This window comes from uncultured Capnocytophaga sp., assembly GCF_963525585.1.
Lineage (GTDB): Bacteria > Bacteroidota > Bacteroidia > Flavobacteriales > Flavobacteriaceae > Capnocytophaga.
In genome coordinates this window covers 57,672-115,342 of record NZ_CAURLX010000002.1, presented here as the reverse complement: position 1 = coordinate 115,342, position 57,671 = coordinate 57,672, and the positions used below count along the sequence as shown (strand labels likewise).

The 57,671-nt window shown below is 36.0% G+C and carries 49 protein-coding genes (1 of these 49 only partly in view); 32 read left to right on the top strand and 17 right to left on the bottom strand.

Going from position 1 to position 57,671, the window contains the following annotated elements:
- Positions 1–157: 157 nt before the first annotated feature.
- The 10 genes from RYK20_RS01300 to RYK20_RS01255 all read left to right on the top strand — a co-directional run bounded on the left by RYK20_RS01300 (position 158) and on the right by RYK20_RS01255 (position 11,683).
- Complete coding sequence (locus tag RYK20_RS01300; RefSeq protein WP_314894123.1) at positions 158–3,259, top strand: SusC/RagA family TonB-linked outer membrane protein; 3,102 nt, start codon at positions 158–160, stop codon at positions 3,257–3,259.
- Positions 3,260–3,270: 11 nt separating this feature from the next.
- Positions 3,271–4,716, top strand: coding sequence for a RagB/SusD family nutrient uptake outer membrane protein (locus RYK20_RS01295; RefSeq protein WP_314894122.1), 1,446 nt, complete (start codon positions 3,271–3,273; stop codon positions 4,714–4,716).
- A gap of 236 nt (positions 4,717–4,952) precedes the next feature.
- Positions 4,953–5,981 (top strand): rod shape-determining protein, encoded by a 1,029-nt coding sequence (locus tag RYK20_RS01290; RefSeq protein WP_297978879.1) that lies wholly within the window; start codon positions 4,953–4,955, stop codon positions 5,979–5,981.
- Positions 5,982–6,824 carry a rod shape-determining protein MreC gene (mreC, locus tag RYK20_RS01285; RefSeq protein ID WP_314894121.1) on the top strand — a complete coding sequence of 281 codons (843 nt, stop codon included), beginning with the start codon at positions 5,982–5,984 and terminating at the stop codon, positions 6,822–6,824.
- Complete coding sequence (gene mreD, locus RYK20_RS01280) at positions 6,817–7,314, top strand: rod shape-determining protein MreD (protein WP_314894120.1); 498 nt, start codon at positions 6,817–6,819, stop codon at positions 7,312–7,314. The genes mreC and mreD overlap by 8 nt, the downstream gene beginning before the upstream one ends.
- Positions 7,315–7,440: 126 nt before the next feature.
- Entirely contained in the window at positions 7,441–8,313 is an 873-nt protein-coding gene (gene rfbA, locus RYK20_RS01275) for a glucose-1-phosphate thymidylyltransferase RfbA (protein ID WP_297978873.1), read from the top strand.
- A 6-nt stretch (positions 8,314–8,319) separates the two neighbouring features.
- A complete protein-coding gene (gene rfbC, locus RYK20_RS01270; RefSeq protein WP_297978871.1) occupies positions 8,320–8,886 on the top strand; it encodes a dTDP-4-dehydrorhamnose 3,5-epimerase in 567 nt (188 codons plus the stop codon).
- A 13-nt stretch (positions 8,887–8,899) separates the two neighbouring features.
- Positions 8,900–9,763 carry a dTDP-4-dehydrorhamnose reductase gene (rfbD, locus tag RYK20_RS01265; RefSeq protein WP_311457210.1) on the top strand — a complete coding sequence of 288 codons (864 nt, stop codon included), beginning with the start codon at positions 8,900–8,902 and terminating at the stop codon, positions 9,761–9,763.
- 9 nt (positions 9,764–9,772) lie between these two features.
- On the top strand, positions 9,773–10,795 hold the full coding sequence (rfbB, locus tag RYK20_RS01260) for a dTDP-glucose 4,6-dehydratase (RefSeq protein WP_314894119.1): 1,023 nt from the start codon (positions 9,773–9,775) through the stop codon (positions 10,793–10,795).
- Between the two features lie 18 nt (positions 10,796–10,813).
- Positions 10,814–11,683: a DMT family transporter gene (locus tag RYK20_RS01255; protein WP_311457208.1), complete on the top strand. Its 870-nt coding sequence runs from the start codon at positions 10,814–10,816 to the stop codon at positions 11,681–11,683.
- A 1,023-nt stretch (positions 11,684–12,706) separates the two neighbouring features.
- On the opposite strand, the gene RYK20_RS01250 is transcribed toward RYK20_RS01255, so the two are convergent.
- The 4 genes from RYK20_RS01250 to RYK20_RS01235 all read right to left on the bottom strand — a co-directional run bounded on the left by RYK20_RS01250 (position 12,707) and on the right by RYK20_RS01235 (position 15,673).
- The gene (locus RYK20_RS01250; protein WP_314894118.1) at positions 12,707–13,165 is read right to left on the bottom strand and encodes a hypothetical protein; all 459 of its coding nucleotides are present in this window, start codon (positions 13,163–13,165) and stop codon (positions 12,707–12,709) included.
- A gap of 58 nt (positions 13,166–13,223) precedes the next feature.
- Positions 13,224–13,595 carry a hypothetical protein gene (locus RYK20_RS01245; protein WP_314894117.1) on the bottom strand — a complete coding sequence of 124 codons (372 nt, stop codon included), beginning with the start codon at positions 13,593–13,595 and terminating at the stop codon, positions 13,224–13,226.
- A 108-nt stretch (positions 13,596–13,703) separates the two neighbouring features.
- A complete protein-coding gene (locus RYK20_RS01240; RefSeq protein WP_314894116.1) occupies positions 13,704–15,275 on the bottom strand; it encodes an NAD(P)H-hydrate dehydratase in 1,572 nt (523 codons plus the stop codon).
- Positions 15,276–15,307: 32 nt separating this feature from the next.
- Complete coding sequence (locus RYK20_RS01235) at positions 15,308–15,673, bottom strand: hypothetical protein (RefSeq protein WP_314894115.1); 366 nt, start codon at positions 15,671–15,673, stop codon at positions 15,308–15,310.
- A gap of 199 nt (positions 15,674–15,872) precedes the next feature.
- Between RYK20_RS01235 and RYK20_RS01230 the strand changes: the two genes are divergently transcribed.
- Positions 15,873–17,249 (top strand): TlpA disulfide reductase family protein, encoded by a 1,377-nt coding sequence (locus RYK20_RS01230; RefSeq protein WP_314894114.1) that lies wholly within the window; start codon positions 15,873–15,875, stop codon positions 17,247–17,249.
- A 50-nt stretch (positions 17,250–17,299) separates the two neighbouring features.
- Here the strand turns inward: RYK20_RS01230 and rpe are convergent, their stop codons facing one another.
- The gene (rpe, locus tag RYK20_RS01225) at positions 17,300–17,941 is read right to left on the bottom strand and encodes a ribulose-phosphate 3-epimerase (protein ID WP_311455801.1); all 642 of its coding nucleotides are present in this window, start codon (positions 17,939–17,941) and stop codon (positions 17,300–17,302) included.
- A 132-nt stretch (positions 17,942–18,073) separates the two neighbouring features.
- On the opposite strand from rpe, the gene RYK20_RS01220 reads away from it, so the two are divergent.
- The 10 genes from RYK20_RS01220 (at position 18,074) to RYK20_RS01175 (ending at position 30,080) form a co-directional block, all read left to right on the top strand.
- Positions 18,074–20,260, top strand: coding sequence for a heavy metal translocating P-type ATPase (locus RYK20_RS01220; RefSeq protein WP_314894113.1), 2,187 nt, complete (start codon positions 18,074–18,076; stop codon positions 20,258–20,260).
- Between the two features lie 153 nt (positions 20,261–20,413).
- Entirely contained in the window at positions 20,414–20,620 is a 207-nt protein-coding gene (locus tag RYK20_RS01215; RefSeq protein WP_297978856.1) for a heavy-metal-associated domain-containing protein, read from the top strand.
- Between the two features lie 49 nt (positions 20,621–20,669).
- A complete protein-coding gene (locus RYK20_RS01210) occupies positions 20,670–21,533 on the top strand; it encodes an RNA polymerase sigma factor RpoD/SigA (RefSeq protein ID WP_297978854.1) in 864 nt (287 codons plus the stop codon).
- Positions 21,534–21,595: 62 nt separating this feature from the next.
- Entirely contained in the window at positions 21,596–22,459 is an 864-nt protein-coding gene (locus tag RYK20_RS01205) for an RNA polymerase sigma factor RpoD/SigA (protein ID WP_297978852.1), read from the top strand.
- A 200-nt stretch (positions 22,460–22,659) separates the two neighbouring features.
- A complete protein-coding gene (locus tag RYK20_RS01200; RefSeq protein WP_314894112.1) occupies positions 22,660–25,131 on the top strand; it encodes a hypothetical protein in 2,472 nt (823 codons plus the stop codon).
- A gap of 2 nt (positions 25,132–25,133) precedes the next feature.
- Complete coding sequence (locus tag RYK20_RS01195) at positions 25,134–25,550, top strand: polymer-forming cytoskeletal protein (RefSeq protein WP_314894111.1); 417 nt, start codon at positions 25,134–25,136, stop codon at positions 25,548–25,550.
- Positions 25,522–25,737, top strand: coding sequence for an AtpZ/AtpI family protein (locus tag RYK20_RS01190; protein ID WP_297978848.1), 216 nt, complete (start codon positions 25,522–25,524; stop codon positions 25,735–25,737). The genes RYK20_RS01195 and RYK20_RS01190 overlap by 29 nt, the downstream gene beginning before the upstream one ends.
- 26 nt (positions 25,738–25,763) lie before the next feature.
- Positions 25,764–26,465: a M949_RS01915 family surface polysaccharide biosynthesis protein gene (locus tag RYK20_RS01185; RefSeq protein WP_297978846.1), complete on the top strand. Its 702-nt coding sequence runs from the start codon at positions 25,764–25,766 to the stop codon at positions 26,463–26,465.
- Positions 26,466–26,490: 25 nt separating this feature from the next.
- Positions 26,491–28,209 (top strand): phospho-sugar mutase, encoded by a 1,719-nt coding sequence (locus RYK20_RS01180; RefSeq protein ID WP_314894110.1) that lies wholly within the window; start codon positions 26,491–26,493, stop codon positions 28,207–28,209.
- A 41-nt stretch (positions 28,210–28,250) separates the two neighbouring features.
- Positions 28,251–30,080, top strand: coding sequence for an ABC transporter ATP-binding protein (locus RYK20_RS01175; protein ID WP_297978843.1), 1,830 nt, complete (start codon positions 28,251–28,253; stop codon positions 30,078–30,080).
- Here the strand turns inward: RYK20_RS01175 and RYK20_RS01170 are convergent, their stop codons facing one another.
- Both RYK20_RS01170 and RYK20_RS01165 read right to left on the bottom strand, forming a co-directional pair.
- Positions 30,081–30,965 carry an ion transporter gene (locus tag RYK20_RS01170; protein ID WP_297978841.1) on the bottom strand — a complete coding sequence of 295 codons (885 nt, stop codon included), beginning with the start codon at positions 30,963–30,965 and terminating at the stop codon, positions 30,081–30,083. It abuts the gene before it with no gap.
- Positions 30,966–31,022: 57 nt separating this feature from the next.
- Positions 31,023–31,433, bottom strand: a complete 411-nt coding sequence (locus RYK20_RS01165) for a BrxA/BrxB family bacilliredoxin (RefSeq protein WP_297978840.1) — start codon at positions 31,431–31,433, stop codon at positions 31,023–31,025.
- A gap of 160 nt (positions 31,434–31,593) precedes the next feature.
- Between RYK20_RS01165 and RYK20_RS01160 the strand changes: the two genes are divergently transcribed.
- The 3 genes from RYK20_RS01160 to RYK20_RS01150 are packed head-to-tail and all read left to right on the top strand — an operon-like array spanning position 31,594 to position 34,417.
- Positions 31,594–32,097: a hypothetical protein gene (locus RYK20_RS01160; protein ID WP_314894109.1), complete on the top strand. Its 504-nt coding sequence runs from the start codon at positions 31,594–31,596 to the stop codon at positions 32,095–32,097.
- A gap of 30 nt (positions 32,098–32,127) precedes the next feature.
- The gene (gene ribB / locus RYK20_RS01155; protein ID WP_311455811.1) at positions 32,128–33,255 is read left to right on the top strand and encodes a 3,4-dihydroxy-2-butanone-4-phosphate synthase; all 1,128 of its coding nucleotides are present in this window, start codon (positions 32,128–32,130) and stop codon (positions 33,253–33,255) included.
- 1 nt (position 33,256) lies between these two features.
- A complete protein-coding gene (locus RYK20_RS01150; protein WP_314894108.1) occupies positions 33,257–34,417 on the top strand; it encodes a GlmU family protein in 1,161 nt (386 codons plus the stop codon).
- 69 nt (positions 34,418–34,486) lie between these two features.
- On the opposite strand, the gene RYK20_RS01145 is transcribed toward RYK20_RS01150, so the two are convergent.
- Both RYK20_RS01145 and RYK20_RS01140 read right to left on the bottom strand, forming a co-directional pair.
- On the bottom strand, positions 34,487–34,804 hold the full coding sequence (locus RYK20_RS01145) for a hypothetical protein (protein ID WP_314894107.1): 318 nt from the start codon (positions 34,802–34,804) through the stop codon (positions 34,487–34,489).
- A gap of 18 nt (positions 34,805–34,822) precedes the next feature.
- Positions 34,823–35,440: a hypothetical protein gene (locus RYK20_RS01140; protein WP_314894106.1), complete on the bottom strand. Its 618-nt coding sequence runs from the start codon at positions 35,438–35,440 to the stop codon at positions 34,823–34,825.
- A 208-nt stretch (positions 35,441–35,648) separates the two neighbouring features.
- Here RYK20_RS01140 and RYK20_RS01135 point away from each other — a divergent pair, with 208 nt between their 5' ends.
- On the top strand, positions 35,649–36,170 hold the full coding sequence (locus tag RYK20_RS01135; protein ID WP_314894105.1) for a ferritin: 522 nt from the start codon (positions 35,649–35,651) through the stop codon (positions 36,168–36,170).
- Between the two features lie 58 nt (positions 36,171–36,228).
- Here the strand turns inward: RYK20_RS01135 and RYK20_RS01130 are convergent, their stop codons facing one another.
- Both RYK20_RS01130 and RYK20_RS01125 read right to left on the bottom strand, forming a co-directional pair.
- Positions 36,229–37,755, bottom strand: a complete 1,527-nt coding sequence (locus tag RYK20_RS01130; RefSeq protein WP_314894104.1) for a carbohydrate-binding domain-containing protein — start codon at positions 37,753–37,755, stop codon at positions 36,229–36,231.
- 14 nt (positions 37,756–37,769) lie between these two features.
- Complete coding sequence (locus RYK20_RS01125) at positions 37,770–38,423, bottom strand: porin family protein (protein WP_314894103.1); 654 nt, start codon at positions 38,421–38,423, stop codon at positions 37,770–37,772.
- Between the two features lie 319 nt (positions 38,424–38,742).
- Between RYK20_RS01125 and greA the strand changes: the two genes are divergently transcribed.
- The 3 genes from greA (at position 38,743) to RYK20_RS01110 (ending at position 41,629) form a co-directional block, all read left to right on the top strand.
- Entirely contained in the window at positions 38,743–39,216 is a 474-nt protein-coding gene (greA, locus tag RYK20_RS01120) for a transcription elongation factor GreA (RefSeq protein WP_297978884.1), read from the top strand.
- A 12-nt stretch (positions 39,217–39,228) separates the two neighbouring features.
- On the top strand, positions 39,229–39,618 hold the full coding sequence (locus RYK20_RS01115; RefSeq protein ID WP_297978824.1) for an HIT family protein: 390 nt from the start codon (positions 39,229–39,231) through the stop codon (positions 39,616–39,618).
- A 202-nt stretch (positions 39,619–39,820) separates the two neighbouring features.
- A complete protein-coding gene (locus RYK20_RS01110) occupies positions 39,821–41,629 on the top strand; it encodes a lysophospholipid acyltransferase family protein (RefSeq protein ID WP_314894102.1) in 1,809 nt (602 codons plus the stop codon).
- 102 nt (positions 41,630–41,731) lie between these two features.
- Here RYK20_RS01110 and RYK20_RS01105 read toward each other — a convergent pair whose 3' ends face one another.
- The 3 genes from RYK20_RS01105 to smpB all read right to left on the bottom strand — a co-directional run bounded on the left by RYK20_RS01105 (position 41,732) and on the right by smpB (position 45,266).
- The gene (locus RYK20_RS01105) at positions 41,732–43,840 is read right to left on the bottom strand and encodes a TonB-dependent receptor (protein WP_314894101.1); all 2,109 of its coding nucleotides are present in this window, start codon (positions 43,838–43,840) and stop codon (positions 41,732–41,734) included.
- 239 nt (positions 43,841–44,079) lie between these two features.
- Positions 44,080–44,784 (bottom strand): methyltransferase, encoded by a 705-nt coding sequence (locus RYK20_RS01100; RefSeq protein ID WP_314894100.1) that lies wholly within the window; start codon positions 44,782–44,784, stop codon positions 44,080–44,082.
- Between the two features lie 14 nt (positions 44,785–44,798).
- On the bottom strand, positions 44,799–45,266 hold the full coding sequence (gene smpB / locus RYK20_RS01095) for an SsrA-binding protein SmpB (RefSeq protein ID WP_297978807.1): 468 nt from the start codon (positions 45,264–45,266) through the stop codon (positions 44,799–44,801).
- 132 nt (positions 45,267–45,398) lie between these two features.
- On the opposite strand from smpB, the gene trpS reads away from it, so the two are divergent.
- From trpS to RYK20_RS01075, 4 genes are all read left to right on the top strand, one after another.
- The gene (gene trpS, locus RYK20_RS01090; protein ID WP_314894099.1) at positions 45,399–46,373 is read left to right on the top strand and encodes a tryptophan--tRNA ligase; all 975 of its coding nucleotides are present in this window, start codon (positions 45,399–45,401) and stop codon (positions 46,371–46,373) included.
- A gap of 12 nt (positions 46,374–46,385) precedes the next feature.
- Positions 46,386–48,302 (top strand): LysM peptidoglycan-binding domain-containing protein, encoded by a 1,917-nt coding sequence (locus tag RYK20_RS01085; RefSeq protein ID WP_314894098.1) that lies wholly within the window; start codon positions 46,386–46,388, stop codon positions 48,300–48,302.
- A gap of 136 nt (positions 48,303–48,438) precedes the next feature.
- Complete coding sequence (locus RYK20_RS01080) at positions 48,439–49,623, top strand: OmpA family protein (protein WP_314894097.1); 1,185 nt, start codon at positions 48,439–48,441, stop codon at positions 49,621–49,623.
- 374 nt (positions 49,624–49,997) lie between these two features.
- A complete protein-coding gene (locus RYK20_RS01075; protein WP_297978331.1) occupies positions 49,998–51,389 on the top strand; it encodes an arginine decarboxylase in 1,392 nt (463 codons plus the stop codon).
- A 688-nt stretch (positions 51,390–52,077) separates the two neighbouring features.
- Here the strand turns inward: RYK20_RS01075 and RYK20_RS01070 are convergent.
- From RYK20_RS01070 to RYK20_RS01060, 3 genes are all read right to left on the bottom strand, one after another.
- A complete protein-coding gene (locus RYK20_RS01070; protein WP_314894096.1) occupies positions 52,078–53,382 on the bottom strand; it encodes an NAD-dependent succinate-semialdehyde dehydrogenase in 1,305 nt (434 codons plus the stop codon).
- Positions 53,383–53,510: 128 nt separating this feature from the next.
- Positions 53,511–55,661: a prolyl oligopeptidase family serine peptidase gene (locus tag RYK20_RS01065; protein ID WP_314894095.1), complete on the bottom strand. Its 2,151-nt coding sequence runs from the start codon at positions 55,659–55,661 to the stop codon at positions 53,511–53,513.
- A gap of 42 nt (positions 55,662–55,703) precedes the next feature.
- Positions 55,704–57,671, bottom strand: the 3' portion of a protein-coding gene (locus RYK20_RS01060; RefSeq protein WP_314894094.1) for a prolyl oligopeptidase family serine peptidase. It continues 183 nt past the right edge of the window; 1,968 of the gene's 2,151 nt are visible here — the last part of the coding sequence; its start codon lies beyond the right edge, outside the window; its stop codon occupies positions 55,704–55,706.

The window sequence follows — 57,671 nt, the reverse complement described above, 5'->3', positions numbered from 1 at the left end:
TTATCATTTATTTTAATTAATATGTAAAAAATATTTTTATATATTTTTTATTGATAATATTTCATTTGTAAATTTATAAAGTTAAATATATTTTAAATATATTGTATGTTTGTTGATTTTTTTTGTAATTTTGCAATAGTGTTAAAACAATTAGTATATGAGAACAAAGGTAGTTTATTTTATACTCTTTTTTTTAGGAATATTGCGTGTATCTTTTGCTCAAGAGAAAACGGTCTCTGGAATAGTGAAAGATGAAAATCAGGATCCTTTATTGGGAGCTTCTGTGTTAGTCAAAGGAACTAATAAGGGAGTTACCACAGATGAAAAAGGCGCGTACAGCCTTAAGGTGAAGGAGGGGGAAGTCTTACAATTTTCTTTTGTGAGTTATAAGACACAAGAGCACAAAGTGACAGGAAAGACAAAAAAGCTAGACGTCTCTTTACAACTGGATGTAGAAGAAATTCCTGAATTTGTTATTGTCGGATTTGGGCAGAAACGAGCTGTTAAGGAAGTAACAGGCTCTTTGGGAAAAGTGGATAATGTGTCCAATTCTGCTGCTGCTTCCGTAGATAAAGCCCTTTCAGGAAAGGTGGCTGGAGTACAAGGAGGAACAACTACAGGACAACCAGGGGGAGCTGCTAACATCCGTATCCGTGGAGTTGCTTCTGTAAATGGAAGAAATAATCCTATTTATATCATTGATGGTGTGCGTGTTAATCAAGGAGATATGTCCAAGAATACAACTTCCACAAATGTTTTAGCAGGTATTAATGATGAAGACATAGAAAGTGTAACAGTACTCAAGGATGCTGTTTCTACAGCGGCTTATGGTGCTGATGCGGGAGCAGGAGTCATTATCATAACTACTAAGTCTGGGAAGAAAGGAGATGCTAAGTATAAATTCTCTAGTGAGATAGGGGTAGTTAGCCGAGCTATTGAAGGAGAAAAAGGACTTACTACCTCAGAATGGCTTAATATGCTTTATGATGCTTATCTTAATAGTAATGAAGGGCTTGTAGCTTTTCCTAATAATAACAAAGAAGCACTACTAGCAGCTCTTAATGCAGGTACTTTGACTACAGGGTTAGGAAGAAATTTGCAAGCACTATATAATAAAAGAGATATCAGTACTGATTGGCGTAAAGAGACAGAGAATAGTACAGCTCTTATGCAGAAGATAAATGGTTCTGTTTCAGGAGGTACTGAAAAACTTAGTTATTACTCTTCTCTAGGATATTATAAACAAGATGGAATTGTTAAATCTACAGGGTTTCAAAGGGTAACTTCTTCTAATAAGATATCCTACCAAGCAAGTGATAAGCTTACATTGGCTACTGATATACAGCTTTCCTATGCAAGAACAACTTCGCAACCAAGTGGAGGAGAAGTGGCTAACCCTATATTGGGACAGTATCTTTTACGTCCTACCGATCGAGCCTATAACTCTAATGGTACTCTTAATTATGGAGGAGCAAGTGGAAGACTTTCTAATGGATTTTTTAACGTAGCTGCTCTTCAAAAACTTAATGAAAAACAGGCGGAGACAGCAAGAGGATTTGCTAATTTTTCAGCAGAATATAAAATTCTTAAGAATCTTAACTATAAGTTTGTCTTCTCTCCTGAGTACATTGATATCTATGAGAATGCTTATAGTAATCCATTTCACGGAGATGGCTTAAGTGATGGAGGAACTGCAGAATGGCATAGCGGTCGCATTTTTAGCTTTAACGTGCAAAATATGCTTTCTTATGATTTTAAGCTTAAGGAAAAGAATAACTTTACAGCAACTCTTGTTCAAGAAGCTTATAAAACAGATATAAAAAGACTTGCTGCCTCTGCTTCAGTGGTAGGACCTAGTGGGCTTACTACCTTGTCTAACTTTATAACTCCTCAGGCTACTTCTGGAACAAGAGAAGTAAATTCTCGTGGGGGCTATGCAACTATGTTGCATTATGACTATGATAAGTTCTTTCTCTTAGACTTATCAGGACGTCAGGATAGGATTTCCAATTTCTGGGAAGAAAATAAAACAGGTTATTTTGGTTCTGTAGGAGTAGGATTGGATTTTGCTCAATTAGGAGCTCTTAAAAATTCTAAAAAGATTTCTCAGCTAAAACTTTCTACCTCTTATGGTTCTGTAGGAAATATGGTGGATGTATCACCTTATGCGACACATTCTTATCTACATAATTATAATAATAAAGTAGGAGGAAATCTTAAGGGAGTAGATAATAAAGAGCTCAAATGGGAAACCCTCTCACCCTTAAATGTGGGAGTGGATCTAGGATTATTTAAGGATAGGGTTACACTATCAGTAGCTTATTTTAATAAGAAAACAAAAGATATGATTTTTGCAGTACCTCTCTCTGCAGTTCAGGGAGGAGCTACCCCTCTAGCTTCTAGCCCTAGTACTCTTCAGAGTATCAAATATACTAATGTAGGAGAGATGGTTAATAAGGGATTAGAATTTACTTTAAATGTGAAAGTAATTGAAAATGAAGGAGATGGTTTCAATTGGGAACTAGGGGGTAATTTCAGTACTTTGAAGAATGAAGTAACTAAGCTCTATGGAGAATCTGATATCATCACAGGATATCGTATTGTTAGAAAAGGGGAGCCTGTAAGGTCTTTCTATATGAGAAAATGGGCAGGTGTGAAGCCTGAAACTGGTGAGCCTTTGTGGTATAAAAATGGAAAAGATGGGGAGACTACAACCAATGTTAGTGAAGCTCAATTAGCTGTGCAAGGAAGTCACATTCCTACTTTCTATGGAGGCTTTGATACCAAACTATCTTATAAAAATGTAACACTTTCAGTTCAGTTCAGTTATGGAGGAGGAAATAAAATATATGATGTGTATAGCCATTATGTAAAAACAGATGGAGTTAGGTTGCTCAACTACCCAGGATATCAGTCTCAGGTAGGAAATTACTGGACCCCTCAGAATCGTAATGCTCAGAATCCTAAACCTATCTTAGCTGACGGAAGAAGAAATTCAACAGAAACCTCTACACGATATTTATATGATGGAGATTATTTGCGTTTGCAAAATGTTAGACTCTCTTATAAGCTAAAAAATGAATGGTTAGAAGGTACATATCTAAAAGGAGTGGAGGTATATGCTTTGGGTGATAATGTTTGGACACATATATTTGACAAAAATTATAAAGGAGATCCTGATTTTACTGTAGATGGATATACTAATTTTGCGCTCCCTTCTCTTAGAACAATAAGTTTTGGGTTGAATGTTAACTTATAAAATGTAAAAAAATGAAAAAAATTATATATACTCTTTTTTCTCTTTTAAGTGGAGTGACCCTGATTTCTTGCAGTAAAGATTTCACTGAAACACAATTTTTTCAAGAAAAGCAAGCTCAACCCCTTACTTCTGTAGAGGAACTGACATCGTTTGTCAATGGAACTTACGCAAGAATGCGTGATGTAAATTATTTAGGAGCCTATTATCTAGCCTATGGAGAGGTTCGCTCCGATGAGATGTATAACCTTCAAAAATACGGAAGGTTAGTAGAAATAGGAGATTATACACTTATTGCAAGCAAAAGAGACCCTAGATATACTTGGGAACATATCTATAGAGTGGTTGCCAATGCTAACTTTATTATTGCAACTTCTGAAAATCTCACTTGGTTACGCTCTACAGATGCAACTGCTATAGCCAATCAGGTGAAAAATCTAAAAGCTCAAGCATATGCTATACGAGGAATTGCTTTCTTTGATTTACTTCGTCTTTATGGGCAAAAGTATGTAGAAAATGGTACGGGATTAGGAATACCTATTCCTACAGTATATAATCCTACAGCACGTTCCTCAAGACCTACTATAGAACAAACAGAAAATCAGATAGAAGTAGACTTAGCAAAGGCTCTTGAACTCTTTCAGGATGTGGCCACTTATCAGGGAGTTACTCTGGATGATTTAGTGAATACTTCAGATAAGACAGCTATATCTCCTCTGGCAGTAAAGCTTTATCAATCTCGTTTCTATTTATATAAAGAAAATTGGGCTCAGGTAAGAACTCTTTCTCTTGAAATTCTAAATTCAGGAAAATATGCTATAATGCCCTCAGCGGATTTGCTAGCTTCTTTTGTGAAACCTAGTGCAACCAATAGTATCTTTGAGTTGGCGGTAGGGGTAAATGGTTCTCTAGGAACGGACTCTTATGAATATTTGTTAAATAGTGGAGGGTATGGAGATCTCTTGCTTACTCCAGCAGCTGTAGCATTATATGATAACGCCGATGTAAGGAAAAGCCTCCTAGTAGAGGATGATGGAGACTATTATCTAGATAATAAATTTCCAGATCTTAAATCACAGACTAATGTAAAATTGGCACGAGTAGAAGAAGTGTATTTGAACTTAGTTGAGGCTTACTTAAGAGAAAATGATGAAACAAATGCACTTACTTATTATAACCGATTAAGGACACAACGAGGACTTTCAGCAAGTGCAAATGTTACTTTTGAAGATTTCAGAAATGAAAAACTTAGAGAACTTGTAGGGGAAGGCTTCCGTTATTGGGATTTGCTTCGTTGGAGTAAAATAGATAATACATTTGTAATTCCTCAATATAATAAAACAGGTGTTTCTGACCCAACCAAGAACAAAACAGTTCCTAATGATTTGTTTGCATTTCCAATACCTCAAACAGAGATAGATAGTCCCTACAGTGATGTAGCTCAGAATCCAGGGTATTAGCATTTATTATTTGTGTTTTTATAGAAATAGGTTATTCTTCATCGATAAGGATAACCTATTTAATTTGTTGATATACAGTGTTTTGTGTGCTGTTTAAAAAAATAAGAATTTAATTTTTAAAATATATAGATTTTTATTATCTTTGACGGCTAAAAACTCACTTTTATTTATATCTTAAAAAGATATTTTAAATTCTTAATAAATAGACATATATTTTCATAAAATAAAATTATACAATGGGATTTTTTGATTTCTTAACAGAGGAAATTGCCATTGACTTAGGTACGGCAAATACACTTATTATCCACAAGGACAAAGTAGTAGTGGATAGTCCTTCTATAGTAGCTCGTGATTTGAGTTCTAATAAAATCATAGCTGTAGGAAGAGAAGCACAACTGATGCAAGGAAAGACTTACGAACGTATAAAAACAATTCGTCCTCTTAAGGATGGAGTAATTGCAGATTTTGATGCTTCTGAACAAATGATAAATGCTTTTATAAGGAGTATCCCTCCTTTGAAAAGACGTTTTTTCTCTCCTTCACTTAAGATTGTTGTTTGTATTCCTTCAGGAATTACAGAAGTGGAAATGAGAGCAGTAAAAGAATCCTGTGAAAGAGTAAATGGAAAGGAAATATTCCTCATATATGAACCAATGGCTGCGGCTATAGGGATAGGGCTTGATATTATGCAAGCCAAAGGTAATATGATTATAGATATAGGAGGAGGAACTTCAGAGATTGCTGTAATAGCATTGGGAGATATTGTTTGTGATAAGTCTGTGAAGATAGCAGGAGATGTTTTTACCAATGATATTATTTATTATATGCGTACTCGTCATAATCTTTATATAGGTGAAAATACAGCAGATAATATAAAAATTACTACGGGAGCAGCTCTTGAGGATCTCGAATCACCACCTGATCCTATGGCTGTACAAGGGAGAGATCTTCTTTCAGGGAAACCAAAACAGGTGGAAATCTCTCATAGAGAAATAGCAAAAGCTTTGGATAAGTCTATCTTACGTATAGAAGATGCTATTATGGAGACCCTTTCCCAAACGCCTCCTGAGTTGGCTGCTGATATCTATAATACAGGTATTTATATGGCAGGAGGAGGCTCTATGCTTCGTGGATTGGATAAACGTATTTCTATGCGTACAGACCTTCCTGTATATGTAGCAGAAGATCCTTTGCGTGCAGTGGTGAGAGGAACAGGAATTGCATTGAAGAATATTCATAAGTTCAAAACTATTTTAAAGAAATAAATGCAACTTATTCTATTGTTTTTCAAGAGAAAAAAGGATTTTCTGGTTTTTCTCTTGTTATTTTTATGCTCTTTTATACTTATTATAGATGCAAATTCCTTTCAAAGATCAAAATATTTGTATGTTGCAACTCAATTGACAGGAAATATCTTTCTTTTAGAGAATAATATAGGACAGTATTTTGACTTGAAACAACAGAATGACCTTTTGTCAGAAGAAAATAAAAATCTTCAAGAGGAATTACTTAGAATAAAAGCACAAAAGCTAGAAGAACTATCTCAGAAATCAATTCTTTTATTCTCTCCTAATGAATATACAGTTTATAGGGCAGAGGTGATTAAGAATAGTTATCATCTATCAAAAAATTATCTGATAATTGATAAAGGTCAGAATGACAGCATTCAGCAAGATATGGGGGTAATCTCCTCTAGGGGAGTTGTAGGGATTATAGATAAGACTTCTAGAGGATTTTCTTCAGTTCAGTCTGTACTTAATACACTTTCTAAAATCAGTGCAACTCATAAGAAATCAGGTTATTATGGGACACTTTCTTGGGATGGAAAAAATCCCACCATAGTACAATTACAGGATATTCCTAGCTTGGCTCCTTTGTCTGTAGGAGATACTATTGTGACTGCAGGGCATTCTAATATTTTTCCTAAGGGTATTCCCATTGGGAAAATAAAGAATATCAACGCTAATACGAGGGATAATTCTTTGCTATCTAATGTAGAATTGTTTACCGATATGCAAAATCTACAACACATATACATTATTAAGAATAAAGAACAAGTAGAGTTAAAAAAACTAGAAGAAGAAATTCAAATTCAGGCAAATGAGTAATCTTTTTTATCTCTTTCAGCTCCTTTGTTGGGTACTTTTACAAGGAATTGTACTTAATCACATTAACTTGTTTGGGTATGTGAATCCTCCTTTATACCTAGTTTTTTTTATGTCTTATCCTCTTAAGGAAAATAAATCACCATTATTTTTTATGGCAACCTTAGGAGGACTTATTATTGATATATTTTCTCATACGGGAGGTATTTATGCGTGTGCTACCTTGTGTATAGTATTTCTAAGACCCCTTCTTGTTAGGCTTTTCTTTGGAAAAACTTTTGAAGATTCATTTGTTAATCTATTGCAGGTAAGCTTTACTCTTAGGATACTCTACATTTCTTCATTTATACTCATCTTTTATCTAGTCTTTTCTCTCTTAGAGACTTTTCAATGGGAATTATGGCTATTTTCTTCCTATAAAACATTAATTTCTACAGCTATTTCTATATTAATTTCTTTATTCACAATACAACTTTTAGGAGATAGGAAATAATTTTTCTATTATTTCACAATAAGTAAGTAGAGGAATAGTTGTGAAAAAAATCTTTATTTTATTTATAAAAAAAACATAAAAAAATGAGGAAATTCATTTTTTTGTTTTATTTTTGCAAAAAAATCTATGAAAGGAATTATTTTGGCAGGAGGATCAGGGACAAGGCTTTATCCTATTACTAAAGGGGTTTCTAAGCAGTTGCTTCCTATTTATGATAAGCCTATGATTTACTATCCCTTGTCGGTATTGATGCTTTCAGGTATAAGGGATATACTCATTATTACAACTCCAGAGGATTCCTCTGCTTTTAGGCGTCTGCTGGGTGATGGTACAGATTTTGGTATAAGTATTTCCTATGCTATACAACCTTCCCCAGATGGATTAGCACAAGCTTTCCTTATAGGAGAGGATTTTATAGGAAAAGATGATGTTTGCCTTATTTTAGGAGATAATATATTTTATGGGCAGCACTTTTCACAAATGTTGTCTCAAGCTGTAAATAATGTAAAACAAGAACAAAAAGCTACTGTTTTTGGCTATTATGTGAAAGATCCTGAACGTTATGGAGTAGCAGAATTTGATCCTGAAGGAAATGTTCTTTCTATTGAGGAAAAACCAAAGAATCCTAAGTCTAACTATGCTATTGTAGGACTTTATTTTTACCCTAATAAAGTTATTCAAATAGCTAAAGGAATACAACCTTCTAGTAGAGGGGAATTGGAAATAACTTCAGTTAATCAGGAATTCCTAAGTCAAAAAGAACTTAAAGTACAGCTCTTAGGAAGAGGTTTTGCTTGGCTGGATACAGGCACTCATGACTCTCTTACAGAGGCAACTAACTTTGTGGAAACTCTAGAGAAAAGACAAGGCTTGAAAATCTCCTGTCTGGAAGAAATAGCTTATCGCAGAGGATGGATTACCAAAGAAAAGCTAGCTGTTTTAGCTCAACAATTAGCTAAAAATGGATATGGACAATATTTATTAGACTTAATAAAATAGAAATTGATGAATATCATAAAAACAGCTATAGAAGGGGTTGTTATTATAGAACCTAAGGTGTTCGCGGATGATAGAGGCTATTTCTTTGAGTCTTTTTCTCAACAGCGATTTATAGAAAACGTTTGCAATACAACTTTTGTACAAGATAATGAATCCAAATCCTCTTATGGGGTGCTCAGAGGGTTACATTATCAGAAGCCTCCTTACGCACAGTCTAAGCTTGTGCGTGTGGTCAAAGGAAGTGTGTTAGATGTAGCTGTAGATATCCGCAAAGGATCTCCTACATTCTCAAAATACGTGGCTGTGGAACTTTCTCAGGAGAATAAACGTCAGTTTTTTATACCAAGAGGATTTGCTCACGGATTTGTAGTGCTCACTCAGGAAGCTATCTTTCAGTATAAGTGTGATGCTTATTATGCACCAAATTATGAAGGAAGTGTATTGTGGAATGATACAACGATAGGAATTGACTGGAAAGTACCCCATCAGGATATTATACTTTCCTCCAAAGATACCCAAAGTCCTCTTTTAAAGGATGCTTGGCTATTTGATTATCAAGAAGAATTATATTAAAAACATCCATTATATGAAAAATATTCTTATTACAGGAGCAAGCGGGCAGCTTGCTATGGAAATTAAACAAGAATTGAATAATTCTATAACAAATAATTATATCTTTACAAACAAAAATGAGTTAGATGTAACCAATGCTGATAAGGTGAGTTCTTTCTTTAGTAAAAACTCAATAGAATTGGTTATCAATTGTGCTGCTTATACTAATGTAAATGGTTCTGAAATAGACAAGGAAACCGCTAACTTGGTCAATCATCTCGCGGTAAAAAATATAGCAGAGGCTTGTACTGAGCAAGGAAGTGCCTGTATCCATCTCTCTACGGATTATGTATTTGCTGGAGAGAAGAATACCCCTTATACCGAGACTGATGCTACTTCTCCGCTGGGGGCTTATGGACAGACTAAGCTATTGGGTGAAAGTGCTTTGCAACACTCTGATATTGATTTCTTGATTCTAAGGACCTCTTGGCTCTACTCCGCTTTCGGAAATAATTTTGTGAAAAATATATTGGGAATCAGTAAGGAACGTAAGGAGCTTAAGGTGGTCTTTGATCAGGTAAGCACTCCTACTTATGCTAAGGATTTAGCACGCTTTATCATCTTTATTATTGAAAATAAGCTCTACAGAGGTAGGCAAGATGTATACCACTTCTCCAATGAAGGAGTGTGCTCTTGGTACGACTTTGCCGTAGAGATACTCAAGCTTGCTGGTAGTGATTGTAAAGTGATTCCTTGTAGGACAGAAGAGTTCCCTACTCCAGCCTCTCGTCCTGCTTACTCAGTATTGGACAAGGCTAAAATCAAAACAGATTTCAACTTCCCAATTCCTTATTGGAGAGACTCCTTAGTTTCTCTGATGACTAATTACAAACTTTAAACCTTATAGATGAAACATATTTTAATCACAGGCGGAGCAGGGTTTATAGGAGCTAACTTCGTGGTGTATTTTGCACAGAAATATCCTGATTACCACTTGGTAAATTTGGACAAACTCACCTATGCAGGGGACTTAACCAACCTTACAGAAGTAGCTCAAGCTCCTAACTATACTTTTGTAGAAGGTGATATCTGTGATCGAAAACTTATAGAGTCACTCTTTGGAAAATATAACTTCCAAGGAGTGATTCATTTTGCCGCTGAATCTCACGTGGATAACTCCATTGCCCATCCGGATGCCTTTATCACCACCAATATACACGGGACTTTCACTCTCTTGGATGTCGCTCGACACCATTGGATGGAGGCGCCTTTCGAGGTAAAGGAAGCCTACAAGGAAGCGCGTTTCCACCATATCTCTACTGACGAGGTGTATGGAACCTTAGGGGAGACAGGTCTTTTTACCGAGACTACTCCTTACGCACCCAATTCGCCTTATAGTGCCTCCAAAGCCTCTTCGGATATGATTGTCAGAGCATACTTCCATACCTATGGAATGAATGTAACTACTTCCAATTGCTCCAATAACTATGGTCCTAAGCAGCATAAAGAGAAGTTGATTCCTACTATTATCCGCAAGGCGCTACAGGAAGAAGCTATTCCTATCTATGGAGATGGGAAGAATGTACGCGACTGGCTTTATGTATTAGACCATTGTACAGGGATAGACCTTGTTTTCCATAAAGGGAGGGCAGGGGAGACCTACAATATAGGTGGGCGCAACGAGCGCGATAACCTCTTTATTGCAGGACATATCTGTGAGTTGTTAGACCAAAAACGACCTTTGGAAGGGGGCAAGTCCTACAAAGACCTGATTACCTTTGTCAAAGACCGCGCAGGGCACGATCGCCGTTATGCTATTGATGCTACCAAACTCGAAACCGAATTGGGCTGGCGTGCACACGAAAACTTTGAAACAGGGATTGTCAAGACTATTGATTGGTACCTTACTTATTTTGAAGATTTGCTATAGCCTCAGGGGCTTTTTATTATGAAAGATATTGTCAAAGGGTACTTATGTGCCTTTATTTCGGCATTTACCTATGGACTGATTCCGCTTTTTATGATTCCCATCAAGAAAGCGGAATCTTTCTCGGTAGATGCCACTCTTTTTTATCGCTTCCTCATCGCTAGTGGGGCTATCCTCCTCTTTCTTTGCTACCAGACACAACGGTTGCGTATCAGTCTTCGGGAAGGGTTGATTATGAGTATTTTGGGCTTACTCTATGCGCTCTCAGCTGAGTTTTTATTCTTAGCCTATGATTACCTCAGCCCAGGTATAGCCTCCACTATCTTCTTTTGTTATCCGATTATTGTCGCCTTGGTATTAGTGCTTTTTTATAAAGAAAAAATCACCTTACCCACAGTACTCTCGTTACTCTTGGTTGTGGCAGGGGTAGGAGTGCTGAGTATCAAGGAAGGCAACACAATTAACTATGTAGGGTTAGGTATCTCCTTGCTTGGAGCTTTAGTATATGCACTTTATATTTTGATTGTCAATAAGGTACGTATAGAAGCCTCTGGGGTGAAGATTTCTTTCTATTCGATGCTTTTCTCTTCGCTATACTTCTGGGTAAAGACTCTTATTTTAGGCGAAAGCATCGCAATTCCTTCCTTATCTTTGGTAGGAGATATCGCTTTATTTGCTATTATTACCACCTCTCTTTCTTTAGTTGCCTTAGTGTATGCCGTACGCTATATTGGTTCTACTCCTACAGTAATTATGGGCGCCTTTGAGCCTATTGTGGCGGTGCTTATCAGTGTAGGACTCTTTGGAGAAGCCCTTACCTCGTCACTTATCATAGGAGGTATGGTCATCATCGCTGGGGTACTGATAGATATTATCTTCCGAAAGCATTAAGCAAGCTCCTATCTTTAAATATGTTCCTATCTTTAAAAGAAAAGAAATAAGAATATCGGACTATTTTCACTATGCAAAATACTTTTTTGGGTATATTCTCCTCTATATTTTCCAAATTCTTCAAATGGATAAGTTATATTATAAGGTTTCTGAAATATACTTTTTATTTAAGTAAGTATAGGAACACTTCATTTATATGAACTTTATAAATCCTGTAATCTCTATTTTCTGTATTTGCAAGGTATTTTGAATAGATTTAGTCTTCTTTATAGTACTGCGATGGGTGCTTTTTGTATGATTAGGTTCTGTTCGGAAATTCCGAAACGTACTTTTTATAAATGAAAGTTGATTTCTGCTCTGCTGGAACGTACTTTTGTATAGATGGAAGTATAATTCTGTGTCTATGCAAGGTACTTTTGATAAATGAAAGTTGATTTCTGCACTGCTGGAATGTACTTTTGTATAGATGGAAGTATAATTCTGTGTCTATGTAAGGTACTTTTGATAAATGAAAGTTGATTTCTGCACTGCTGGAACGTACTTTTGTATAGATGGAAATAGGATTCTGCATCTATGTAATGTACTTTTTATAAATGAAAGTGGATTTATGCACTGTTGGAACGTACTTTTGTATAGACTAAACTAGGTTTATATATCATTAAATATTATTTTCAGTACATAGAAGGTTGACATCTATATACTAAATATATAATTCATTAATGATTTTTCCTGCATATTGACCTATTTTGTTAGGCTCTAATTTTTATAAAATACGTGTAGCTATAAGTAACTTAAAGATTTTTCTCTTATTGGGTACATATCCTATTTAGGTAATTCAATGCTGTACTTATAAGAGGTATTCGTTAGTACTTTTATGGGGATACTTCCCTTTATGAGAAGCTATAGAAAAGAATAGGAGTTGGAAGATAAAGATATCTGTGGTATAGTGTATGAAGATTTGTTTTATAGCTTATTAAAGCACGAATTACCAGCTCGTACCATCGAAGGAACCTAAATAATATATCAACCTTCTTCTGGATAAAAAGTCCATCCTTTGAGTTTTTCTTTCTTATACTTTTTCATAAAAGCTTCCTCTACCCATATGCTACGAAGACTCTCCTTGTTATAGAATAAGGTACCTTCTTTAGAGTGATTCGTGATATGTAGTAACTTGTGCTCCGTTTCTATAAGGGTATTATTGGAATATATCTTTGCAGGCACCCACTCAAATGTCCCTGGACACTGTTTTTCAAAGAAATCCATGGCCCTTTTGTTTAGCAAATAGATATAGACTTTATCAATGGATATACAATCCCATTTGGCAGAAATAGCTTCGAAGTCGGTAAAGTCAATCCGAATGTTCAAGTGTATAGGCTCAGGATTTCTGAACATAATATAATCAGTAATAGAACCCTTTACCGACCGAAAAGCACCGTATGCTCTACTTGGGTAATTGTTGGAAGTGCCTATGGTATATAGCATTTTATTAAGTATTTGGTTTTAGTGATTGATATAAAAATGAGCTTTTGATGAATAAGGGTTAGCTTTCTATTACTTTTTTGAGATCTACTCCCATCTTTTGGTACTTTTCTTCTAAGATTTCTAATAGGTACTCGAATACGTCAGCATAGTAGAAAGAGGAATTACTTTCATTTTCTTGAAGTTTGGTCTTTATATATCTGTAGATGCCGATAGTTCCTTCATAATAAACGTAGGTTTCTACTACTTCAGTGAGCGTTTCTGGTAGGAAATCAGGAGCTTTGATAAGGGCATTTATCATCGTAAGCAAGCAAAGGTCTGAGGACTGTTTGTATAGTTCCTTGCTTGCATAGTAAAGAGCTGCTTTTGTATCTGAATAATCTAAAGATTCTATATGGGTAAGTAGCTCCTTGTAGTGTGATTCTATAGTCATAAGGATAAAAGGGTGATAGAAAATATTTCTGATTGTATTCTTTTCCTAAAAAAAATACTGTTACAGGGATGCGTAACAGTACTTTTATATATTTTAAATAGGGAAAAACTAAAATTGTAAGAAGTCAATGATATCGCTAGCAATCATCGTGTTCTTCTTGGTGTTCCTTACATAGGTATCAGCGGCTTTTCCGTGGATATAAACTCCCACAATAGCAGCATTGAGAGGGGTATATCCCTGAGATAGAAGCCCCGTGATGACCCCTGTAAGCACATCACCACTACCTGCGGTGGCAAGGGCAGGGTTTCCGGTGGAGTTCACCCAGAAGTGTTCCCCATCGGTAATCATCGTAAAGGCTCCCTTCAGAATAAGGATAACCTTATGTTTCTTAGCAAATTCCTTGGCTTTCTCCTGTCTGTCAAAGTCATTAGCCCATTTGCCAATAAGGCGTTCTAGCTCTTTAGGGTGCGGAGTAAGAATGGTATTCTTAGGCAAGGCACGCAGGAGGTCATCACTGGAGGCTACGAGGTTGAGTGCATCAGCATCGATGACAAAGGGAATATTGGTAAAAGTTCTGAGCAAGGAAGCAAGCGTACCCTGTGCCGAAGGGGAAGTCCCCATTCCGATACCTATCCCGATAGCATTGGGAGAGAAAGGGATATCAGTAGGGGCGAGTTCTTCTTCTTGGGAAGAGGTGAGTACCATAGCCTCAGGGAGTACAGTTTGAGCGATGTTATAGCCACACTTAGGCAAAAGGAGTGTGAGCAAGCCTGCACCACTGCGTAGGGTAGCCTTTCCGCTGAGAACGGCAGCCCCGACCTTTCCATAGCTACCTCCTACCACAAGAGCGTGTCCATAGGTTCCCTTATGGGTGAAGCGATGACGAGTTCGCAATAGGCGTTTGATTTCTTTTTCGGTAGTGTAGTCGTATTCGGTATTGACTTCTTTGAGAAATTCGTAGGAGATAGGCAAATTGATGATTTCCCAATAGGGGATAAAACGCCCAATCTGAGGGAGTAGGAAGGGGAGCTTAGGAGCGAAGAAAGTAAGCACCACGTGAGGAGTTACGAAGACATCCTTCTCGTCGCGATCCTCACCTAAGTAGATGCCCGAAGGTACATCTATACTAATGATAAGTCCTTTTTGTCGATTGATTTCCTCAAATACGCGTTGTACCCAAGGAGACACTCTTCGGGAGAGCCCAATGCCAAAAATAGCATCAATGATAATGGTTTGGTTGCCGTTGTATTTGTTAGCGATGAAGTCCTCAAAACCTTTGGCGGGCTTACTCTTGAGGGGTTGGAAGTGTTTGTCATTGGCTTGTAGGAAATCCTCAGAGGTTTCAGGTTGGGACACGGAGGTGATTTCCACAGCATTGAGTTGTTTGAGGAGTTCTAAGTTCTTGGTGAAGTCCTCTGAATGGATTTCGCTAAAGGGGACAAGGGTTACTTTGACCTTCTTGCCAGCTTGGGAGAGCATACGCGCCAAGGCGAGTCCGTCCCCTCCGTTATTACCTACCCCCGCATAGATATGGTAAGGGTTATCATTAGGTAGGTTTTTCTTGATCCAAGCAAAGATGCCCGAAGATGCTTTTTCCATCTGATCCCAAGAGGTGATACCTTGCTCTTGAATGGTCTGCTGGTCAGCAGCTAGCATTTGTTCGTTAGTAAGTATTTTCATAATAAAAATGATTTAAAATAATATTTGTAACTTTATTCTTCGTTGTGAAAATATTCTATTTTCTTAAAATAATGTAGGATAGCTTCCTTTAGGAGCTGTTCTTGCTGTTTACCCTCTAGGCTCAGGTAATCTTTTGCCCTACGAAAGTGAGGCCACCCCTCCTGATCTATCTCTTGAAAGAAATAGTATCCATAAGGTTCCAGTACTTTACAGGTACCTATATGTATTAAGTTTATCTTATCCTCTCTGGAGAACACCTGATGAGGTTTTCCTAATTCTTGTAAGCCTATTAGGTAGAGAATACTATCAGTACTTGAAGGACTTCTTAAAGGAAAATCCTTTGAAAGTTGTTCTATCAGAGATTTCCATTGTTTTTGGAATATTGAGTCAGTTGTCACTATGTTGTTCTAAGCGAGAGCAAAGATACTAATTTTTGCGCTATTTTTAAGATATGAACAAGTTTTTTTATTTTGTTAAAAACTTTGTATATATGAAAATCAATAAGATAGGTGTAAAATAAAAATAAATTCAGTGTGAAATAATGGTAGATTTATTTATTTTTCATAACTTTGTAGTTCAATTCAGAAAATAATTAAGATGAAACGAATTTTTGTTACAAGTGTAGTTTTAGCCAGTATATTATCAGCTTGTGGAGGGGGGGATAAATCTTCTACAGGGGGAACTGATTATGCAATTATCTCAGGGAAAGTAGCCTCTGTAGGAGCTACAAAAGAATTGTATCTGGTACAAAATGATGAAGTTATCCGGCAGATTCCTGTAGCTGGAGATGGTACCTTTAAGGATACTATCAGAAATATAGAGAATAATCATCTCTATTATCTGCTTTCTTCTTTTACTTCAAGAGTACCTTTGTACTTGAATACAGGAGCTAATATAGAAATTGCTTTTGATCAAGATGTTAATAAGTCAAAAATAACAGGAGAGCAAGCAAAGGAATCTCAATATCTGTTAGAGAGAAATATCTTTATCAGTAATATTGATGGAGCAGACTCTAATCTTTTTGGACAGAAACCTCAAGAATTTAAGGTGAATCTAAAAACCTATTTTGATGAACTTCAAAATAAGCTTAAATCGTATAATCTTGGGGAAGAATTTGTTAAAAATCAAGAAAGATGGGCTAAATATAAGTTTGTAGAATATCTATTGGTTTATCCTACCTATCATACTTTCTTTATGGGAAGAGACGCTATCTTGCCTAATGATTTCTTTGCAGAAAGAGAAGGAATTGATTATGATAATGCTCAGGAATATGACCAAGTAGAGTCCTATAGGGATTTGGTACGTAGTAAATACATTGAAATATTAACAGAAAAAGTAGGTAATGGGCAACAGCTTGAAGCTTTTATTGATGCTGTTAAAGGACTAAAATCAGCAAATATTCGTGCAGATTTAGCAAAGGAATTATTACCTTATATCTCACCTAATAATAATAAGAGTAAGCTTTTATTGGACTTTATTAACGAAAATGTAACTAATGAGCAGGTGAAAGAGCAAGCAAAGAAAGCTTATGATTATGCAGTTAAGCTTTCTTCAGGAAGTGAGTCACCTAAGTTCCTTAATTATGAAAATTTCAAAGGCGGAACCTCTTCTTTAGATGATTTTAAAGGGAAAGTAGTTTATATAGATGTTTGGGCTACTTGGTGTCCTCCTTGTCGTCAAGAAATTCCTTTTTTACAAGCTTTAGAGAATAAGCTCCACGGGGAAAATATAGAATTTGTAAGCATCTCTATAGATGATAATAATCAAAAATGGAAAGATTTTGTTGCTAAAGAAGGCTTAAAAGGCGTGCAATTGATCGCAGATAAGGCTTTTGAGTCCCAATTTATAACAGATTATGGAATTACACAAATACCTACATTCATCATTATAGGGAAAGATGGTAAAATTATTAATGCAGATGCACCACGACCTTCTGATCCTTCTATTGAGAGTGTGTTACGAGAACTTTTATAGTTGTTTTTTTGATGTCAGAGGAGGTTATTCATATGAATAACCTCCTTTTCTTATTTTTTTATAGAAGCGATAGCCTCTTGAGGGTTCTCTGCATTGAATACAAAGCTACCAGCCACTAACACATCTGCTCCAGCCTCTATAAGTTTGGGTGCATTTTTTACATTTACTCCCCCATCTACCTCAATGAGAGTTGATGAATTTCTTTTGAGGATAAGCTCTTTCGCTTGTCTTACTTTTTTATAGGTATTTTCAATAAAAGATTGCCCTCCAAAACCGGGATTCACGCTCATCAGCACCAGTACCTCCACCTCTTCGATAATATCTTCCAATACATTGATAGGAGTGTGAGGGTTTAGGGCTACTCCTGCTTTCATTCCTTTCTGTTTGATAGCTTGTAAGGTACGGTGTAGGTGGGTACAAGCCTCATAATGAACCGACAAAATGGCACTTCCTAGTGTTGCAAAAGTGTCAATATATCTATCAGGATCTATAATCATTAAGTGGACATCCAGTGGCTTCTGGGCGTACTTTCCGATGGCTTGGATTACCGGCATTCCATAGGAAATATTGGGAACAAATACCCCATCCATTACATCAAGGTGAAACCAATCTGCCTCACTATGATTAACCATTTCAATGTCTCTTTGCAAATTTGCAAAATCAGCGGCTAAAAGAGAAGGTGCTATAAGCATATTGTATAATAATTAAATTTGATACAAAGGTATAATATTTTTTAGAAATAGAATAAAGAATGACAAATTTTCTTACACCTAAAAAAGGCATACTTTTTGATAGGAAAAATAAGTTTTCTAAATAGATTAATAATGCAAAAAGAACAATATCCTATTGAAGGAATGATGTGTGCTTCCTGTGCTGTGGCTGTGGAGAAAGTGTTACAACAGGCAAAAGGAGTGAAGGAAGCAAGTGTAAATTACGCCAATGGAAAAGCTACAATTACATTTGATGCTTCAATAACCTCTGCAGAAGTCCTTAAGCATCAAGTAGAAGAGGCAGGTTATGGGCTGGTAATTACTCCTGTGAACCAAGAGATACTTCAGCAAAGGGAGGAGGAACATTATAAGGCTTTGCAACGTACTTTTTGGGGAAGTGTGTGTTGCTCTCTTCCTGTTTTTCTGATTTCTATGTTTCATTTGCATTTTCCTTATAGTGATTGGTTTCAAGCATTATTGGCTACTATAGGTTTGGTTTTCTTTGGTAAAAGATTCTTTAAAGGAGCTTATAATCAGCTTAAGCATCGTTCGGCAAATATGGATACTCTGGTGGCTTTGAGTATCTCGGTAGCTTACCTTTATAGCCTTTCAAGTCTTGTTTTTAGGAGCTTTTGGGAACGATATGGTATAGCTCCTCATCTGTATTTTGAATCGGCTGTAATGATAGTTTCTTTTATTTTATTAGGAAGAATGCTGGAAGAATCGGCTAAGGGACGTACTTCTCAAGCAATTCGTAAATTAATGGGGCTTAAGCCAACTATAGTATATGTTCATAAGAATGAAAATTGGGAAGAGGTTCCCATAGAAAAAGTCCAGAAAGGAGAAATTCTTTTAGTGAAATCAGGGCAAAAAATACCTGTAGATGGTATTGTAACTGAGGGAGAGACTTATGTAGATGAAAGTATGATTACAGGAGAGTCTCTTCCTGTGAGAAAAGTAATAGGAAATGCTCTTTTTGCAGGGACTACCAATGGACAAGGAGCTATCCAGATGCGAGCTGAGAAAGTGGGAGAACATACTTTACTTTCTTCTATTATTAAAGCGGTAGAGGATGCACAAGGAACTAAGCCTCCTGTACAGAAATTAGTTGATAAAATAGCTGGTATTTTTGTTCCTATTGTTATAATAATTGCTATAATTTCTTTCTTCTTATGGATGTTATTAGACAAAGAGAATGGATTTTCACACGGATTGCAGGCTTTTGTGAGTGTTTTGGTGATAGCTTGTCCTTGTGCTTTAGGATTGGCAACACCTACAGCTATTATGGTAGGTATAGGGAAAGGAGCTGAGAATGGTATCCTTATCAAAGATGCACAAAGTATAGAACTAGCAAGCAAAATAAATGCAATAATATTAGACAAAACAGGGACAATCACTCAAGGAAGCCCTACAGTGGTACAAGATTTTTGGGAAAATAAAGATAGGGATCAGCCTATTCTCTATACGATGGAACAACACTCTTCACATCCTTTAGCTCAGGCAATAGTAGCACATTGGAAAGAAACATCTCCTATTATCTTAACTCAAGTGAAGGAGATTTCTGGAGCAGGAGTAGAGGCTCTGGTAGAAGGAAAATATTATCGTGTGGGAAATCTTTCTTGGTTAGAAGAATATGGTGTATTTTTATCAGATGATTTTAGGGAAAAAATAAATCATTATCAGTCACAAGGTAGCTTAGTAGGACTTGCTGATGAACAACGTATTCTGGCTCTTATCTTTATGGCTGATAAGGTGAAAGATACTTCTGCACTGGCGATAAAAAAACTACAAAAACAAGGAATAGAAGTGTATATGCTTACAGGAGATCAGCTTCCTGTAGCTTCTCATATAGCTAAGGAGGTAGGAATTACTCACTTAAAAAGCCAAGTAAAACCTCAGGAAAAGCAAGATTTTGTGAAAGAACTACAAGCTCAAGGAAAAGTAGTTGCAATGGTAGGAGATGGGATTAATGATAGTCAAGCCTTAGCACAAGCCGATGTAAGTATTGCAATGGGTAAAGGAAGCGATATAGCAATGGAAGTGGCTCAACTGACACTTATTTCTTCGGACTTATTGAAGATACCTAAAACGGTCAATTTGTCAGTACAAACCTTACGCACTATCCGCCAGAACCTGTTTTGGGCTTTTATTTATAATCTGATAGGGATTCCTATGGCAGCAGGGGTATTATATTTCCTTACAGGGAAGTTACTTGACCCTATGTATGCAGGGGCAGCGATGGCTTTCAGTAGTGTCAGTGTTGTGACGAATAGTCTGTTATTGAAAGGAAAGAAAATATAAAAATAGTTATATTGTTTTATTTTCGGTTAAAGTTTTCTAATAAATAATAATTTGGAATGATTTTTGTTAATATAATAATTTGCTTATTCTAAAGAATAATACTTAATAAATTAAGGATAAGAAAACAGAGTAAAAACAATAAAAATCAACATAATGACTACTTTTGAATTCAAAACAAACTTCAAATGTCAAGGGTGTGTAGATAAGGTAGCTAAGGAGCTTAATACTAATACAGAAATAGCTTCTTGGAAGGCTGATCTTACTTCACCAGATAAGACGCTTACAGTAGAAACCTCTCTCTCTGCTTTACAAATACAAAAAATAGTAGAAAAAGCAGGCTTTAAAGCAGAGATAAAATAATTAATACCTACTGAAATCCTGAAATATTCATAAAATATTTTTTTTATCAATGAGACAACTTAAGATAACCAAGCAAGTTACCAATAGAGAAACTGCCTCTCTGGATAAGTATTTACAAGAAATAGGAAAAGTAGAACTTATTTCTGCTGAGGAAGAAGTAGAACTAGCACAACGAATTAAAGCAGGTGATAGAATCGCCCTAGAACGCCTTACCAAAGCCAATCTGCGATTTGTAGTTTCTGTAGCAAAGCAATATCAGAATCAAGGGCTTACCTTGCCAGACCTTATTAATGAAGGGAATATGGGACTTATTAAAGCCGCGCAACGCTTTGATGAGACACGTGGTTTTAAGTTTATTTCTTATGCTGTATGGTGGATTCGTCAGTCCATTCTTCAAGCCTTGGCAGAGCAATCTCGTATTGTTCGCTTGCCACTAAATAAGATAGGATCTATTAATAAGATTAATAAAATGTATGCCTATCTGGAGCAAGCTCACGAGCGAGTACCATCAGCGGAGGAAATTGCTAGGGAGTTGGATATGTCAGTAGAGGATGTGAAGGAATCAATGAAGAATTCAGGGAGACATATCTCGATGGATGCTCCTTTAGTGGAAGGGGAAGATGCTAACCTATACGACGTTCTTCGTAGTGGGGAATCTCCTAATCCAGATAAAGAACTGATGTATGAATCTCTTAGAACAGAAATAGAACGAGCCTTGGAAACTCTTACTTCGGATGAAGCGAATGTCATTCGTTTGTACTTTGCCTTAGGCGGAAATGCACCTAAAACATTGGATGAAATAGCCGAAGATTTCGGGCGTACTCGGGAGCGTATTAGGCAAATAAAAGAAAGAGCTATTAAGAAACTAAAGCATACTTCCCGAAGTAAAATACTTAAGAATTATCTAGGCTAAATCCTTGAGAAAAATAGCTTTAAAATATAAAAATGATAAACCCTTAATGAAAGATAATTAGAATGAGACAGCTAAAAATTACCAAGCAGGTTACCAATAGAGAAACTGCCTCACTAGACAAATATTTGCAGGAAATAGGAAAAGTAGATTTGATCTCGGCAGAGGAGGAAGTAGAACTAGCACAGCGAATCAAAGCAGGGGATAAGATAGCTCTAGAACGCCTTACCAAAGCCAATCTGCGATTTGTGGTTTCTGTAGCAAAGCAATATCAGAATCAAGGGCTTACCTTGCCGGACCTTATCAATGAAGGGAATATGGGACTTATTAAAGCCGCACAACGCTTTGATGAGACACGTGGTTTTAAGTTTATTTCTTATGCTGTATGGTGGATTCGTCAGTCCATTCTTCAAGCCTTGGCAGAGCAATCTCGTATTGTTCGCTTGCCACTAAATAAGATAGGCTCTATTAATAAGATTAATAAAATGTATGCCTATCTGGAGCAAGCACACGAGCGAGTACCATCAGCGGAGGAAATTGCTAGGGAATTGGATATGTCTGTAAGTGATGTGAAGGAATCAATGAAGAATTCAGGGAGACATATTTCAATGGATGCTCCTCTGGTAGAGGGTGAAGACTCTAACTTATATGATGTTCTCCGTAGTGGAGAATCTCCCAATCCAGATAAAGAGCTAATGCACGAATCCCTTAAAACAGAAATAGAACGTGCTTTGAAGAACCTTACCCCACGCGAAGCAGATGTTATTCGTCTTTATTTTGGCTTAGGAGAGAATTATCCTATGACTCTTGAGGAGATAGGGGAGACTTTTGAACTCACTCGGGAACGCGTTCGACAGATTAAGGAAAAAGCTATCCGTAGGCTTAAGCATACCTCCCGAAGCAAAATCTTGAAAACATATTTGGGATAAAATCATTTTATTGTAATAGATTGATTTACATCAAAATAAATAAAAAACTCAGGAAGGTTGTATGTTAAAGTAGAATAAATGTATAAGGATAAGAGAGAATTATCACACTGATAATTCTCTCTTTTCTCTTATAAATTACCTAAATTTGTTGGTCTATTAAAAAAAAATGACTAACTTGCGCCATATTATTATTTTTCTAAATGAAGGTGTTAAAATATATAATCGGTGTAGGGGTACTTGTTCTTTGGGTAGGTTGTACCACTAAAGCAGATACTTATTATAACCGTCAGTTTCGTATGATTCCTACTATGTATAATGTCCTATACAATGGGAATCTGGCTCTTGAGGAAGGTAAGAAAGAAATTTCAGAGAAATATCTTGAGAATTATTTTGAAATACTTCCTGTGGAAGCAGAAACTTTACCAGAGGAATATCTCTCAAAAGGAGAAGGAAATCCTCATTTTGACCGCGCCGAAGAGAAAGCTATTAAAGCTATTCAACGACACTCTATGGTCTTTGATGGGAAGCAAAAAAACCGAAAGATAGATGATGCTTATATGCTTCTTGGGAAGGCTCGTTACTATAATGGTAGGTATATTCCTGCATTAGAAGCTTTTAACCACCTTCTTACTAACTATGGGGAGACAAACCAACGCTACAATGCAACTGTATGGAGGGAAAAAGCCCTTATTCAGTTAGGAAGGGAAGAAATGGCTATAACAGATTTGGAAAAAATTCTCTTGGAAGAGAATCCTAAAAGAAAGGAACGAGCTGGCTTACACGCTGTTTTAGCTCAAGCGTTTATTAATTTGAAGGAATATCCTAAGGCTATAGACGCTCTTAAGAATGCAAGTAGCGAAACCAGAAAAAAATCCCTTAGAGGTCGTTATTACTTCATTATAGGACAGCTCTTTGAACGACAAAATCAGAGAGATTCAGCACAAGTGTATTATCAAAAAACAATTAAGCAAAATTGGAATATTCCTCGTCGCTTATGGGTAGAGGCTCAAATAGGAAAAGCTCGTACCCAAACTCTTTCTCCAGAAGAAAAAGTAACTTACCTTGAAAAACTCTATAAAATGGAGAAGCTCTATGAGCATAAGAATTTTTTGGATCTTATTTATTTCCAGCACGCATTATACCTTGAAAATGAGAAAAAAAATAAAGGAGCTATTGATTATTACCATCGTTCCTTGGATAAAAATAAGGGAAATGAAGAACTAAAAAAACGTTCACATCAGCACTTAGCAGAACTTTATTTTAAGGAAAAAAACTATCCTTTGTCCTATACTCATTATGATAGTACATTGGTATATACTCCTAAGAAAACTCTGGAATATATATATATAAGAAGAAAGAAAGATAATTTGGCTCAAATCACTGCCTATGAAGGAACGATACAAAAAGCGGATAGTATTCTAGGAATTGTGGCTATGCCAGAGGAACAAAGAATGGCTTTCTTCCAGAAATATGTTGATTCTATTAATAAATTATCAGAGAAAAAAACTGTAAAAATAACAGATTTTGGAAAAAAATCTCAAAAACAAGTAGAAAAACCTCAAGAAGGATTCTATTTCTATGCTCCACAAACGGTTGCCTATGGAAAGCAATTCTTTACCAGACAATATGGAGACAGACCGCTTACAGATAATTGGCGTTGGTCAAGTGTAGTAACAGCTCAATTTTCTTCTAATACAGAAGTAGATACTACTCACATACAGAAACTTTCTCCAGAAGAGTTTATTAGTAAGTTACCTTCAAAAGAACAACAAGAACAATTATCAAAAGAAAGAGAAAGAGCTCTTTATCAGGTAGGAGAATTGTATTGGGAAAAATTCAAAGAAGGAAAATTGGCTCAGGAACGTCTGAATCGTTTATTATCTCTTACCAAGGATGATGAACTTATCCAAAAAGCATTATATCAGCTATATACGATAGGTGATGGAATGAATAATTCTCAGTCCTATAAGGAACGTTTGTTGGCTTCTTATCCTCAATCGGATTATGCGAAAATTCTTCAAGGAGAAGTAACTACCAATGAAAAAGAGTTACAGGAACAATATGACTCTTTACAGGAACTCCTTGCACAACAGAATTATAAGCAAGTATTGGATTATATACAGCAGCATAAAGCATTATATAAGAGGTCTCCTCAGGCTCCTGATTGGGAAATTCTTAAAGCAAAAGCTATAGCACGATTAGATGGAAAATTACCATATATTCAAGAATTGGAGCATATTGTTAAAGAATATCCCAATACTAAGCAAGCAGAATTAATACAGAAAGATTTGAAAATACTTAAGGAAGAAAAACCTTCCTTTGAACCCGACCAGAAAGCTTCTTCTTGGAAGATAGTTATAGAATCTTATTCCACAGAAGATGTAGATAACCTAAAGAAATATCTTGAGGAGAATGGATTAGCATATATAACACTCAGTGAAGATGTATATGATGGGCAGGAAAAATGGCTTGTACTTCACGGTTTTGTTACTAATCAAATGGCTAATACTTTTATAGAACGTCTCAAAGAAAATCAACAAGAGAAAAAAGAAAAAGATAAACAAAAAAACAATAAAAATTCTTTTATAATTCAAAAATATTTCGTAATTTCGTCAGAAAATTATACTATTATTCAAGTATATAAAAATAAAGAAGAATATAAAAATAACTAACAATGTTTAATAAAGAAAATAAAAAGCCTATGGCAGCAGACAATTCATTAGGAGGAAGTAACCGCATTATAGCAGGAACAATTATAAAAGGAGAAGTGAATTCAGCTTCTGACTTTCGTATTGATGGAGAAATAGAAGGGAATATCACCACTACAGGTCGCCTTGTAGTAGGTAAGGATGGTATCATACGAGGGGAAGTTATTTGCGCCAATGCAGATGTAGAAGGTACTATAATTGCCAAAAGTCTTATAGTAAAAGGTACTTTGAGCCTTAAATCAACAGCTAATATACAAGGAACAGTACAAGCTGAGAAGCTAGCAATAGAGCCAGGAGCTATATTCAATGTTACTTGTTCTATGGGAGGGGCAAGTACTAAGACTACTATAAATAATGAACCAATCAAAAAAGAATCTAAATAATTGGATTAAGTTCTCTCAGTTAGGTCTTCAAATGTCCGTTACAATAGGGCTTTGTGCTTATTGTGGAAATTGGCTAGATAAAGAATATCCTATCATCTCTCCTTGGGGGGTGTTAGGGCTTCTTCTCTTTGGAGTATTTGCATCATTATATTCAGTTATTAAGCAAGTAAATCAAATGAGAGACTAATAATTTAATGAATTTTAGAATAATCTATGAGAAAATTACTTCTATTGAGTTTTTTCTTCTCTCTGGTGGCATACTCTCAAGAAGTAAGTAGCCCTCAACTCCTAAAAGAAGAGCAAGTACAACAGCTTTTTCCTACCAAAGTAAAGAAAAAATTAGGTGTTGAATATCCTATTTTTAGGGTATATACCTATTCTGATAAAGAAGGAAAGCATTTTTGGGTATTTACAGAGAATAAACTCTATGAAAACTCAAAGAGGGGAACCTTAAATTATAAAAAAAATAGTGAGGGAGAAATTATAAATGATAAAATTAAAGCTTTTCATCTTCTAGAGAAAGGAAATACGTTTCAAGTAGTCAAAATACTTTATGATTACCGTCCTCAGTGGGAGGGATGGGAGTTTTCTATTTGGTTCTGGACAAAGTTTGCTTCATTTTTGGATTTAGATAATGATGGGTATGTAGATCCCATTATCGTCTATGGAGCCGCTCCTACTGATGGAGATCCTGATCGAGGTAAAGTTAAAATTTTAGCTTATTATAAAGGAGAAAAAATAGGTATTCGCCACCAAGATGACCCTGATGATGATTTTAGAGAAACACAAATAGATCCTGCTTATTATACATTACCTCAGCCTATTCGTCAAAAGATATTTGATACAGTTAATAGGTTACAGGAGAATCAACTTACTCTGTTTGATTCAGCAGATTTTAAAAAATTAAAAAGATAAGATTTTATTCTATAAAAATACATATATGAGTTTATTAGAAAAAAGTAAAATTAATGCACAATCTTGGTTGAGTGCGACCTTTGACGTGCAAACACAGGAAAAAGTTCGTCAGCTTCTTGATGGAAACCCTGAAGAACTAATAGAATGTTTCCATAAAAACTTAGAATTTGGTACAGGAGGAATGCGTGGAATTATGGGGATAGGTACCAATCGTATGAACCGTTATACTTTAGGAAAAAACACTCAGGGATTGAGTAATTATCTTAAGAAAGTATATCCTAATGAGCAAGTAAGAGTGGTCATTGCCTATGACTGTCGCCATAATTCTCAGGATTTTGCCAAAATAGTAGCAGATGTGCTTTCTGCCAATGGAATAAAGGTATTCCTTTTTTCTGAACTTCGTCCTACTCCAGAGCTTTCTTTTGCTATACGTTATCTGAATTGTCATAGTGGGATTGTTCTTACGGCTTCACATAATCCTCCAGAATATAATGGATATAAGGTATATTGGACTGATGGGGGACAGCTAGTACCTCCTCAAGATAAGGAAATAATGGAAGCTATTGATAAGGTTCAATTTGCAGATATTCAATTCGTAGCGAATGAATCTCTTATTGAAAAGGTTGATACACAGATAGATGAAGCTTTTATTAATGCTTCTTTGCAGAAAGCAAATTTCTCTATTCAAGGGAAATCTGATTTGAAGATTGTTTATACTCCTTTGCATGGTACTTCAGTAACAATTATTCCTGAATTATTAAAACGTGCAGGCTATACTTCCTTACATATAGTTCAGGAACAAGCTACTCCTGACGGTAGTTTTCCTACAGTGAAATCTCCTAATCCTGAAGAGCCTGAGGCTCTTACAATGGCTCTTAAGAAAGCAGAAGAGTTACAGGCTGATATCGTCTTTGGAACTGATCCTGATAGCGATCGTATAGGAATAGCAGTACGTGATCTTAATGGAAAAATGGTACTTCTTAATGGAAATCAGACAATGCTCCTGATGACTAAGTATCTCCTAGATAAATGGAAGGAAAAAGGAGAGAGAAAGGGAAATGAATTTATTGCTTCCACTATTGTTTCTACACCTCTGATGCGTAAGTTGGCAGAGGCTTATGGGGTGGAATACAAGGAAGGTCTTACGGGATTCAAGTGGATAGCCAAGATGATAAAAGATTTTCCTGAACAGCAATTTATAGGTGGAGGAGAAGAAAGTTTTGGTTATATGGTAGGTGATTTTGTGAGGGATAAGGATGCGGCTACCTCTGCTTTGCTTGCTATGGGAATTGCAGCAGAGGCAAAGGCTAAAGGAAGCTCTTTTTTCAAAGAAATGCTCAAAATGTATGAAGAATTTGGTCTTTATCAGGAATTTTTGATATCTGTAGTGAAAAAAGGAGTAAGTGGAGCGGAAGAAATCAGCCAAATGATGAAAAATTTCCGTGAAAATCCTCTAAAAACAATAGCAGGAGAGCAGGTAGTTTGTCTTGAGGATTATCAACTATCTCTTAAGAAAGATTTTATCACAGGAAAGGAAACACAGATTGATATTCCTAAGTCCAATGTGCTCATTTATTACACAGATAAAGGAACTAAAGTAGCAGCTCGCCCTAGTGGAACGGAACCTAAGATAAAGTTCTATTTTAGTGTAAATGCTCCATTAGCCTCAACAGAAGCTTATGAACAAACTCAAAAAGAATTACTTACTAAAATTCAGCAGATAACAAAAGAATGGAATCTGTAAATTCTTAAGTAAAGAATGATTTTCTTATATATTATTATTGAATGAACGTAGCCAATATCAAACGACTCTATCCTTACATACTTCCTTATAAGCGATATGTTTTCTTGAATATTTTTTTTAATATTCTATATGCACTTTTTAGTTCCTTATCTTTCGTGGCGCTGATCCCGATGTTAGAGGTGTTATTTGACACCAATTCTAGGATATATCAGAAACCTCAGTATAATGGAATTGCAGAGGCGAATATTTATTTTAAGGAATATTTGAACTATCAAGTAACTCAACATACAGGGAATGACCCTTTACAGGCTCTTTCTTATATTATAGTTTTAGTACTATTCCTTTTCTTTTTAAAGAATATTTTTAATTATTTTGCGATTATTTTCATTAGCTTATTACGTAATGGGATATTGAGGGATTTGAGAAATATGATGTATAAGAAAATCATTTCTTTACCAATTTCTTATTTTTCGGAGAAGCGTAAGGGAGATATTATAGCACGAATTACCACAGACATAGCTGAATTTCAGAATTCATATTTGAGTATATTGGAACTTATTGTAAGAGAGCCTCTTACAATAATATTCACTATCATAGTAATGTGTGGAATTAGCTTGAAACTGACTTTGTTTGTTTTCATTTTTATTCCGATAGCAGGATTGGCTATTTCTCGGGTAGGGAAAACTCTCAGAAAACATTCAGGACGATTACAATCAGAACAAGGTTACTTTCTTTCTTTAATAGAGGAAAGCATATCAGGGCTTCGTATCGTTAAGTCGTTCAATGCTCAACCTACTTTTATACATCGCTTTATGGAATCCACACAACGTTTTTTTTCATATGCTAATAACTTGGCTTATAGGCAGAATCTAGCTTCTCCTATTAGTGAATTTCTTGGGATTCTTTCTATAGGGGTACTTCTGTGGTTTGGTGGAACTATGGTTTTGGTAGATGGTACATTGGGAGGTTCTGAATTTATCGCCTATATGGGACTAGCTTATAATATTCTCACTCCAGCCAAGACAATTAGTAAAGCTTCTTATCAGCTACGACAGGGAGATGCAGCTGCTCTTCGTGTACTGGAGGTAATTCACGCACAGAATCCTATTTTTGATAAAGAAAACGCTCTTGAAAAGAAAGATTTCCAAGCGGCTATTTCCTTGAAAAATGTATGGTTTAGATATCAGAACGATTATGTACTCAAAGACTTCTCACTGGAGATTCCTAAAGGTAAAACAGTAGCCTTGGTAGGACAATCAGGAAGTGGAAAGAGTACTATTGCTAATCTTATTATGCGTTTTTATGATGTAGAAAAAGGTAGTATTAACTTCGATGGAGTAGATATTCGAGATATTAAAATACATTCTTTACGAGATCTCATTGGGGTAGTTTCTCAAGATTCTATTCTTTTTAATGATTCTATTGCTAACAATGTTCGCTTGGGAGATCCATCGGCTACAAATGAGCAGATAGAAGAAGCGACAAAAATAGCCAATGCATACGAATTTATAAAAGATTTGCCTGAGAAATTTGACACCAATATAGGAGATATGGGCGGAAAGCTTTCAGGAGGGCAGAAACAACGCTTAAGTATTGCTCGTGCTGTGTTGAAAAATCCTCCTATTATGATTTTGGACGAAGCTACCTCTGCTTTGGATACAGAGAGTGAAAAATTGGTACAAAATGCATTAGAAAATATGATGAAAAATCGTACTTCTATTGTGATAGCTCATAGGCTTTCTACCATTCAGAATGCTGATATTATTGTAGTAATGGAGAAAGGAAAAATCATAGAACAAGGAAATCATATGACTCTAATGGCTCAGAATGGAACTTATCGTAAGCTGGTAGAGATGCAATCTTTTGAATAATTATTGTTTATGTCCACATTTGTGGCAATAGAGAGCATCATAGGGAAGAGGATAAGTATTACAGTACTTACAGTAACCGTGTGTATGGCTATGTGGGTAAGCAATATCAGGAGCGCTTTTGTGAGATATAGATAACTTGTTGTCTTCCTTTTTTCTATAAGTACGTGAATATTCTGAAGTTACTATACCTGTAGGAACTGCTATAATACCATAACCTAATATCATAATTACAGAAGCCATAATCTGTCCGAAAGTAGTGGTAGGTACCACATCACCATAACCTACAGTGGTGAGGGTCACAATACACCAATAAATACTACGGGGAATACTCGTAAAAGCTTTATCGTGAGGCTCTATCATATACATAAGTGCTCCTAGAATTACGGAGAGAACAAGTACAAAATAGATAAAAACAAAAATCTTCGTTTGGCTATTCTTTAGAGCTTTTTTTAGCTGATTGGCTTGTTGGGTGAATTGTACCAAATCCAAGATTCTAAAGATACGTAATAGTCTGAGAATGCGTATGATGGAAAGAAATTTTGATTTTTCTATAAAAAAAGATAGGTATACAGGTAAAATAGAGATAAGGTCAATAATTCCATAAAAACTAAATACATATCGTTTCCAATTAGGTGAACAGACGATACGTAAGGCATATTCTAGGGTGAAGAAAACTGTAATTATCCATTCTAGGACTACCAATAGAGTATGTATCCGAACATTTACCATTTGGATACTTTCAAAAATAGCCAAGAAAGCACTTAGTAGGATAAATCCTAAGAGAATTAAGTCAAAGAGCTTTCCTGCAACAGTATCTCTTCCGTAGATAATAGCATAACCCCTTACTTTTAGGAGCCTGTATTTAGATGCTAAGAGTTTTTTCATCTCAAACCAATAAAAAATCCAATGAAAAAGACCTTTTCATTGGATTCAGTCTTTTACTTAACAAAATTCATTATAGGCTGCCTCTAAGTTTTCAGCAATTGCTTCCGCAAAACGGCCTTCTATATGGTGTCTCTCCAACATATGTACCAGCTCTCCGTCCTTGAAGAGGGCGATACTTGGAGAAGAAGGTGGGAATGGGAGCATATAGTCTCGCATTTGGGCAGTGGCATCGGTATCGAAGCCCGCAAAAACCGTTACTAAATGATCTGGTTTTTTAGCATTTTCAAGACTAAGGAGTACCGCGGGGCGGGCATTTCTCGCCGCACAACCACATACAGAATTGACCACTACAAGGGTAGTGCCAGCTTTTTTAATAGCCTCATCTACAGCTTCTACACTACGAAGAGATTCAAAGCCTGCATTTTCAAGCTCCGCTATCATAGGAGCTACTATTTCTGGTGGATACATAATTTTTAGTATTACTTGTTCACGGGACAAAGATACAAAATAAAGATTAATGATTGAGAGTTTATTGATTAATTTTTTAGCAGAAATAATACTTTAAAAAGATATGTAGAATTAGGAAAAAAATTGTACTTTTGCAAGGAAAATTTTAAAAAGGGATTTTATGAGAAAGCTATTATTCTTTTTACTGTTTTTTCCCTTATGGGGTGTGGCACAGGAGTTTGGTGTGGCACAGGAGTTTGGTGTGGCACAGGAGTTTGAGTATTGGGGCATGAGAGGAGCTTTTACTCATACCAATCATTCTCATAATCTGGGTTTTATAGGAGCTTCTCTCAATACGGAATATAACTGGGTGAGCCGTTCGCTCTATGCGGGAGTACATTTGGGCACGCAGAATACCTTTACTGAGGATGGTCGTAAGCAGTCTAAAATGGAAATAGTCCCAGAGATAGGGTACGAATGTAGTCTTATTTTCTTAGGATTGGGAGCTTCAATCAATACCCACGCTCTTCACCCTCGTGTAGGGCTTTCCTTTTTCAATATTCATCAGGCCTATGTGGGGTATTCGATTCCTTTTCGAGAAGATGCTGTATTCAAAGGACTTACCTTTACACTTGTGCTTAATCTCTCTAATGCAGAAAGTAGTAAAGATTTGAGACTGTGGTAATAAAAAAATATAACGATAAATAATAAATTAATGAACCAAGAAATAAAACTCAATACTATAGAAGAGGCTATTGAGGATATCAAGCAAGGGAAAATCATCATTGTGGTAGATGATGAAGATCGTGAAAATGAAGGAGACTTTATTGCTGCTGCAGAAAAAGTAACTCCTGAAATGATTAACTTTATGACCCAGCATGGGAGAGGCTTGCTCTGTGCCCCCCTATTAGAAAAACGTTGTAAAGAATTGGGCTTGGATATGATGGTGGAGAATAATACTGTATTGCACCATACCCAATTTACGGTTTCTATAGACCTCAAGGGAGAGGGCTGTACTACAGGGATTTCTGTATTTGACCGAGCTAAAACAATCAAAGCATTGGTGAAACCTGAGACCAAGCCAGAAGATTTTGGTCGTCCAGGACATATATTTCCCCTCAAAGCCAAGGAAGGCGGGGTACTCCGTCGTACAGGACATACCGAAGCAGCTGTAGATTTGGCACGCTTGGCTGGACTGGAACCTGCCGGAATTCTTATAGAGATTCTCAATGAAGATGGATCTATGGCTCGACTACCACAACTAATAAAAGTCGCTGAGAAACATAATCTTAAAATTATTTCTATAGAAGATTTAGTCGCTTATCGTATGCGATATGATAGTCTTATTATCAAAAAAGAGGATTTTTCTATAGACACTGATTATGGACAGTTTCGCCTACGTGCCTATGAGCAAACTACCAATGGACAGATTCACTTGGCTTTCACTAAAGGCACTTGGGAAAAAGAGGAACCTGTACTTACTCGTATCCATGCCAACTTTATCAGTAACGATATTTTGGAGCTTTTGTGCAAGAAAGACAACGAACTTAATCGTATCTTCCAGCAAATAGATGTGGCTGGCAAAGGGGCTTTCATAGTCATCAACCAAGGAGCTTATTCTCAAAATCTTCTTCATCGTATCCAAACCATCAAGGAGGCTCAGGAAGGCAAGCAAGCCCCTTCGCAAGTACCTTCTTCTCAGGTGAAGGATATAGGAATAGGTGCTCAGATCCTTATCGATCTAGGTATCTCTCATATGAAACTCCTTACCAACTCTGAGCCCTCTCGCTATATAGGGATGTCTGGCTATGGCTTGGAAATTACAGACTATGTAAGCTACTAATATGAAAATAGACCGACTTCTCTTTGTGGATAAAAACATTATAAAGGATTTCTTTCCTTTGACTTTTACCCGTCCTTCGGCTGAGCTACGTGCAGGTATTTTAACTTTTGCGGAACGCTGGCAACGGCTCTTGGGGGTAACACAAATGTCTTACCTCTCTGCAGATTATCTGCGAGAGAAGTACCCTTATACAGGTGTGTCAGAAGAGGTTACCCTCTCTATTTATGCAAATTTCTTGCCTACTCCTCGACTTTTAGAGCAATTGCGCTCTCTCGAGGTAGGGGAGTCTATTACGTATCAAGGGAGGACGTTGGCTTTCGTGGGAAAAAGTATTACACTTTCATCCATACCTTCTATAGAGTGGGAAGAGCCATTGGTGCTTTTTGAAAAACCTACCGATCTTTTTACCTACAATGACAAGGCGATAGATTTCGATTTTAAACTACTTACTCAAGGGCGTACCTCTGCACCGCTTTCGCCAACCAATGGCTTCTTGGGCGATAGGGCAGACCTCTTTATAGAAGAAGGTGCCAAGATTGAGTTTGCTACCCTCAATTGTCAAAAAGGGAAAATCTACATAGGAAAGGACGCCGAAGTAATGGAGGGGAGCCATCTGCGTGGGCCTATAGCCCTATGCGAGCACGCTACCGTGAATATGGGTGCTAAGCTCTATGGAGCGACCACCATAGGCCCTTATAGTAAGGTAGGAGGAGAGATTTCTAACTCCGTTATCTGGGGGTATTCTAACAAGGGGCACGATGGTTTCTTAGGCAATTCCGTATTGGGTCAGTGGTGTAATCTTGGGGCGGATACTAATGTCTCCAACCTCAAAAATACTTATAATACCATACAGCTATGGGACTACCAGAAGGGAGATTATACTTCTTCAGGGTTGCAATTCTGTGGGGTACTGATGGGAGACCATTCGAAAACGGCTATCAATACCCAAATCAATAGTGGTACCACTGTAGGGGTGTTTGCCAATCTTTTCTCTGCTGGATTTCCAAGCAAATATATCCCCAACTTTGCTTGGGGAACTTCTGCTGATAAATATCGTTTGGATGAGGCTTTTTCCGTAGCCGAGCGTGTGATGGCTCGTAGGGGGATTGCTTTTGATGAGAAAGAACAGGATATACTCCAGTGGTTGTTTGATAACCAATAGTGAATTTTCCTATTTATAGATTATATTTCCCCTTGTAGGTATGAAGGATATACTTACAAGGGGATTTTATTAGTATCCTATAGCTCCTCGAGTCATTATATATACCCAAAGCGCGATTTTGATAGTGAAAATACTGATATATAATAAAGCATAAGTAAAGGGTGCTTTACTGGTAAAGTGCATAATAAGTGCTATAGGCATTGTCAGTAGCTCCAGAGCCCCTCCATACATAAAGTTCAACCACAAAATAGTATCTCCTAAGTAGTCAGAAATTATCTTTCCTATAGTTGTTCTTCCCAAATCAAAAAGATATAATATAGAAAAGAGCAAGAAAAGGCTAAGCGATAATAGCTCTAAGATGTTTAGAAATGTAAAAAATCGTTTCATAATACTCTTTAAATATAATCAATGAACTTCTTCTATATCAGGGCTAAAGTCATCAAAAATATCTTTGTATACTTCATTCCTTTTTAGTTCTTTTGCTTTATAGAAACACTCTTTGACAAAAGAATCTTTCCTAAAACATAGAATTATAGTTAGCAGGGTCTCAAGTTCTTCAGCGCAAGACACCTCACAAAGTAAGTTTAGATAGCTGTTTTTATTCGCTTCCATATAGGTAACTATGGAGGAGAGAAGTCTTTTTTCCTTGTTTAGGGAAAGAGGAACAAAGTACCTAAAGGGAAGCATCTGAGAATCATATGCAATTGTTATGAAATTCCCATTGCTATAAGTGTCATTTCCATTGAATATTTCAAAAATTACATTGAGAATTTGGGTTCTATTTTTTGTAACTTTTACTAGTTCATTGAGAAAGGGCAGTATATAGAAGCAACTTTCTGACAGTCCTCCTTGTGTAACAATATGGTTGTCAAGCTTCCAATAGGCAACCTCCCTTTTATTAGGGTTATCATCAATGATATCTCTTAAAATATCCACTACATTATAGTCAATAAAACCAAGACAATCTTTTAGGCTCTCCCATTTTATATTTTTGGCAGTTTCCAATATATAAGTTGAGTTCATTCTTATTTTATCTAAGCCTATCCTTTGTATAAGGATAGAAAGTTAATTACTCATATTTTTATCTAGCAAAGATAAAATATTTTTCTTTATTTTTCAAGTGATTCCTTGCAATAAAATTCTGTATGTGATATAATTTTTTTCTAAGATGATGATATTTCAAAAAAAAATAATATCTTTGCATCGAAATAAATAACAAAAATATTAGATTATGTCTAAACTATCTAGAAAAGCAACCGTATTGAATGCTAAAGTAGTAGAATTATTACAAAAACAAGTAGAAATGGAAGCTCACGCAAGTGCCACCTACTTGGCAATGTCTTCTTGGTGTGATGCCCACGGATTCACTAAGAGTGCTGCTTTTTTTCTTGAACATTCTTCAGAAGAAAGAGGTCATATGCTAAAAATATTTCATTTCCTAAATGAAAATGGTGTAAGAGCTTTTTCTCCAGAAGTAAAGAATATACAACAGGAGTACAAAGGCTTAAGAGATGTATATGAAAAAACATTAGAACACGAAATAGCTGTTACTGATGCTATTAATGCCATCGTAAAACTAGCTCGTAAAGAAGATGACTTTGCTAGTGAAAACTTTTTACAATGGTTTGTAGAGGAGCAATTGGAAGAAGAGCGCTTAGTTCGTGATATCCTAGCTATGTTTGAATTTGTAAACGAAAAAGAAAGTATCTTTGCTCTTAAGTTAATAGATGAGCGTATTCCCTTGGAAAACTAACAATAGATTAAAGATTTAAGTGAAAAAAGCTGTCGTAATGACAGCTTTTTTGATTTTATTAGGGGTTAATAATACTACTTGCGGTAAATTCACGGATTAATGTACCTCCTATATATCGTCCTTCAGAATATAAGCCTTTTTCTTGAGTACCATTTAATACATTTCCTTCTTTGTAAAGTGCATAATTTCTTCCTTGAATAAATTTATCACTTGAGAAAAGGAAATAAGTAGCAGAGATAGGCAGAAGGAAGGTAAATACTTCTCGGTTTCCTTCTCTAAGATGTAAGAGAGACTGAGATTGAAGAGGCTCATTCCAAATCATAGCAGGGTGGGAGGGCTCACTCAAAGTGGCTTTACCACTAGGTGTTCCTCCAAGAGCTATAAGAGTACCAGCTTTGATATGAAAAGCTCCACTCAGGGGTACATTGATAGGAGTCTCAGGAGAAGCACCACACTTGAGAAAAGTTCTCCCTCCAGTGAAAGCAACCTCCTCATCACTTCTCAAACCACTTCCTGTAGTGGCTAGAAGGTTGTATGATCCACTATTGATATAAATTCCTTTAAGACCTGTTACAGCTGTCCCGATTGTATTTAGGTCTATTGTAGCATTGGTAAGGGTCAGTATACTTGTTGTGTGGATACCTTTAGCGAAGGCAATAATCTTAATCTCTCCGCCATTGATGGTAATATAAGGGTCAATAGTAGTTTCTTCACTTGAAGCAACAATACCATTACTTTTAGCCTTTAGTAGATATTTTCCTTGATTAATAATAATGCTTCCATTACCAACCGCTAAGGCATTCCCTTGCCCATTTTGGTTATTGATAGAAATAGTTCCTCCATCTCCTATAAAGTGACTTCTGAGTTGAATTCCATTTTCAGAAGCCTCTGTAATTGAAATTTCTCCGTTTAAGATATGTAAATAGCCTAAGGAAGCGATTCCGTGTTTATATTTTCCTTTAATAGATAGCTTTCCCTCTCCATCAATGATCATATGAGAGGTACTATATAGGGTAGCTGTGGGGTCTTCTCCGTGTATGCTTGAGTAAGTCGTACCATCGGAGAGGAAATTATTGGTATCATCATTCAGGTGGATAAATGCCTTTCCATTTCCTCGCAGATGAATAGCAGCTCCATCTTCATTGGATAGAGATAAATTATTAAGTGTAAGCCTATAAGGCTGGCTACTAATGAGCTTGAAGCTCCCAGAAGAGGCACTTCCAGAGAGTATATATTCTATATTATTTGCACTAGAAGTGAGGGTGATATGCGCTCCTCTCTTTACGAAGGAAATACCTATATGTGAAGTTACAGTTACAGAACTCTCAGTAAAATTCACCAACACTTGTTCTGTAAAAGAATGGTTTGAAGGTAAGTCATCAGGATTTTCTCCTCTTTGGGAGCCTCCCATATGAGTTGTACTAGAATCTGTTAAAGGAGTAATCAGAATCCCTTGATTAGGAGTAGGAATAGGAGCTGGAGAGGGAGTGGGAGGTCTTCTTTTAGGAACACGGTCATCTATATCATCAGCACAGGAAGTGAATAATATTCCTATCAGACTACACAAAAATAAAAGTTTCTTCATCGAAATATATTGAATTAAAAAATGGTAAGTTGTTTTAAGCGATAAGCGATACCTAAGGAAAAACAGGTGTGACGGAAAGTATTATTATTACTGAAGTTGGCACTCTCTAGAGCAGGAGCTTCTTTGTTGAATAAATTGGTTAAGGAATTAGTGTAACGAAGTTCTCCAAAGAGTTCATCTGTCAAGCGAACTTTCAGCCCTATAGAGATGGCAAAGTCAAAAGTGCGGTAGATATTCTTATCTAGATAATTACTTCCATTAAAGAGAGGTTCTTCAGCACCAATCTCAGGTTTTACTGCCATAAAACCAAATTGAGGTCCTATCTGTAAGCTATATTTTTCGTGTAGATGTATATTGGCAAGAATAGGAACATTGATATAATCCGTATTCATAGAGGTTACATAGACATCTCCATTGGGAAGCAAATCCGTACGTTCCCATTTAGCTCCTTGCCGAGAGAAAAGTATCTCAGGTTGTAGAGAGAAGACTCTTCCCAAGAAAAGTTGTCCGTAGCCTCCTACATAAGCCCCCATTTTACCTTTGAAGGAAGATACCTCAGAGGTGTTCCCTCGTAAGGAGACATAACTAAGACCTCCCTTTAAGCCTAAGTCAAATTCTTGAGCCTTACAGAAGAAACTACACAAGAGGAAAAAGAGATATTTTTTCATTGAATATTGAAATAAAGGTTTGTAAATAGTGTGCAAATGTAATAAAAATATAAAAGATAGTAAAAAAATCTTTTTAACAAGTTAATTCTTAAAATAAAGCAAAAAATAAATAAAGTGAAAAAATAAGAACTTTTGCTTGCAAAATGAAATTAAGTTTGTATCTTTGCACTTGGTAAAAAGGAGTCTTGGGTGAAATGCTACAAGGCTGATTTTTTATGAGTTAAGTCATTTCGGTAAGGAAAAATTATGGAAAACAATTCATTATTCTTTGCTGAAGTGTCGTTTTTTTTATTGATTTATTAAACTGAAAAATAAATAGATTATGAAAGTAGCTTATTATACAGAAGAAGGTTTGAAGAACCTTAAAGCAGAACTAGACCAATTACGAGATGTAGAGCGCCCTAAAGCCTCTCAAGCAATAGCAGAAGCACGAGATAAAGGAGACCTTTCTGAGAATGCAGAATATGATGCAGCCAAGGAAGCTCAAGGTTTGTTAGAACTTAAAATAGCTAAATTAGAGGAACTTGTAGCCAATGCACGTGTGATAGATGAATCTCAGCTGGATACCTCTAAAGTATTAATTCTTTCAACTGTAAAGCTTAAGAATAAAGCAAATAATGCCATAATGACTTATACTTTAGTGGCAGAAAGTGAAGCAGATCTCAAAGCAGGGAAAATTTCGGTAAGTTCTCCTATAGGAAGAGGTTTACTAGGTAAGTCTGTAGGTGAGATAGCTGAGATAAAGGTGCCTAATGGAACTCTTCAGATGGAAATTATTGAGATAACCCGATAAAACTAAGAATAAATGGCTTCTATCTTTACAAAAATTATCAATGGAGAGATTCCTTGTTATAAAATAGCGGAGGATGAACATTGTTTCGCTTTCTTAGACATCAATCCTAATGCCAAAGGGCACACATTGTGTATTCCTAAGAAAGAAATAGATAAAATATTCGATATTGAGGAAGATTTATACACACATCTTCTACAGTTTGCAAGGAAAATAGCTAAAGCTCTTGAGCAGGCAGTACCTTGTGAGCGTGTAGGAATGGCTGTAGTAGGGCTTGAAGTACATCACGCTCATATTCACTTGATACCTATCAGCCGAATGGCCGAGATGACATTTCAAGAGAAAGTAAGCCTCACTCCAGAGGAATTTGAGCAATTGGCTGAGCATATAAAATCTTTTTTATAAAATTAGATTTAAATTAACGATATAAGCAAAACACATTCTTGCTTAAGATATTTAAGGCAAGAATGTGTTTTTTTGCAAAAAAGTAAAGAATTGGAGTAAAATTGATAAAAAATTCTTATATTTGCATTCTAGAACCTAATAAATACTTGAATAAGTTAAAGCTATCAGTATCAAGGATATTCTTATTAATAACCAATGCTCTATGGGATTAATTACAGCAAAAGAACTTGCCAAAGCGATAAAATTAGACAAATTAGGATTTGTAGGTACTTCTGTGGGATGGGGGCTTTTGCACTTATTACGTATGGCACCTTTGAACAAGATTTACGATCGGAATAAGCATCTGCAGGGAGTAGAATTCTTGGAAGCTCTTCTGAAGGAATTCAAAGTGCATTATGAGATTCCAGAAGAAGATTTGAGAAAAATCCCCAAGGAGGGAGCTTTTATTACTATTTCCAATCATCCTTTAGGAGGCTTAGATGGTATCTTATTATTGAAACTTCTTATAGAGCAACGGCCTGATTATAAGATAATGGCAAATTTTCTTCTCTCACGGATAGCACCTCTTTCACCTTATATCCTTCAGGTGAATCCTTTTGAGCATCATAAGGAAGCCCTCTCAAGTGTAGCAGGATTCAAGCAAGCAATAAACCACCTTAGAGAAGGAATGCCTTTAGGTATATTTCCTGCAGGAGAAGTCTCTACTCAGCTCAGTGGAGGAATTTATGTAGATAAAACGTGGGATAAATCCGCTATCAAACTGATAAAAAAAGCGAATGTTCCTATCATTCCAATCTATTTTCACGCTAAGAATAGTTCTCTATTCTATCAATTAGCTAAGCAAAGTGATACTTTACGTACGGCAAAGCTTCCTTCTGAGTTACTTTCACAAAGGAATAAGACCATTCGGATACGAGTGGGTCGACCTATAATGCCTAAAACACAAGATGAAATAGAAGATTTGTATGAATTTTCTAATTTTCTACGAAGAAAAACCTATTTGCTCTCTAATACCTATGAACAGAAGAAGCATTTTAAGCCTTTTGCTTCAATGATAAGGGCAACCAAGATAACTAACAAAGATCCTCAAGAAATAGCACCTCCTATAGCATCAGAACTTTTAGAGAAAGAAGTAGAGGTGTTACGTGCTAAGAAAACGACTCGCCTGCTCCAGCATAAGGAATATGAAATATTCTTAGCAAAGGCAGAGGATATTCCTAATATTCTTCATGAAATAGGAAGGCTTCGTGAGCTTACTTTTAGGGAAGTAGGAGAGGGAACTAATCTTTCAATAGATTTAGATGAGTATGATACCTATTATCGTCATCTTTTCCTTTGGGAGAGTGATACCAAGCGTATTGTAGGAGCTTATCGAATGGGCTTGGGAAGTGATTTTTTTGACCTTTATGGTATTAATGGTTTCTATACCCATAGTCTTTTCCGTTTTGAGCCAGAACTCCATACTATGATGCGACAGACTATTGAGATGGGGAGGGCTTTTGTTGTGAGTGAATACCAGCAGAAACCAATGCCTCTGTTCCTTCTCTGGAAGGGAATTGCACTCACTACTTTACACTTTCCTGAGCATAAATATTTGCTAGGAGGGGTGAGCATATCCAATCAGTTTTCGGATTTCTCAAAATCTCTGATGATAGAGTTTATGAAATCCAATTATTATGACCCTTATATAGCGCAATATGTAAAACCTAAGAAAGAATATAAGGTGAAGCTCAAAGATGTAGATAAGGATTTTATTTTTGATGAAACTCAATCAGATCTCAATAAATTTGATAAAATTATTGATGAACTGGAACCAGGTAATTTACGCTTACCAGTATTGATTAAGAAGTATATCAAGCAGAATGCAAAAGTAATAGCGTTCAATGTAGATCCTCTCTTTAATAATGCTGTGGATGGACTTATGTATATCCGAATAGATGACTTGCCCGAAAGTACCATAAAACCAGCAATTGAGGAATTTCAATCTCAACTGGAACGGGGAGAGTTATAGGATACTAAGATGAAAACTAAGATATAGAATAAAGAGTCGCTCCTGAAAGGAGCGACTTCTTATTTTAAAAAGAGTGAGAACAAAAAAATATGAACTTGAAAATTAGAAAGATAGAGTAATTCCAACTATACCATTGGCTTCAGCGGCAGGGAAGTATAAAGGTTTATTTTTGTATCTTCCGTGAGCCACATATTTCTTATTCAATAGGTTATTTCCTACTACAGTAAATAATATTGACTTACATACTTTCTTAGGTAACAGTTCATAAGAGAGCTGGAGAGAATGTACTAAGAAACTTTCCAACTTAGCATTATCCTGATTCTCGTTGGTGAGGTATCGTTCCCCTATATATTTAGAAACAAGACTTATTTGGAAATGTTCAATAGGTATGAAGGTAAGTGTATTACCTGCTACCCAGCTTGGAGAGAAGGAAATTTCGGTATTTCCTAAGTTCAAAAATTGGTTGGGGTGGTTAGGATCACTGATCTTGTAGTCAATATTTTTATTTTGGCTATAAGATACATTGGGTCTCCATTGCCATTGAGAGCTGAGTAGTATCTGGGCATCAACTTCTATACCTGCACGGTAGCTTTCCCCACTATTGCGACGTATAGGATAACCCGTTTTATTAAGATTTCCTGTGAGTACTAACTGATCTTTATAAAGCATATAGTATAGGTTAGCATTGAGTTTTACTTTTTCAGTGTTGTATCGCCATCCTAATTCAAAGTCATTGAGGCTCTCCGCTTTAGGAAATTCTGCTCCATTATTTTTGTTTTCTCCATAATTTTTATAATCATTTCGATTAGGCTCCTTAGTTACGTGAGCAAACGAGAAATAGAAAGTATTGTTAGGATTCAAGTAGTAGTTCATTCCTGCTTTAGGATTTAGCATAGGTTCTATTTCGTTAAAATCTACTTCTTTTAGGTAAGATTTGAAATGAGCATATCTATATTGGATATCTCCAAAAAGGCTTAATTTGGGAACTACCTGCCAGGTGAGTTTAACAAATGCAGATCCTTCTTTTTTGTTTCCATAAACAGGAGTACTACTTTGTTTATAAGTTGTTCCTGCATTTTGAGCCCAGAGGGTTTCATTATAGTGATTTCCTTCATACACATTGGCTGCACCTCCTAATATAAAATCAACAGTGTTTTTATGATAATTAATAGAAAATACACTACCATAAAAATCATTGTCTAACTGATAGCGAATTACAAAATTTCCTCTTGTATCTCCCCAATTATCCATTTGTTCCCAGTAGCCACGTCCTTTAGTATAGTGGAAGGAGAGAGTACTATGCCAATAAGGATTCCATTTTTCAGTCCAGTGTAGCTGTGCGTGGTCTTGTTGGTAGTTATTAGTCTCATTCTCATAGAAGCGTGTTTGTCCATTATCAGTATATTTTCCAGCGGGATTGTATCTTCTATCTTTTTCCAATTGTTCAGCAGTAATTCCTTTGTAAGTGAGATAACTTTTTGTTTTACCGCCAAATATAAGCCCTTTTATCAAAGTATGTTCATCACTATAAGCTCCTTGTAAGAAATAGGATTTGAGATCTGAAAAAGCACGGTCTATATAGCCATTAGTATTGATCTTAGAAAAATTTCCTTTTACTTCAAATCGCTCATTGAGTTTTCCTGTAGAAAGTTTTATAGAGTGCTTATGTGTATTGTAGGAACCGAAATAATTGGCAATTTCAGCATAGGGATTTTCTGATATAGCATCGGTCATCACATTCAAACTTGCTCCAAAAGCTGCAGCTCCATTGGTAGAAGTACCTGCTCCACGTTGTACTTGGATACTTTCAGCTGAAGCGGCAAAGTCGGATAAATTAGAAAAGAAAGCTCCTTGTGATTCGGAGTCATTGTAAGGGATTCCATTAATAGTTACATTGGTACGGTAAGTATCGTTCCCGCGGATATACAAGTAGGAGTCTCCATAACCAATTCCATCTTCCGAGTAGGAGACTACGTTGGGTAGATGATTTAAGAGCATAGGAAGTTGTTGTCCGGCATTTTTCTTTTGGATTTCTTTTTTGGAGACATTCGAGAATGCTACAGGAGTGTTCTCTTTTGCACGGATTGCTTCGATGACAATAGCATCTAAGCGGATTGGGTTCTCAGGAAGAGAATCCTTGCTTGCGGATACATTTTGGGCAATAGAAGAAATTGAAAATGCCAATGTTCCACATAACAAAACATTTTTCATTGTAAAATAAATTTTTACAAATAAAAGAGGTCGTTATTTGTTAGTTACGAAAAAGGCTTATTCTTGCTACCCAGATGCAAAAATAAGCCCTATAAATATAGTAATTAGACTTTATTTTTCCTTTGACTGCATTACCAGCCCAAGTTCGATGGGTATAATCTCAGCTTTTTACAGCACCCCTTTGAGATGGTGCAAAATTACGATTTCTTTTGAAATAAAAAAAGAAATTAAGAATAATTTTAGAATTTTAAATAAAAATTTTTGGTAAGTTCTTGATATTCTTCAGTATATTGATGGCGCTCTTTTTCTACAATAAGTAGTTTTGTGAGAATTTGTGTTACTTGTTGGCGGGAAAGTAACAGAAAACTCCTCTTGATAGGGGAGGAGGATGTTCCTTTCAAATAGAGTTTCTTATAAGGATATAAGGAAAAATGTAGAGCTTCTTGAAGAAAAGAGGCTTCTTCTTTATAAGGAATTACTACGGAAAAAGTCCCTTGAGGAGAGAGAAGCCGACTTACACAGCTTAAGAGCTGAGCAAAAGGAAGAGAATCGTTCGCACGAGCTAATGAACGTTTTTGATTAGGAGAGTGTGTATCCTCGGAGAAGAAAGGAGGATTGGAGAGAATTAAGTCATAATTATTAGTAGAAGAGGGTGAAAAATTCCTAATATCCATCTGGAAAACACTGATTCGTTCTTTCCAAGGAGAGAGGGTAATGTTTTGCTTACATTCTTCTGCGGTCTCAGGGTCTATTTCTATAGAATGGATAGAAGCTGTTGGGAATCTCTGAGCCATCATCAGGGATAGAATTCCTGTTCCAGCCCCTATATCAAGGATTCTTTGTGGTTCATAGGCAGGAGTCCAGGCTCCTAAAATTACACTGTCAGTCCCTACTTTCATAGAAGACACCTCCTGAATGATAGAAAATTCTTTAAAATGGAACATTTTTTACCATTTTTCTATTTAAAAGCCTTTTTTATACGATCCAATTGGCGTTTGTTGTCTCTATCTTTGATTGTTTCACGTTTATCGTGCATTTTTTTACCTCTAGCAAGAGCAATTTCTATTTTTGCTAGTCCATTTTCCTGAATAAAAACGCGTAAGGGGACAATGGTAAGCCCTGTATTCTTTACTTCCTTATGGAGCTTTCGGAGTTCTTTTTTCTTTAATAAAAGTTTTCGTTCACTCTTAGGCTTATGGTTGTAATAAGTTCCCCAAGCATACTCTTCAATGGTCATATTGATAACAAAAAGTTCTCCTTTTTCGGAAAATTCACAGAAGCTTTCAGCAATGGAGGCTTTTCCAAGCCGTATAGACTTGATTTCAGTACCTTTTAGGACAATTCCAGCAGTATATTTGTCCAGAATCTCATACTCGAAGCGAGCACGTTTATTCTGTATATTGATATTATTTTGTTTGTTTTGCATAGCTAAAGGGAATAAAATTTTAGTTTTTATATACAGGCGCAAAGATACGTTATTTTTATGTAAAAAAGGTTTTTATGTGAATTAAAAATTGTACTTTTGCACCTTATAAGAATATTTAAGAAGAAAATAGCTATGGCAAGAGTACTTACAGGAATACAGAGTACGGGCACTCCTCACTTAGGAAATATATTAGGGGCAATCTTACCAGCATTAGAAATGGCAAAAAAGGCAGAAAATGATTCTTTTCTGTTCATAGCAGATTTGCATTCACTGACTCAGATAAAAGATGGCACTGTGTTGAAAAAAAACACCTATGAAGTAGCCGCTACGTGGCTTGCTTTTGGGTTAGATTATGAACGAGTAACTTTTTATAGACAAAGTGATGTACCAGAAACTGCTGAACTAGCGTGGTACTTGGCTTGCTTCTTTCCATATCAGCGGCTGATGCTAGCCCATTCTTTTAAGGATAAAGCAGATAGACTTAGTGATGTGAATACAGGGCTCTTCACCTATCCTATGCTAATGGCAGCAGATATCCTTCTATATGATGCTCAAGTAGTCCCAGTAGGCAAAGACCAGTTACAGCATTTGGAATTTACTCGAGATGTAGCTTCTCGTTTTAATTATCAGATGGGAGAAACCTTTGTACTTCCTAAAGAAAGTATTAATGAGCAGATTATGATTATTCCTGGAACAGATGGTGAAAAAATGAGTAAATCACGGAATAATTACATTAATATCTTCTTGCCAGCTAAGGAGTTAAAGAAACAAATAATGTCTATTCCTACAGATAGTACACCCTTGGAGGCTCCTAAGAATCCAGATACTTGTAATGTATTTCGTCTTTATAAACTTCTGGCATCACCAGAACAGACTAGAGAGATGGAGCAAAACTATCGAGGAGGAAATTATGGCTTTGGTCACGCAAAGACAGCACTTTATGAGCTTATTTTAGAGAAATTTGCTATTCCTAGGGAACGATTTTCTTATTATATGGATCATCAAGAAGAATTAGATGAAATTTTGAAAAAAGGAGCATTAAAGGCTTCCTTAGTAGCTAAACAAACTTTAGAACGAGTACGAGAAAAATTAGGTTATCTAAGATAAAAACAAAAACAAATGAAAAAAATCCTATATTTATTACTGGCAAGTGTAATAAGCATCTCTCTTTGGGCACAACCGAAACAACATCACAGTTATACTGTTAAGGATGGAGACACATTGGAGGGAATAGCCAAAGTATTCCGAGTATCTCCCAATGATATAAAAACCTTAAATCCCTCCTTAGAGAAAGGATTGCAAAAAGGAATGTTATTGGTGATTCCAGGAAATGAAGTGGCTTATTTCAGTAAGAAACAGCCTACAGGTTTTGAGCAACACATTGTTAAGGAAAAAGAAACCTTATACGGACTGGCTCAAAAGTATGGAATCTCCCAAGATGACCTACGCCGTTATAATATCATTCTTTATAAAAAGGAACTCTCAAAAGGGCAAGAACTTACAATTCCTCTCTATAGGGAAACTCCTAAAGATATTGTAAAAGGAAAAGAAGGGCTTACAAAGTATGTAGTTAAACCAGGTGAGGGCATATGGCGTATTGCTCAGAACTATGGTATTACCCAAGAAGCTTTAGAAAAATTGAATCCGAATATACCTAATCCACTAAAAGAAGGAATGGAAATATGGGTGCCTGTAGGAAAAACAGGAACCCCAGAGGCAAATAGTAGTAAGGATTTGGTACTCTATCAGGTAGAGAGAGGTGAAGGTTTTATGAGCTTAGAACGCAAGTTCGGACTTTCACAGAAAGAATTGGAAAAACTGAATCCAGAACTTAAGGATGGCATTAAGCTAGAGTCACAAATATGGATTCCTAAAAATAATTTTATGGATTATGTAGCTACTTTGGCTGCAGTAACTCAAACAGGGCTTGCTAATGCAGTAGATGCAAATCCTAAAGTAAAAGCAGATATGCATCCAGTAAACAGTAAAACGCTTTCTTATGTGTTACCTTTTCGTGTAAATACACTTAAATCAGGAAATATTGTAGATATTAAGACCAAACTACAGAAAGAAAAAATTACTGCCATTGCAGCTGATTTCTATTCAGGAGCACTTATCGCTTTAGATTCCTTGCAAAAAATGGGTTTTTCTCTTACAGTAAATGTATATGATAGTAATGGAAGTGTACAAGGTGTAAAGGCTATTTCTTCTAGTGAGGGATTGAAAAATTCTCAGGTGATTATAGGACCCTTTTCTCCTTCAGCTTTTAATGCTCTTTCGGAAGTAATTTCTTCTGATAATACAGCTCTATTGGCTCCTCTTTCAAATAAAAATATAGAACTGCGACCCAATGTATTCCAGACAGTTCCCACGGGTGATATACAACAACAAACGATGATTCGTTTTATTAATCAGAAATACCCTGATGCTAATATAGTACTGCTTTCTGATACTAAGAGCAAGGATTTAAATGAAAAATTGCTTTCTTCTTTTTCACAAGCTAAGAGTGTAGATAATATACAAGGAATTCAAAAGGCACTCGTGAAAGAAGCAACTAATATAGTTTTTGTCTCTTCCGATGATGTTGTATTCCTTTCTGATGCTATTCGTATTTTATATAATGTAGCAGGAATATCAGGAAGGAACAGAAACTATAATATTATTATGGCAACCCTAGAAAAAGGAGATGCTTATGACCACAATAGTATCTCTAATACACAGCTGTCGGCTCTAAAATTTACTTATCCTGCAGCCAATAGATATGCTGGAGAGAGTAATTCTTTTATCAAGAAATATTACAAGACTTATAAGACTTCTCCTACAAAGTATGCCTTCCGAGGTTTTGACCTAACAATGGATGCTGTATTACGAACTAGCTTAGAAGGAAATTTTCTTAAGGAAGCTAACTTAGGGGAGACTTCTTACCAAGAGAATAAGTTTCAATATATAAAAATCTCTCATAAAGGAGGTGGTTATGAGAACCAAGGGGTATATATTCTTAGGTATGAAGACTTAGAAGTAACTGAAATTTATTAAATTATAAATTAATAAATCATAAAAAAAGAATTTTAAAGAAAAAAATAGGAAAATATTTTTCTGATTTGAAAAAAAATATTACCTTTGCACCATTATACGTTTAATGAAATTTGATTATTAATTTAAAATCACATTTATGAGAAAGCAAATTTTAGCTTTAACAGCTTTAGTAGCCTTGAGTGCAAATGCTCAAGAATACAACAAATGGTCTATAGATGTAAATGGAGGTGTTAACAAACCTACCTATGGATTTGCGTCAGGATATACGACTGCAACACCAAACCTTTGGACAGCTAACGGAGGTGTTCGTTATATGTTCAATAACAAATTTGGTTTAAGATTAGGAGGAGGGTATGAAACTTTTAAAGAGAAAAAAGATACTCCTAAATTTGAATCAAATCTATGGAATGTGAACCTACAAGCAGTAGCTAATGTAGGACGTGTACTTTCATTTGAAGATTGGACTCGTGATTTAGGATTACTATTACACGGAGGTGTAGGAGTAGGGCAGCTTAGTGGAGATAATTTTAGTAAAGCAGATAACCTAGCTTTTATTACTTTAGGTCTTACTCCTCAAATACGTTTGAGCAACCGAGTTACTCTATTATTTGATGGTTCTGTATATTTCTATACAAAACAAAATAGAACTTTTGAAGGACTTTCTACTACTACTAAGAGAGGATTCCAAGGATCAAACTTTACAGGAACTGTAGGTCTACAAATTGCACTAGGACGTAACCTAGTACATGCTGACTGGTACAGTGATGGAGGAAAAGTTACTGATGGAAAACTTGAAGAACGTCTAGCAAAAGCAGAAAGTGATGTAGCTTCTTTAGCTAAGAGATTAGATGATAAAGAAGATAAGATGAATGATAGAAACGGAAACCGTATTCCTGATGAAGTGGAAAACTATCTTAATGAGAAATATGGTAACTTAGCTAATGCACAAAAACAAGATTACACTTCAGGTGATTCTGCTCGCGAACTTATCGAAAAAGGATATATCAATGTATACTTTGATTATAATTCTTCTGCTCCTCAGAAATCTTCTTTGTGGGCTGCTGATTTCGTAGCTAACTACCTAAAACAAAATTCAGGTGCTAATGTGAAAGTAGTAGGATATGCCGATGAGCTAGGTGGAGAAAATTACAACCAAAAACTTTCTGCTAAGAGAGCTGAAGTAATCAAACAATTACTAGTAGATAGAGGAGTAGATGCTTCTAAGCTTTCTTTTGAAGGAAAAGGAGAAGACAAGACTGTAAATGCAAAGGCTGCTAATGCACGTCAGTTAGCTCGTAGAGCAACTTTCGAATTAAAATAATTGTATATTATTTATAATTTTATTACAAAAACCGTCATTTTTTGGCGGTTTTTTTTTCTTCTTTTTTTCTTATATTTTAAAGAAAAGTAGTATATTTGCACTCATTTTGGAGTTGTTATTTTTGTATATTACTTATATCTTAATTTGTAGCCATAATGAGAAAACTCATTGAGCCTCCCTCACTTGTTTCTTCTATAAAAAACTCTTTACAAGCTTACTTGTGCAGAGATTTTTTCCTCTTTTATATTTCAAAAATAAGGTCTTTTTACCAGAAAATGGATAGGAAGTATGCACCCTTAAGAATCTGAATTTTATTTTACCTATAATAAATAAACTTATACCTTAATTTAAAAAGAATAAATACGTAAAATAAAATGAAAAATAAATATATAGATTTAATAGATCAGACTTATTATTTTCCTCAAGATGAATTTACTCTAGAAGGAGATGAGCTTCGTTTTCATAATATAGACCTAATGGAGCTAGTACGCCAGTATGGTGCTCCTTTGAAGTTTATGTATTTGCCAAGAATTTCAGAGAATATCCAGCGTGCTAAGCGTTGGTTTGAAAAGGCTATCAAGAAACATAAGTATCAGGGTGTATATAACTACTGCTATTGTACTAAGAGTTCTCACTTTAAGCACGTAATGGTAGAAGCTCTTAAGAATGATATTCATATGGAGACTTCTTCAGCTTTTGATATTAATATTATCAATAATTTGATTCAAGAAGGGCTTTTAAGTAAAGAGAATTATATTCTTTGTAATGGTTTTAAGCGTGATGGTTATATAGATGGTATCGCAGATCTTATCAATAAAGGATATGATCGTTGTATGCCTATTATTGATAATTATGAAGAAATTAATCTTTTTGATCAGAAAGTAAAGGGTTCCTATAATATAGGAATTCGGATAGCTTCGGAGGAGGATCCTCGTTCGGAATTCTATACAAGTCGCTTAGGAATTGGTTATAAGAATATTCTTCCTTTCTATAATAGGGAAATTAAAGATAATAAGAAAGTAACCCTTAAGCTATTACATTTCTTTATCAATACAGGAATTAAGGACAATGCTTATTATTGGAATGAGCTTCTTAAGTGTCTTAAGGTATATATTCAGCTTAAGAAAGTGGCTCCAGAACTGGATAGCTTGAATATAGGAGGAGGATTCCCTATCAAAACTTCATTGGCATTTGAGTATGACTATGCTTATATGGTGGATGAGATTATCCGCCAGATAAAAATTGCCTGTGATCAAGAGAAGGTACCTGTTCCTAATATTTTTACTGAATTTGGGAGCTTTACTGTAGGAGAAGCAGGAGGAGCTATCTATGAGATTATGTATCAGAAACAACAAAATGACCGAGAAAAATGGAATATGATTAATTCTTCTTTTATTACAACGCTTCCTGATACTTGGGCAATTAACAAACGTTTTGTATTACTTCCTATTAACCGTTGGAATGATGAGTACGAACGTGTATTACTAGGGGGGCTTACCTGTGACGGAGATGATTATTACAATAGCGAACAAAATATGAATGCCATCTATTTACCTAAGTATAATAAAAACAAACCTTTATATATAGGGTTCTTTAATACAGGGGCTTATCAAGATTCCATAGGAGGGGTAGGAGGGCTACAGCACTGCTTGATTCCACAGCCTAAAATTGTTCTTATAGATAAGGATAAGAATGGAGAAATCACTTCCCATTTATTTTTAGAACAACAAAAAGCAGAAGATATGCTTAAAATATTGGGTTATTAAGAATATTTAAATTTTATAAAAACAATAAATTGCATCTTAGGTGATTCTTTGATGTAATTTATTGTTTTTAAATATTTTGTCATATAAATTTTTAAATATATTTTAAAAATTACCAAGATTACTGTACATAAAAATTCCTATATCTTGACAAATTCTTTTCTTGTTATTTATAATACAACTTCCAAAATTACATTCTAGAAATTTTTTTCCTCCATATCTGCTGTAATTTCTAAAGTCTCTGAGAGTGAAAATAGAGTCTTTTGTGATGATTTTAATTGTATCTTGTGTCTTTAAATCTATTTCGTTGCTATTTATAATTATTCTATCTACATCAATTTTATAATTTATAAATGAAGTGTTCTTCGTATGATGGTGAATATGAAGTATTTGTGTTCCTTGGAAATCACTATCTTTTATTCTATCAGTAAAATCAAAATAGAAATCATCATATAGGAATTTTATGTCAGTCGTATTATAACACATTTGGTAATTTTTATTCATCTCTATCTCATTTTCTTTCTCTACATATAGCAGGAATGAACTAAAAATATAAGATAATAGCTATGATTGTAAGTATGATAATTTTTTTATTCGATGGTTGTAATTATTTTAAAAAGAGAATTTTTCATATAAGGAGCCTAATATTTTATATATCAGAACATTGAGCTACAAAATTTGTTAGAGAGGATTACTTTACTACCACAGTTTTGATGTTAGCAAATTCTAATACACCAAAGTGAGAAAGTTCGCGCCCATATCCTGAGTTTTTGATACCTCCAAAAGGTAAATGAGGGTCACTGATAAGCATTTCGTTAATATATACAGCGCCTTCCTCAAAGCGAGATACTTGTGATTTTATAAAATCTACATTTTGGGAGAAAATAGCTACTCCTAAGCCAAAATCAGATTGGTTGCTCAGGGTGATTGCTTCTTCAAAATCTTTGAAAGTAGTGATAACTGCTACAGGACCAAAGGTTTCCTCCCTAAAAACCCGCATAGTAGGAGTGACTCCAGTGAGGACGGTAGGCTCGTAAAAGGATTTTGTACGCTTACCTCCACATAGAAGGGTAGCTCCTTCAGCAAGGCTTTCTTGTACCATATCTTCTATTTCTATAGCTAAGTCTTCTCGTGCCATAGCTCCTATCTCAGTGCTGAGGTCGTATTTGTCGCCTTGTTTAAGAGCTTTTACCTTTTCGGTAAAGGCTTCTATAAAAGGCTGAGCTATGGATTCTTGAACTAAGATTCGCTTGCCTGCAATACAACTCTGCCCTGCATTCTGCATACGAGCATTAACAGCAGTATTCACTGCTTTTGTAAGGTCGGCATCTTTACAAACAATAAAAGCAGCACTTCCGCCTAATTCTAATACAGATTTTTTTAGGTGCTTGCCTGCACATTGTGCTACAGATCTTCCCGCAGGTTCGCTTCCAGTAAGGGTAACTCCTTTGATAGCTGGATGCGCAATAATGGATTCTATATGCTGGCTGGGCAAAGGTAGGTTTTTGTAGATAGGGAAACCTAAAGACTCATCAAAGAAGATTTCTTCTAATAATGTTGCTACGCTGGGAACATTGGAAGCGTGCTTTATTACCAGTACATTTCCCAATAGTAGGTTTGGGATAGCTACACGGAATACCTGCCAGAAGGGAAAGTTCCACGGCATTACTCCTAAGAGAACTCCTAAGGGTTCTAAAATTACATAACTTTCTGTCCAATTGCTTTGTAGAGATTGAGGTTGGAGAAAATTGTCAATATGAGATAAGTAATAATCGCAGAGACTAGCACATTTCTTTACTTCAGCAATAGATTGTGCTAATGGCTTATTCATATCAGTAGTAATAGCTTTAGCGTAGAGTTCAGTGTGGGTGAGGAGTTTTTCCTTTATATGAATGATGATTTCTTTGCGTGAAGCCAATGGGTACATTCTCCAAGTATGGTAAGCATTTTCCATTTCGCTTACTGATGTAAGAGCTTTTTCTATTGTAATAGACATTTTTTTAGTTGTTAGAAATTAATTATTAATGCCAATAATGCTAACGACCTGTAATGATTTAATAATTTATCATCGACGTTAATCATTATTGGCATTAAAAAAACAGTTATTTATTAGCCAAGATGAATTTATTTATTTGGTAATTCTTTGTATCCCATATTCCACAGAGCAAAAGATTGTTCATCAGCGTGTTGTTCAATCATTTTACTAACAGGAGTACCCGCTCCGTGTCCGGCATTGGTCTCTATACGGATAAGCACAGGAACATCTTTGCAAGCTTGTTTTTTCTGTAATTGAGCAGCAAACTTGAAGCTGTGGGCAGGTACCACACGGTCGTCGTGGTCAGCAGTAGATACCATAGTAGCTGGGTAGCAAGTACCTTCTTTTACATTGTGAACAGGAGAATATTTGTACAAATAATCAAACATTTCTTTGCTGTCATCGGAAGTCCCATAATCATAAGCCCAACCAGCACCAGCAGTAAATTTGTGGTAACGAAGCATATCCATTACACCCACATCAGGAAAGGCAACGCGCATAAGATCTGGACGCTGAGTCATTACGGCTCCTACCAATAGACCACCATTGGAAGCTCCTTTGATAGCTAATTTTTCAGAAGAAGTGTATTTTTCTTTGATAAGATATTCGGCAGCGGCAATGAAGTCATCAAAAACGTTTTGTTTTTGGAATTTAGTACCCGCATCGTGCCATTTTTTACCATATTCACCACCACCACGGATGTTAGCAGTAGCATATACACCACCATTATTCATCCATACGGCGATACTTACTCCGAAGTAAGGAGAAGTAATAGCATTGAATCCACCATAGCCATAAAGTAGGGTAGGGGCAGAACCATCAAGCTTAGTTGTTTTCTTATAAGTGATAGTCATAGGTACTTTAGTACCATCTTTAGAGGTATAGAACACCTGTTTGGATTCGTATTCATTAGAGTTAAAGTTGATAGCAGGTTTCCAATATTGCTCATAGTTTCCACTTTCTATATTTAACTTATAGATGCTTGTAGGAGTATAAGTATTGGTGAACCAGAAGTAAGTGTCCTTTTGGTTTTCCTTGGCAGAGAAGCCTCCTGCAACTCCTATAGAAGGGAGCTTAATATCACGGATAAACTTACCAGTAAAGTCATACTGCTTCACCTCAGTAAGGGCGGCTACAGTGTATTTGGCAAAGATATATCCTCCAGCGGTGATTACGTCTAGCACATTCTCATTTTCAGGAATAAGGTCTTTCCAATGTTCAGGAGTAGGGTTCTTAATATCAGTAACAACTACTTTTCCATTAGGAGCATTAAGGTTGGTATATAGATATAGCTTATCTCCTTTTGTATCAATTACATAGGTGTCAGATGAAAAGTCTCCAAGGATAGTTATTAAGGGAGCTTTCTCATTCTTTAAATCCTTAAGAAATAGTTTGTTACCAGAAGTAGCATCAGCTCCTGAGATTACTAAAAACCTTTGATCATCAGTTACATAACCATCTACATAACGATTTTTTTCCTCTGGAGTGCCACCGAATACAAGTATATCTTCTTTTTGGGAAGTGCCAAGCTTGTGATAATAGAGTTTGTTTTGATCTGTTTTTTCAGAGAGTTGGCTTCCTTGAGGTTTGTCATAAGAAGAATAATAGAAACCTTCATTACCACGCCAAGCACCTCCTCCAAATTTTACATCTACGATAGGATCACCTATAGGTTCTTTGGTTTTAGCATTAAGAACAATGGCTTTCTTCCAATCACTACCAGCTTCAGAGATAAGGTAACATACTAGGGAACCATCCTTAGAAAAATTGATACTAGCCAATGAAGTAGTACCATCGGCAGCAAAAGTATTAGGATCAAGGAATACTTCTTCTTTACCATCTTTATCTTTTCGGTAGAGAACACTTTGGTCTTGTAAGCCGTTATTTTTGTAATAATAGGTATAATCTCCTTCTACAAAAGGAGCTCCTGCCTTTTCGTAATTCCATAATTTGGAAAGTTGGTCTTTGATAGTATTTAAGTAAGGAATCGCCTTTAGGTAATCTGAAGTGAATTGACTTTGTTCTTTTACCCATTGAGCAGTTTCTGCACTTTTGTCATCTTCAAGCCATCGGTAGGGGTCAGCTACCTTTGTGCCGAAGTAATCATCTTCTACCACTTCTTCTTTGGTAGGAGGGTAGTTGAATTCGTTTTTCATAGAATCGGTGTCTTTGGGCTTGGGATTCTCTTGGCAAGCAGAAAGTGCTAGCAAGCAACCAAGCGGGATAAAAAAATGTCTCATAAGTAGTATAATTAATTTGTTAGCATATTAGTATAAAAAGAACTATTTCTCGTTAGGGAGTTTCTTATATCCCATATTCCATAGAGAGAAAGATTGCCAGTCCGCAATTTGGTCAATAATTTTGCTTACAGGAGTACCTGCTCCGTGTCCTGCATTGGTCTCAATACGAATAAGTACGGGGTTCTTACAGGCTTGTTTGCTTTGTAATTGGGCTGCAAACTTAAAGCTATGAGCAGGCACTACACGATCATCGTGATCTCCAGTAAAGACAAGAGTAGCAGGATAACAAGTACCATCTTTTACATTATGTACAGGAGAGTATTTGTACAAGTATTCAAACATCTCTTTACTGTCGTCAGAGGTACCATAATCATAAGCCCATCCAGCCCCTGAGGTAAATTTGTGATAACGAAGCATATCCATTACTCCTACATAAGGTAAGGCTACTCGCATCAGATCAGGGCGCTGGGTCATTACAGCTCCAATAAGTAAGCCTCCATTGGAACCTCCTTTGATAGCTAGTTTTTCCTTAGAAGTATAATGTTTATCTACTAGATATTCTGCCGCAGCAATAAAGTCATCGAACACATTCTGCTTTTGGAATTTCGTACCCGCATCGTGCCATTTAGTGCCATATTCTCCTCCGCCACGGATATTAGCTACCGCAAAGACACCTCCATTGTTCATCCATACAGCATAAGGAATTGAGAACCAAGGAGTATAACTGATATTGAACCCTCCATATCCATAGAGAGTAGCAGGAGCAGTTCCATCCAGTGGAGTCCCTTTTTTGTAGGTAATGATCATAGGAACTTTGGTTCCATCTTTGGAGGTATAGAATACTTGCTTGGATTCAAAGTCATTAGGATTAAAGTCTATTTTAGGAGCCCAGTAGAGTTCGGTTTTTCCTGTTTCTAAATGTAATTTATAGATACTTAGAGGAGTATAGTAATTCTCAAAAGTAAAATATGTTTCTGTATCCTTTTCCTCAGCACTCTCTACACTAGCTGTCCCTATAGAAGGAAGCTTGATTTCTCTAAGAAATTTTCCTTCAAAGTCATATTGTTTAATTTCGGAAATAGCGTCAATCATATACTGAGCAAAAATATAATTCCCAGCCACTACAGGGGTAAGTACATTTTCAGTTTCAGGAATAAGATCTTTCCAGTGTTCAGGTGTGGGATTCTTAATATCAGTAACAACTACTTTTCCATTAGGGGCATTAAGGTTGGTTTGTAAGTAGAGCTTATCTCCCTTGATAGAAAGAACAAAAGTATCAGAAGAATAGTCATTAAGGATAGTGATAAGAGGGCTATTAGGTTTTCTAAGGTCTTTGAGCCATAGTTTTCCTCCAGAAGTAGTTTCTTCTCCTCGGATAATCAAATAATTCTCGTCATTGGATACATAACCTCCCACATATCTATTTTTCTCTTCCGGAGTACCTCCAAAGATGAGCTTGTCTTCGCTTTGACGAGTGCCTATTTTATGGTAATAGAGTTTGTTTTGATCCGTTTTTTCAGAAAGTTCACTTCCTTTAGGTTTATCATAGCTACAATAGTAAAAACCTTCATTTTTGTACCAAAAACCTCCTGAATACTTAATATTGACAATGGTATCTCCTATCTGCTCTTTGGTTTTAGTGTCAAGAACAATTGCTTTTCGCCAGTCACTTCCTCCTTCAGAAATGAGATAACATACCATAGAACCATCTTTGGTAAAATTCACTCCTGCAAGAGAAGTAGTCCCATCGGAAGCAAATGTATTGGGGTCTAGAAAAACTTCCTCTTTACCCTCTTTGTTCTTTCGGTAGAGGACATCTTGGTCTTGTAAACCGTTATTTTTGTAATAATAAGTATCCTCTCCTATATCAAAAGGGGCTGTAAGTTGTTCGTGGTTCCAGAGCTTTTCTGCTTGTGCTTTTATTTGATTGCGATAAGGGATAGAATGAAGGTATCCAAAGGTAACTTCATTCTGAGCTTTTACCCAGCTCTCTGTTTCAGGACTTTGGTC

Bases quoted from the DNA above. Each gene is read 5' to 3' on its own strand.
- RYK20_RS01295 (WP_314894122.1), top strand. From the start codon at position 3,271: ATGAAAAAAATTATATATACTCTTTTTTCTCTTTTAAGTGGAGTGACC.
- RYK20_RS01240 (WP_314894116.1), bottom strand. From the start codon at position 15,275: ATGAAAATACTTACTAACGAACAAATGCTAGCTGCTGACCAGCAGACC.
- RYK20_RS01135 (WP_314894105.1), top strand. From the start codon at position 35,649: ATGTCTAAACTATCTAGAAAAGCAACCGTATTGAATGCTAAAGTAGTA.
- RYK20_RS01165 (WP_297978840.1), bottom strand. From the start codon at position 31,433: ATGTATCCACCAGAAATAGTAGCTCCTATGATAGCGGAGCTTGAAAAT.
- RYK20_RS01245 (WP_314894117.1), bottom strand. From the start codon at position 13,595: ATGACTATAGAATCACACTACAAGGAGCTACTTACCCATATAGAATCT.
- RYK20_RS01300 (WP_314894123.1), top strand. From the start codon at position 158: ATGAGAACAAAGGTAGTTTATTTTATACTCTTTTTTTTAGGAATATTG.
- RYK20_RS01205 (WP_297978852.1), top strand. From the start codon at position 21,596: ATGAGACAGCTAAAAATTACCAAGCAGGTTACCAATAGAGAAACTGCC.
- RYK20_RS01115 (WP_297978824.1), top strand. From the start codon at position 39,229: ATGGCTTCTATCTTTACAAAAATTATCAATGGAGAGATTCCTTGTTAT.
- mreC (WP_314894121.1), top strand. From the start codon at position 5,982: ATGCAACTTATTCTATTGTTTTTCAAGAGAAAAAAGGATTTTCTGGTT.
- RYK20_RS01105 (WP_314894101.1), bottom strand. From the start codon at position 43,840: ATGAAAAATGTTTTGTTATGTGGAACATTGGCATTTTCAATTTCTTCT.
- RYK20_RS01220 (WP_314894113.1), top strand. From the start codon at position 18,074: ATGCAAAAAGAACAATATCCTATTGAAGGAATGATGTGTGCTTCCTGT.
- RYK20_RS01080 (WP_314894097.1), top strand. From the start codon at position 48,439: ATGAGAAAGCAAATTTTAGCTTTAACAGCTTTAGTAGCCTTGAGTGCA.
- RYK20_RS01180 (WP_314894110.1), top strand. From the start codon at position 26,491: ATGAGTTTATTAGAAAAAAGTAAAATTAATGCACAATCTTGGTTGAGT.
- RYK20_RS01125 (WP_314894103.1), bottom strand. From the start codon at position 38,423: ATGAAAAAATATCTCTTTTTCCTCTTGTGTAGTTTCTTCTGTAAGGCT.
- RYK20_RS01085 (WP_314894098.1), top strand. From the start codon at position 46,386: ATGAAAAAAATCCTATATTTATTACTGGCAAGTGTAATAAGCATCTCT.
- rfbC (WP_297978871.1), top strand. From the start codon at position 8,320: ATGAATATCATAAAAACAGCTATAGAAGGGGTTGTTATTATAGAACCT.
- RYK20_RS01170 (WP_297978841.1), bottom strand. From the start codon at position 30,965: ATGAAAAAACTCTTAGCATCTAAATACAGGCTCCTAAAAGTAAGGGGT.
- RYK20_RS01255 (WP_311457208.1), top strand. From the start codon at position 10,814: ATGAAAGATATTGTCAAAGGGTACTTATGTGCCTTTATTTCGGCATTT.
- rfbB (WP_314894119.1), top strand. From the start codon at position 9,773: ATGAAACATATTTTAATCACAGGCGGAGCAGGGTTTATAGGAGCTAAC.
- RYK20_RS01185 (WP_297978846.1), top strand. From the start codon at position 25,764: ATGAGAAAATTACTTCTATTGAGTTTTTTCTTCTCTCTGGTGGCATAC.
- RYK20_RS01075 (WP_297978331.1), top strand. From the start codon at position 49,998: ATGAAAAATAAATATATAGATTTAATAGATCAGACTTATTATTTTCCT.
- RYK20_RS01175 (WP_297978843.1), top strand. From the start codon at position 28,251: ATGAACGTAGCCAATATCAAACGACTCTATCCTTACATACTTCCTTAT.
- rfbA (WP_297978873.1), top strand. From the start codon at position 7,441: ATGAAAGGAATTATTTTGGCAGGAGGATCAGGGACAAGGCTTTATCCT.
- rfbD (WP_311457210.1), top strand. From the start codon at position 8,900: ATGAAAAATATTCTTATTACAGGAGCAAGCGGGCAGCTTGCTATGGAA.
- trpS (WP_314894099.1), top strand. From the start codon at position 45,399: ATGGCAAGAGTACTTACAGGAATACAGAGTACGGGCACTCCTCACTTA.
- RYK20_RS01145 (WP_314894107.1), bottom strand. From the start codon at position 34,804: ATGAAACGATTTTTTACATTTCTAAACATCTTAGAGCTATTATCGCTT.
- RYK20_RS01190 (WP_297978848.1), top strand. From the start codon at position 25,522: ATGAACCAATCAAAAAAGAATCTAAATAATTGGATTAAGTTCTCTCAG.
- RYK20_RS01110 (WP_314894102.1), top strand. From the start codon at position 39,821: ATGGGATTAATTACAGCAAAAGAACTTGCCAAAGCGATAAAATTAGAC.
- RYK20_RS01150 (WP_314894108.1), top strand. From the start codon at position 33,257: ATGAAAATAGACCGACTTCTCTTTGTGGATAAAAACATTATAAAGGAT.
- RYK20_RS01215 (WP_297978856.1), top strand. From the start codon at position 20,414: ATGACTACTTTTGAATTCAAAACAAACTTCAAATGTCAAGGGTGTGTA.
- rpe (WP_311455801.1), bottom strand. From the start codon at position 17,941: ATGCTTATAGCACCTTCTCTTTTAGCCGCTGATTTTGCAAATTTGCAA.
- RYK20_RS01195 (WP_314894111.1), top strand. From the start codon at position 25,134: ATGTTTAATAAAGAAAATAAAAAGCCTATGGCAGCAGACAATTCATTA.
- ribB (WP_311455811.1), top strand. From the start codon at position 32,128: ATGAACCAAGAAATAAAACTCAATACTATAGAAGAGGCTATTGAGGAT.
- RYK20_RS01290 (WP_297978879.1), top strand. From the start codon at position 4,953: ATGGGATTTTTTGATTTCTTAACAGAGGAAATTGCCATTGACTTAGGT.
- RYK20_RS01140 (WP_314894106.1), bottom strand. From the start codon at position 35,440: ATGAACTCAACTTATATATTGGAAACTGCCAAAAATATAAAATGGGAG.
- RYK20_RS01210 (WP_297978854.1), top strand. From the start codon at position 20,670: ATGAGACAACTTAAGATAACCAAGCAAGTTACCAATAGAGAAACTGCC.
- mreD (WP_314894120.1), top strand. From the start codon at position 6,817: ATGAGTAATCTTTTTTATCTCTTTCAGCTCCTTTGTTGGGTACTTTTA.
- RYK20_RS01070 (WP_314894096.1), bottom strand. From the start codon at position 53,382: ATGTCTATTACAATAGAAAAAGCTCTTACATCAGTAAGCGAAATGGAA.
- RYK20_RS01065 (WP_314894095.1), bottom strand. From the start codon at position 55,661: ATGAGACATTTTTTTATCCCGCTTGGTTGCTTGCTAGCACTTTCTGCT.
- RYK20_RS01160 (WP_314894109.1), top strand. From the start codon at position 31,594: ATGAGAAAGCTATTATTCTTTTTACTGTTTTTTCCCTTATGGGGTGTG.
- RYK20_RS01230 (WP_314894114.1), top strand. From the start codon at position 15,873: ATGAAACGAATTTTTGTTACAAGTGTAGTTTTAGCCAGTATATTATCA.
- RYK20_RS01130 (WP_314894104.1), bottom strand. From the start codon at position 37,755: ATGAAGAAACTTTTATTTTTGTGTAGTCTGATAGGAATATTATTCACT.
- smpB (WP_297978807.1), bottom strand. From the start codon at position 45,266: ATGCAAAACAAACAAAATAATATCAATATACAGAATAAACGTGCTCGC.
- RYK20_RS01250 (WP_314894118.1), bottom strand. From the start codon at position 13,165: ATGCTATATACCATAGGCACTTCCAACAATTACCCAAGTAGAGCATAC.
- RYK20_RS01200 (WP_314894112.1), top strand. From the start codon at position 22,660: ATGAAGGTGTTAAAATATATAATCGGTGTAGGGGTACTTGTTCTTTGG.
- RYK20_RS01100 (WP_314894100.1), bottom strand. From the start codon at position 44,784: ATGTTCCATTTTAAAGAATTTTCTATCATTCAGGAGGTGTCTTCTATG.